This is a genomic window from Stenotrophomonas veracruzanensis (genome assembly GCF_032911525.1).
Classification (GTDB): Bacteria; Pseudomonadota; Gammaproteobacteria; order Xanthomonadales; family Xanthomonadaceae; genus Stenotrophomonas; species Stenotrophomonas africana.
The window spans coordinates 1-41,724 of sequence record NZ_JAWJTI010000034.1; the positions used below are offsets into that span (position 1 = coordinate 1).

The 41,724-nt window shown below is 65.5% G+C and carries 40 protein-coding genes and 2 tRNA genes; 26 read left to right on the forward strand and 16 right to left on the reverse strand.

Going from position 1 to position 41,724, the window contains the following annotated elements; all coding sequences use genetic code 11:
- Positions 1-75 precede the first annotated feature (75 nt).
- The 8 genes from R1H25_RS16605 to R1H25_RS16640 all read right to left on the reverse strand — a co-directional run bounded on the left by R1H25_RS16605 (position 76) and on the right by R1H25_RS16640 (position 6,707).
- Positions 76-1,098 (reverse strand): magnesium and cobalt transport protein CorA, encoded by a 1,023-nt coding sequence (locus R1H25_RS16605; protein WP_049446453.1) that lies wholly within the window; start codon positions 1,096-1,098, stop codon positions 76-78.
- 6 nt (positions 1,099-1,104) lie between these two features.
- Positions 1,105-2,361 carry a DUF4105 domain-containing protein gene (locus tag R1H25_RS16610; RefSeq protein ID WP_317224124.1) on the reverse strand — a complete coding sequence of 419 codons (1,257 nt, stop codon included), beginning with the start codon at positions 2,359-2,361 and terminating at the stop codon, positions 1,105-1,107.
- A complete protein-coding gene (locus R1H25_RS16615; RefSeq protein WP_005408827.1) occupies positions 2,358-3,239 on the reverse strand; it encodes an HlyC/CorC family transporter in 882 nt (293 codons plus the stop codon). The genes R1H25_RS16610 and R1H25_RS16615 overlap by 4 nt, the downstream gene beginning before the upstream one ends.
- A 64-nt stretch (positions 3,240-3,303) precedes the next feature.
- Positions 3,304-3,858: a hypothetical protein gene (locus R1H25_RS16620; protein ID WP_317224125.1), complete on the reverse strand. Its 555-nt coding sequence runs from the start codon at positions 3,856-3,858 to the stop codon at positions 3,304-3,306.
- 27 nt (positions 3,859-3,885) lie between these two features.
- Positions 3,886-4,542: a hypothetical protein gene (locus R1H25_RS16625; protein WP_317224126.1), complete on the reverse strand. Its 657-nt coding sequence runs from the start codon at positions 4,540-4,542 to the stop codon at positions 3,886-3,888.
- A 39-nt stretch (positions 4,543-4,581) separates the two neighbouring features.
- Positions 4,582-5,190, reverse strand: a complete 609-nt coding sequence (locus R1H25_RS16630; protein ID WP_317224127.1) for a hypothetical protein — start codon at positions 5,188-5,190, stop codon at positions 4,582-4,584.
- Positions 5,191-5,238: 48 nt separating this feature from the next.
- Positions 5,239-5,724, reverse strand: coding sequence for an rRNA maturation RNase YbeY (ybeY, locus tag R1H25_RS16635; protein ID WP_019659039.1), 486 nt, complete (start codon positions 5,722-5,724; stop codon positions 5,239-5,241).
- Positions 5,721-6,707 (reverse strand): PhoH family protein, encoded by a 987-nt coding sequence (locus R1H25_RS16640; protein WP_057500244.1) that lies wholly within the window; start codon positions 6,705-6,707, stop codon positions 5,721-5,723. The genes ybeY and R1H25_RS16640 overlap by 4 nt, the downstream gene beginning before the upstream one ends.
- A 482-nt stretch (positions 6,708-7,189) precedes the next feature.
- Between R1H25_RS16640 and R1H25_RS16645 the strand changes: the two genes are divergently transcribed.
- Genes R1H25_RS16645 through R1H25_RS16655 form a run of 3 tightly spaced genes read left to right on the forward strand, consistent with a single transcriptional unit; the run spans position 7,190 to position 10,199 of the window.
- Positions 7,190-8,146, forward strand: a complete 957-nt coding sequence (locus tag R1H25_RS16645) for an HlyD family efflux transporter periplasmic adaptor subunit (RefSeq protein ID WP_317224128.1) — start codon at positions 7,190-7,192, stop codon at positions 8,144-8,146.
- Positions 8,147-8,166: 20 nt separating this feature from the next.
- Complete coding sequence (locus R1H25_RS16650; protein WP_088481076.1) at positions 8,167-9,090, forward strand: ABC transporter ATP-binding protein; 924 nt, start codon at positions 8,167-8,169, stop codon at positions 9,088-9,090.
- Positions 9,087-10,199, forward strand: a complete 1,113-nt coding sequence (locus tag R1H25_RS16655; protein WP_154348760.1) for an ABC transporter permease — start codon at positions 9,087-9,089, stop codon at positions 10,197-10,199. The genes R1H25_RS16650 and R1H25_RS16655 overlap by 4 nt, the downstream gene beginning before the upstream one ends.
- Positions 10,200-10,265: 66 nt before the next feature.
- On the opposite strand, the gene miaB is transcribed toward R1H25_RS16655, so the two are convergent.
- Together miaB and R1H25_RS16665 are read right to left on the reverse strand one after the other, a co-directional pair.
- Complete coding sequence (gene miaB, locus R1H25_RS16660; protein WP_049446467.1) at positions 10,266-11,684, reverse strand: tRNA (N6-isopentenyl adenosine(37)-C2)-methylthiotransferase MiaB; 1,419 nt, start codon at positions 11,682-11,684, stop codon at positions 10,266-10,268.
- A gap of 195 nt (positions 11,685-11,879) precedes the next feature.
- Positions 11,880-12,500: a glutathione S-transferase family protein gene (locus R1H25_RS16665; RefSeq protein ID WP_057500248.1), complete on the reverse strand. Its 621-nt coding sequence runs from the start codon at positions 12,498-12,500 to the stop codon at positions 11,880-11,882.
- Between the two features lie 80 nt (positions 12,501-12,580).
- Here R1H25_RS16665 and R1H25_RS16670 point away from each other — a divergent pair, with 80 nt between their 5' ends.
- From R1H25_RS16670 to R1H25_RS16700, 7 genes are all read left to right on the forward strand, one after another.
- Complete coding sequence (locus R1H25_RS16670; protein WP_317224129.1) at positions 12,581-13,549, forward strand: WYL domain-containing protein; 969 nt, start codon at positions 12,581-12,583, stop codon at positions 13,547-13,549.
- A gap of 46 nt (positions 13,550-13,595) precedes the next feature.
- A complete protein-coding gene (locus R1H25_RS16675; protein ID WP_317224130.1) occupies positions 13,596-14,516 on the forward strand; it encodes a lytic transglycosylase domain-containing protein in 921 nt (306 codons plus the stop codon).
- 184 nt (positions 14,517-14,700) lie between these two features.
- Positions 14,701-15,321 (forward strand): ubiquinol-cytochrome c reductase iron-sulfur subunit, encoded by a 621-nt coding sequence (gene petA / locus R1H25_RS16680; RefSeq protein ID WP_010486121.1) that lies wholly within the window; start codon positions 14,701-14,703, stop codon positions 15,319-15,321.
- Positions 15,321-16,580 (forward strand): cytochrome bc complex cytochrome b subunit, encoded by a 1,260-nt coding sequence (locus R1H25_RS16685; protein ID WP_032128877.1) that lies wholly within the window; start codon positions 15,321-15,323, stop codon positions 16,578-16,580. Before petA ends, R1H25_RS16685 begins: the two co-directional genes overlap by 1 nt.
- Positions 16,573-17,322 (forward strand): cytochrome c1, encoded by a 750-nt coding sequence (locus tag R1H25_RS16690; protein ID WP_317224131.1) that lies wholly within the window; start codon positions 16,573-16,575, stop codon positions 17,320-17,322. The genes R1H25_RS16685 and R1H25_RS16690 overlap by 8 nt, the downstream gene beginning before the upstream one ends.
- Before the next feature lie 134 nt (positions 17,323-17,456).
- Entirely contained in the window at positions 17,457-18,092 is a 636-nt protein-coding gene (locus R1H25_RS16695) for a glutathione S-transferase N-terminal domain-containing protein (protein ID WP_032128879.1), read from the forward strand.
- Positions 18,093-18,176: 84 nt separating this feature from the next.
- Entirely contained in the window at positions 18,177-18,629 is a 453-nt protein-coding gene (locus R1H25_RS16700; RefSeq protein ID WP_088481074.1) for a ClpXP protease specificity-enhancing factor, read from the forward strand.
- Positions 18,630-18,733: 104 nt separating this feature from the next.
- Here R1H25_RS16700 and R1H25_RS16705 read toward each other — a convergent pair whose 3' ends face one another.
- The 4 genes from R1H25_RS16705 to R1H25_RS16720 form a co-directional block, all read right to left on the reverse strand.
- Positions 18,734-19,084: a DUF3301 domain-containing protein gene (locus R1H25_RS16705; RefSeq protein ID WP_005408844.1), complete on the reverse strand. Its 351-nt coding sequence runs from the start codon at positions 19,082-19,084 to the stop codon at positions 18,734-18,736.
- Positions 19,085-19,151: 67 nt separating this feature from the next.
- Positions 19,152-20,153 (reverse strand): DUF2272 domain-containing protein, encoded by a 1,002-nt coding sequence (locus tag R1H25_RS16710; protein ID WP_317224132.1) that lies wholly within the window; start codon positions 20,151-20,153, stop codon positions 19,152-19,154.
- Positions 20,154-20,323: 170 nt separating this feature from the next.
- On the reverse strand, positions 20,324-21,175 hold the full coding sequence (nadC, locus tag R1H25_RS16715; RefSeq protein WP_088481072.1) for a carboxylating nicotinate-nucleotide diphosphorylase: 852 nt from the start codon (positions 21,173-21,175) through the stop codon (positions 20,324-20,326).
- The gene (locus tag R1H25_RS16720) at positions 21,172-21,441 is read right to left on the reverse strand and encodes a Trm112 family protein (RefSeq protein WP_005408847.1); all 270 of its coding nucleotides are present in this window, start codon (positions 21,439-21,441) and stop codon (positions 21,172-21,174) included. The genes nadC and R1H25_RS16720 overlap by 4 nt, the downstream gene beginning before the upstream one ends.
- Before the next feature lie 58 nt (positions 21,442-21,499).
- On the opposite strand from R1H25_RS16720, the gene purE reads away from it, so the two are divergent.
- The 3 genes from purE to R1H25_RS16735 all read left to right on the forward strand — a co-directional run bounded on the left by purE (position 21,500) and on the right by R1H25_RS16735 (position 23,601).
- On the forward strand, positions 21,500-22,003 hold the full coding sequence (gene purE / locus R1H25_RS16725) for a 5-(carboxyamino)imidazole ribonucleotide mutase (RefSeq protein WP_005412808.1): 504 nt from the start codon (positions 21,500-21,502) through the stop codon (positions 22,001-22,003).
- Positions 22,000-23,148: a 5-(carboxyamino)imidazole ribonucleotide synthase gene (locus R1H25_RS16730; RefSeq protein ID WP_049446480.1), complete on the forward strand. Its 1,149-nt coding sequence runs from the start codon at positions 22,000-22,002 to the stop codon at positions 23,146-23,148. The genes purE and R1H25_RS16730 overlap by 4 nt, the downstream gene beginning before the upstream one ends.
- Before the next feature lie 111 nt (positions 23,149-23,259).
- The gene (locus R1H25_RS16735) at positions 23,260-23,601 is read left to right on the forward strand and encodes a carboxymuconolactone decarboxylase family protein (RefSeq protein ID WP_317224133.1); all 342 of its coding nucleotides are present in this window, start codon (positions 23,260-23,262) and stop codon (positions 23,599-23,601) included.
- A 75-nt stretch (positions 23,602-23,676) separates the two neighbouring features.
- Here R1H25_RS16735 and R1H25_RS16740 read toward each other — a convergent pair whose 3' ends face one another.
- Positions 23,677-24,255: a superoxide dismutase gene (locus tag R1H25_RS16740; protein ID WP_317224134.1), complete on the reverse strand. Its 579-nt coding sequence runs from the start codon at positions 24,253-24,255 to the stop codon at positions 23,677-23,679.
- Between the two features lie 120 nt (positions 24,256-24,375).
- Here R1H25_RS16740 and grxD point away from each other — a divergent pair, with 120 nt between their 5' ends.
- The 11 genes from grxD to R1H25_RS16795 all read left to right on the forward strand — a co-directional run bounded on the left by grxD (position 24,376) and on the right by R1H25_RS16795 (position 38,651).
- On the forward strand, positions 24,376-24,696 hold the full coding sequence (grxD, locus tag R1H25_RS16745; RefSeq protein WP_005408852.1) for a Grx4 family monothiol glutaredoxin: 321 nt from the start codon (positions 24,376-24,378) through the stop codon (positions 24,694-24,696).
- On the forward strand, positions 24,693-25,469 hold the full coding sequence (locus R1H25_RS16750; RefSeq protein WP_317224135.1) for an SDR family NAD(P)-dependent oxidoreductase: 777 nt from the start codon (positions 24,693-24,695) through the stop codon (positions 25,467-25,469). Before grxD ends, R1H25_RS16750 begins: the two co-directional genes overlap by 4 nt.
- Positions 25,470-25,701: 232 nt before the next feature.
- The gene (locus tag R1H25_RS16755; RefSeq protein WP_049446486.1) at positions 25,702-28,923 is read left to right on the forward strand and encodes a carboxypeptidase regulatory-like domain-containing protein; all 3,222 of its coding nucleotides are present in this window, start codon (positions 25,702-25,704) and stop codon (positions 28,921-28,923) included.
- Positions 28,924-29,175: 252 nt separating this feature from the next.
- Positions 29,176-30,564 carry a nucleotide 5'-monophosphate nucleosidase PpnN gene (gene ppnN / locus R1H25_RS16760; RefSeq protein WP_049446487.1) on the forward strand — a complete coding sequence of 463 codons (1,389 nt, stop codon included), beginning with the start codon at positions 29,176-29,178 and terminating at the stop codon, positions 30,562-30,564.
- Between the two features lie 161 nt (positions 30,565-30,725).
- Complete coding sequence (locus R1H25_RS16765; protein WP_317224136.1) at positions 30,726-31,241, forward strand: Tfp pilus assembly protein FimT/FimU; 516 nt, start codon at positions 30,726-30,728, stop codon at positions 31,239-31,241.
- Complete coding sequence (pilV, locus tag R1H25_RS16770) at positions 31,238-31,708, forward strand: type IV pilus modification protein PilV (protein WP_049446490.1); 471 nt, start codon at positions 31,238-31,240, stop codon at positions 31,706-31,708. Before R1H25_RS16765 ends, pilV begins: the two co-directional genes overlap by 4 nt.
- Before the next feature lie 26 nt (positions 31,709-31,734).
- Positions 31,735-32,889: a PilW family protein gene (locus tag R1H25_RS16775; RefSeq protein WP_234368000.1), complete on the forward strand. Its 1,155-nt coding sequence runs from the start codon at positions 31,735-31,737 to the stop codon at positions 32,887-32,889.
- A gap of 7 nt (positions 32,890-32,896) precedes the next feature.
- The gene (locus tag R1H25_RS16780) at positions 32,897-33,388 is read left to right on the forward strand and encodes a PilX N-terminal domain-containing pilus assembly protein (protein WP_043400485.1); all 492 of its coding nucleotides are present in this window, start codon (positions 32,897-32,899) and stop codon (positions 33,386-33,388) included.
- 761 nt (positions 33,389-34,149) lie between these two features.
- Positions 34,150-38,064, forward strand: a complete 3,915-nt coding sequence (locus tag R1H25_RS16785; RefSeq protein ID WP_317224137.1) for a PilC/PilY family type IV pilus protein — start codon at positions 34,150-34,152, stop codon at positions 38,062-38,064.
- Between the two features lie 23 nt (positions 38,065-38,087).
- Entirely contained in the window at positions 38,088-38,501 is a 414-nt protein-coding gene (locus tag R1H25_RS16790; RefSeq protein ID WP_049446493.1) for a type IV pilin protein, read from the forward strand.
- A gap of 73 nt (positions 38,502-38,574) precedes the next feature.
- Positions 38,575-38,651, forward strand: a tRNA-Asn gene (locus tag R1H25_RS16795).
- A gap of 60 nt (positions 38,652-38,711) precedes the next feature.
- Here R1H25_RS16795 and R1H25_RS16800 read toward each other — a convergent pair.
- On the reverse strand, positions 38,712-39,236 hold the full coding sequence (locus R1H25_RS16800) for a GspH/FimT family protein (protein WP_317224138.1): 525 nt from the start codon (positions 39,234-39,236) through the stop codon (positions 38,712-38,714).
- Positions 39,237-39,364: 128 nt separating this feature from the next.
- Between R1H25_RS16800 and uvrB the strand changes: the two genes are divergently transcribed.
- On the forward strand, positions 39,365-41,389 hold the full coding sequence (uvrB, locus tag R1H25_RS16805) for an excinuclease ABC subunit UvrB (protein WP_317224139.1): 2,025 nt from the start codon (positions 39,365-39,367) through the stop codon (positions 41,387-41,389).
- Between the two features lie 107 nt (positions 41,390-41,496).
- Positions 41,497-41,571 (forward strand) — tRNA-Val (locus R1H25_RS16810).
- The last annotated feature ends 153 nt before the right edge of the window (positions 41,572-41,724 follow it).

Sequence of the window (41,724 nt, forward strand, 5' to 3'; positions counted from 1 at the left end):
GGGCCCGGCGCTACCAGATGCGGGTCATGCGCCACGATACCGGTGTGGTGGGTATCGACCGTTGGTCGATACGCGCTACAACCACTTCGCGCGCTTGAACAACCGGTACAGGCCCACGCACACGCCACCCACGCCAACAATCATCAGCGGGTAGGCCCAGGGTTGGTTCAACTCCGGCATGTGGCTGAAGTTCATGCCATACCAGCTGGTGATCAGCGTCGGCGCCGCCAGCAGCGCCGCCCATGCACCCAGCCGCTTGACCGTCTCGCCCTGCGCCAGCGTCACCAGCGACAGGTTGACGCTCAGTGCGGTGCCCAGCATCTCGCGCAGGGTGTCGATCACATCGCTGATGCGTACTGCATGGTCGTGCACGTCGCGGATGTACAGCTTCACTTCGTCGGGGATCAGTTCGCCCTGATAGCGGCGCAGCTGCGCCAGTACATCCTGCAGTGGCGCCACGGCCATCCGCATCTTGTTCAGTTCGCGCTTGAGTTCGTACAGCCGCACCACGGTGCTGCGCTTGTAGTTGTCCGCAAAGATGTCCTTTTCCAGCAGGTCCAGGGTGTCGCGGAAGCGGTGCACGATCGGCAGGTAGTTGTCGACCACGAAGTCGGCCACCGCGTACAGGCAGTACGAGGGGCCCATCTTCAGCAGCTGCGGCTCTCGTTCGACACGCGCACGCACCGGTGCGTAGGACAGCGAGGCGCCATGACGCACCGTCACCAGGAAGCGCGGGCCGAGGAAAGCATGGGTTTCGCCGTACTGGATGCGCTCGTCGACCATCTGCGCGGTGGTCACCACCACGAACATCGAATTGCCGTAGGTCTCGACCTTTGGCCGCTGGTGCGCGTTGCGCGCATCTTCGATGGCCAGGTCGTGCAGGCAGAATTCCTCCTGCAGTTTCAGCAGTACATCGTCGTTGGGGTCGTACAGGCCAACCCAGACGAAACCATTGCCACTGGCAATGACATCGCTGATGGCGTCCAGGCTGATGTCGTGGCGTTTGCCTTCGTCATCGTAGTGGACGCAGTTGATGACGCAGGCGGGGTTGGCCGAAGCAGGGGCGGAAGCGGAGGCGGGCAATGACATGCCCGCCATCGTGCGTCAGGGCTGTGTTTCGGACAAGTGAGGACGGCGCCCGAGCACCCAGGCCAGCGCCACGTGCACCGGCAGCAGCAGCACGATCCACTGCACGTTGTACTGTGCCTGCAGGCTCAGCCAGTGCAGCACCAGCGCGGCCACTGCCTGTACCGCCAGCAGCCACAGCACGATCCTGAACATGCGGCCCGGCACGCGCCGACGCAGCAGGGCGATCGCGCCCGGCAGCAGCAGCACCGCCAGCGGCGAGAGCAGCAGCAGGTTGCGGTTGGCCCAGGCGGCGTAGTGGATGCTGAAGCCCCACAGGAACACCAGCACGCCACCCAACAGGGCGCACAGCAGCCAGAACGGCAGTGCCAGCCCCGCCAGCAGGCGCGGGCGGTTGCGCAGCGCCAGCACGCCAGCGGCGATCACCAGGCCGCACAGCAGCCACGGCCACCAGCGGCGTGCGAACTCCTTCGGCTCCGGATCGATGCGGTGCGGCAGCAGCTCCTGTTCGGACTGCACCAGCGGACGCCCATCGCTGTTGCGTGCCTGGCGCAGCGCATCGGCCAGGCGCATCGGCACGAAGGCTTCCTGCCAGCGCGACAGCGGCTGGTCGGCGAACGGTCCGAGGCCTACATCGAAGCCCAGCCACATCCACGGTGCCGGCGACGCCAGGCGGACCGATTCACTGCGGTAGGTATTGCCACGCGAGCGCCCGGCCAGCTGCGACTGCAGGCCGCCACCCAATGCCTTGTCGAGGGTGTCGCGCACCATCGTGGCGCAGTTGGCGGTGTAGTAGTCGTAGTGGTAGCGCGCGTTTTCCGGCTTGGCCCGCTCGGCCAGATCTGCAGCCAGCGCACGTGCCTGGTCGGGGCGCAGGTCCAGCCACTGCACGTTGGCGCCGCGGCCGGTCTCGTCGTAGTACGACAGATCCTGCTGCAGCGGCAGCGCCACCAGGTAATACATCATGTCGCCGCGTGCGAAGCGGCTGATGAAATCGTCCTCGGACGGGTCGAAGTAGCCGAAGTTGTACGAAGTTGCCTCGCCGCTGACCGGATCAAGCACCACGATGGCGTCATGGCCGAAGCGTTCGAAGAACACCGTGCCGGGCTGCATGGTCACCACGCCGATGCGCGGGGCAGGAACCTCGGTGCTGGCGCTGGGTGCAGTTGGTGCAGGCGTGGCTGCCGCCGGCTGCGCGAAGGCGGCCAGCGGCAGGGCCATGGCCAGCACGCACAGTGCCAGCCACACCATGAGGATCAGGCCGCGGCGCTTCAAGCGTCGTCCTGCGCGTCCGGCGGCAGCACGGTCACGTGGAAGGCCTGTACCCGGCGCGCATCGGCGCGGGCCACGCGGAACATGAAGCGGTCCAGCGCCAGCTCGTCACCGACTTCCGGCAGGTGGCCCACGGCCTCGGTGACCAGGCCGCCGATGGTGTCGTAGTCCTCGTCGGAGAACGTCGCGCCGAAACGCTCGTTGAAGTCGCCGATCGGGGTCAGTGCGTCGACCACGTACTGCCCGTCGGACTGGATGGCGATCTGCGCCGAGGGATCTTCGGCCTCGTCATGCTCGTCGTCGATCTCGCCGACGATCTGTTCCAGCACGTCCTCGATGGTGACCAGGCCGGCGACACCGCCGTACTCGTCCACCACGATGGCCATGTGGTTGCGCGACAGGCGGAACTCCTTCAGCAGCACGTTGAGCTTCTTCGCCTCCGGAATCAGCACCGCCGGGCGCAGCAGCTCGCGCACGTTGGCCGGACCGTTGTCGGCAACCACGCCGCGCAGCAGGTCCTTGGCCAGCAGGATGCCAAGGATGTCGTCCTTGTTCTCGCCGTGCACCGGGAAGCGTGAATGGCCCGATTCGACCACCTGCTTCATCAGTTCCAGGAAGGGCGCTTCAACCGGCAGCGAGACCATCTGCGAGCGCGAAATCATCACGTCGCCCACGGTCAGCTCGGCCACGGAAATGGCGCCTTCCATCATCTTCAGGGTATCGGCGGCGATCAGCCCCTCTTCCTGCGCGGTGTGCAGGACAGCGACCAGCTCGTCGCGGGTATGGGGTTCGCCGGAGAAGGCGGAGGTCAGGCGTTCAAGCCAGCCGCGCTTCTTTTCACTGTGCTCCGCAGGGGAGCTACTACTGTCGTCTTCTGACATCTCTGGAAAAAAGGCACCCGGCAGGCCGGGCGTTGGCCCAAGTCTAGCAGGATGTGACGGCCTGTCAGTGACTGCCGGTGGCCGGGGCAGGGGTAGGGGCCGGCTCCTCCTCGGGCAGGTCCAGGCTGTAGGTGCAGCCGGCCAGGGTCTTGCCAGGGTGGGAGGCCACGGTGGAGACGCTGAGGATGATCGACTCGATCTGGGCCTCGCCGGTCTTCGGGTCGGTCACGTCGCGGCTGACCAGCTCGCGGCCGGCCATGAACTTGCCGTCCTGGTCGTAGGCGGTCTCCAGTGCCAGGCGCTTTGCCAGCGGGCGTGGGTCGGCCTGGTCGAGGACGGCCATGATGCTGGCGCCGGCCACCGCCACCCGCTCGGTCTGTTGCCCGAAGACGGTGATCGGGCTGGCCAGCCGGTACTCGCTCATGAACTGGTTGCCTTGCGGCAGCGGCTGCAGGCCCTGGGCCACGGCCTTCAGCGGATCGGCCAGCAGCGGCGCCAGCGCGGCCTGCTCGGCCACCCCCTGGCGGCATTCGATCAGGGCCGGCAGGTCAAGACTGGAGGCGAGGGCCGAAGGCACCGCAAAGGCACACAGCAGGGGCAGGCAGCAACGCAGGGACACGGGCAGGTTCCGCAGGCGGGCCGGACATCATAACGGTGACGGGGGCGGGTTCTCAGCCTTGCTGCTGCGGCTGCCGCGGGTCAGCAGGGCGCGTAGCCCCATCACCGGCAGGGTGAGCAGCACCGCCTGCATCGAAGCGTGGAGGACCGTGACCAATCCGCGGGCCGCCAACGGCAGCAGGCCCGATTGTTCGAACCAGGGCATCAGTGCCGGTTCGGCGGCCTTCGCCAGTGGCATGTACATCGCGCAGAGCGCGTACAACAGCCAGAGTGAGGCGGTTGACGCATGGAAGAACGGCAAGGTCGCCGCTGAGCGCCGTAGGCGCTGCTGGACCACCACGCGCCAGGCCACCGGCGCGGTGAGCGCGCCCACCAGCATCAGCAGCAGCGCGCTCGTCACCAGGCCCATCGTGGTGCTCATCCCGTGCCGCTGCTGCAGCAGGTGAGGCCCGATCACGCCGACCGCCAGACTGGCAATGACGCACGCCGGTGACAGCAGTGCCAGCGTGCGCAGCAGCCAGTGCCGCCCGCTGGGGTCGCGTGCACTGACACGGCGCACGGCATGCGCGCCCAGCACCAGGACAGTGGCGAAAAGACCGGCAGCCATCATCATCGTCGTGAAACCGTACCCTGGGTTCATCCTTTTTCCTTCCGAGTCCTGGCCGGTCTGGCCGGTATTGAACAATAGCGCAGCGCATGGGCGGGCGTTCCAGCCCGGGCGCAGTCAAGGCGGATTCCAGCGCGTGGTCGCTGGGTACCAGCGCAGCCTGACCGGGTAGCCCAGCTGCACCTGCAGGTGGTCGCGTACGGCCGCCGCCGTCGCGCGGTTGGCTGGGGTATCCCGCAGCTCAACCTCCAGCTCTCCGGCCTTGACGTCCAGGCTATAGCCGAACAGGTCGGGCAGCTGGGCCAGCAGCCAGTCCCGCTGTGTGTGCAGGCGGTGCTGCATCTCCGCTTCGGTCATCGCGGCGCCGGTGATGTAGCGCACGCGTTGCGGGCCATCCGCCCCTGGATGTGTCTCATCGGCCTCGGCTGCGGCGCCTGTCAGTCGCACCACAACGTTCCAGCCCCTCGCATTGTCCACCCAGATGCCGGCCAGACGTGCCGCGTGCCGCGCTTCCAGGCGCTCGATCAGCGCCCGTTGCTGGGCAGTGGCGACGATATTGCGGGTGTCGCGCTCGCTGCTGCCGAAGAACGCCCGTAGTTCGGCGATCTTTGCGGCGATGTCGGCCTCGCTGTCGCTGGTGGGGAACGGTGAGGGACGGTCAGGATCGGGCATCAGGCCTGCCGCGGACTGCAGTAGCACGGCAAGCACAAGTGCGGCCAGGGTCATGCTGCGCTCCTCTTCCGTGAGTGCGTGGGTTCGGAACAGAACCCGGTGTCAGCGCTCGCCCGCGTAGGGATCGGCGATGCCGAGCTCGGCCAGGATGTCGCGCTCGAGCTGCTCCATCGCCTCGGCTTCCTTGTCATCCTCGTGGTCCCAGCCGAGCAGGTGCAGTACGCCGTGCACGGTCAGGTGCGCGTAGTGGGCGTTGAGCGCCTTGCCCTGCTCGTCGGCCTCCCGTGCCACCACCGGTGCGCAGATCACCAGGTCACCCAGCAGCGGGAACTTGACGCCCTTGGGCAGGCCTTCGGGCACTTCGGCCGGGAAGCTGAGCACGTTGGTCGCGTAGTCCTTGCCGCGGTAATGGCGGTTCAGCGACTGTCCTTCCTTGGCATCGACCACGCGGATGGCCAGATCGGCCTCGCGGATGCGGCCCTTCAGCGCGGCGGCCACCCACTTGCGGAAGCTCACTGCCGCCGGCAGGCCGGCACGTGGCAGGGCATAACTGACGGCGACGTCCAGTCGCACGGGGCCACGGGTCATGGAGTTGCTCCTGGTTGGATCTGATGCAGGTCGCGGCGGTCGTAGGCGCTCACGATGCGCGCGACCAGCGGGTGGCGGACCACGTCACGGGATTCGAAGAAGGTGAAGCTGACGCCCTCGACTTCACGCAGCACGTCGATGGCGTCGCGCAGGCCGGACTTCACGTGCTTGGGCAGGTCGGTCTGGGTGAGGTCACCGGTGACCACCGCAGTGGAGCCGTAACCCAGGCGGGTCAGGAACATCTTCATCTGCTCGATGGTGGTGTTCTGTGCTTCGTCCAGGATCACGAACGCATCGTTGAGCGTGCGGCCGCGCATGTAGGCCAGCGGCGCGATCTCGATGACGTTCTTCTCCAGCAGCTTGACCACCTTCTCCACGCCCATCATCTCGTACAGGGCGTCGTACAGCGGTCGCAGGTAGGGATCGACCTTCTGGCTCAGGTCGCCGGGCAGGAAGCCCAGCTTCTCGCCGGCCTCCACCGCCGGACGCACCAGGATCAGGCGCTGCACCCGCGATTCGTTCAGTGCTTCGACCGCGCTGGCCACGGCCAGGAAGGTCTTGCCGGTACCGGCCGGGCCGATGCCGAAGTTGATGTCGTGGGTGGCGATCTGGTGCAGGTAGCGGCCCTGGTTGGCGCCGCGGCCGCGCACCGTGCCGCGCTTGACCTTGATCGCCACGTCCTGCGCTTCATAGGAGCGCTCGGCGATCTGATCGACATTGGCCTGCGCCAGGCGCAGATGGATGGCGTGGTTGTCGAAGGTGGTTTCGGCGGCTTCGGCGTACAGCGCTTCGACCAGCTTCTGCGCCTCGACGATGGCCTCGTTGGGCCCGCTGATGCGGAACACGAAGCCACGATTGGCGATCTCCACGCCGAGCTTCAGCTCTATCTGGCGCAGATGGCCATCGAAGGGGCCGCACAGGTTGGCCAGCCGCTCGTTATCTTCCGGCGACAGGGTGAAGTCTCGATGATCGATGCTTTTCATTGCTTGGGGTGGGGCGGACGCCTTCCACCGCAGTGTATTCAGGGAGGACAAGGGTAGCGCGCGTGCGGGGCACACGGCCAGCAGACGGTCGATACAGCGTTTTCCACACCCGGTGTGGACGGGGCGCGCGGAAACCTGTGGATAGACCTTCGCAATGCTTGTGCCACAAGGCCCATGAGGTCCTGGTGAAAAAAGCGTCATGGTCGCTCGTCGCTGCCGCAGCACTGCCGCGGATGGCCTGCACGGGAGCATTCATCGTGATGGCAGTGCAGGTTTCGTTGCCGGGCGAGCAACAACGCCACGTCCTGCCGGATTTCCACAACGGTTGTGGAATGATGCCGAATCAACCTGTGGATAGGTGGTGCGGAGCCTTGCAGCAAAAGGCTTGCCCGCACGTGGTGAAAAAACCGTCAGGGCTGATCGGAATCATTGAGGGTGCACGGGGCACATGGCACCGTGTCGCCGTCGCTGGAGGGGATGGCATGGGCATCGGCAACGGGATGCGTGGAATCGGACTGGTGGGCATCGGCCTGCTGGCGGGGTGTGGGCAGTCAACGCCGACCGCGTTGGGCACGCTGGAGTGGGACCGGATCACGGTGCCGGCACCGGCGGCCGAAGTGATCGCCGCGGTGGAGGTGCGCGAGGGCCAGCCGGTCAAGGCGGGCACTGTGTTGATGCAGCTTGATCCCGCCCGTGGCGACGCACAGTTCGCCGCCGCACAGGCCGATACGCTGCGCGCGCAGGCACAGCTGGAAGAGCTCGAGATCGGCCCGCGCGAGGAACAGATCACCCAGGCCCAGGCCCAGCTGGCCGCGCTTCGCGCCCAGGCCGTCGAAGCCAGCGCCTACTATCGCCGGGTGCAGCCGCTGGCACGCCAGCAGCTGGTGGCTGCCGCTGAACTGGATCGTGCACGTGCCGCCGCCGGCAACGCCGAGGCCAGCGCGCGCGCGGCCGAGCAGGCTTGGTTGGTGCTGGTGCACGGCAGCCGGGCACAGGACATCACCCAGGGCAAGGCCGCAGCCGATGCCGCGCGCGCGCAGCAGGTGGTGCAGGGCGTGAACCTGCAGAAGCTGCAGCTGCGTGCACCGCGCGATGGTGTGGTCGATGCCTTGCCCTACCGGCAGGGCGACCAGGCGCCGATCGGTGCGCCGTTGGCGGTGATGCTGGTCGGTGAGCGTCCCTATGCGCGCGTCTACCTGCCGCAGCCGCTGCGCCTGCAGGTGAAGGTCGGTCAGGCCGCGCAGATACAACTGGAGGGTCGGGGCACGGTGCTGAAAGGGCGCGTGCGATCGATCCGCAGCGAGCCTTCGTTCACCCCGTACTACGCACTGACCGGCGACGACGTCGAGCGCCTGAGCTACCTGGCTGAAATCGAAGTGACCGAAGCCACCGACATGCAGAAGCTGCCGGCCGGGCTGCCGGTGCAGGTGCGCTTCTGAACACCGGTGCGGACATCGCGGTGCATGCGCAGGGCCTGACCCGCCGCTTCGGCGATCTGCTGGCCGTGGACAATGTCGACCTGACCGTGCCGCGTGGGCAGGTCTATGGCTTCCTGGGCCCGAACGGGTCGGGCAAGTCGACCACCATCCGCATGCTGTGCGGCCTGCTTGAACCGAGCGCAGGACAGATCGAGGTGCTGGGCTTGGCGGTTCCCGAGCAGGCCGAAGCGCTGCGCCGTCGCATCGGCTACATGACCCAGCGCTTCTCGCTGTACGAAGACCTGTCGGTACGCGAGAACCTGGAATTCCTCGCCGCCATCCAGGACCTGCCACGCGCGCAGGCCCGGCAGCGGGTCGACAGTTTGCTGCAGCAGTACCGGTTGCAGGACCGCCAACCACAACTGGCCGGCACGCTCAGTGGTGGGCAGAAGCAGCGCCTCGCCCTGGCGGGTGCCGTGGTGCATTCGCCCGAACTGCTGTTCCTGGACGAGCCGACCAGCGCCGTTGATCCCGAATCGCGCCGCGATTTCTGGGAGGCCCTGTTTGAACTTGCCGACGCCGGTACCACCGTGTTGGTATCGACCCACTACATGGACGAGGCCGAGCGCTGCCACCGGCTGGCGATCCTGGATCGTGGTGCGCTGGTCGCCGATGGCACGCCGGCCGAATTGTGTGCACGGCTGGACGGCCGCACGTTGCAGGTCACGTCGGCGCAGCCGCGCCAGGCCAGCCGCGCATTGTCCGAGCTGCCCGGCGTGCTGAGCGTGGCGCAGATCGGTACCCAGCTGCGCGTGTTGTGCAGCGAGGGGGCCGCCGATACGCCAGCGTTGCGGCGCGCGCTGGTCAGCGCCGATCCACAGGCTCACTTCGAGGCGGTGGCGCCGAATCTGGAAGACGTGTTCGTCGCTGCTACCCGCGGGCGAGGCCGGGAGCCGGCGGCATGAACCTGCGCCGGCTGTGGGCGATCATGCTCAAGGAGCTGCGGCAGCTGCGCCGCGACCGCATCACGCTGGCGATGATCGTCGGCATTCCGGTGATGCAGCTGCTGCTGTTCGGCTATGCGATCAATCTCAACCTGCGCCACCTCGACGCCGGTGTCGCCGACCAGGCCAACAGTGCCGCCTCGCGCGCGGTGGTGCAGGACATGGTCGCCACCGGCGTGATCACGCCGCGCAGCGAAGCCTATACGCCCGATCAGCTGATGCAGGCGCTGCGCCGTGGCGAGATCAGTGTCGGCATCGTGGTGCCAGCCGACTTCGAACGTCGCCGCTTCGACGGTCGCGAAGCGGTGCAGGTACTGGTCGATGGCAGCGACACCGTGGTGCAGAGCGCAGCGATCCAGCTGGCGCAGGTGCCGCTGGATACGCGCCCGACCAGCAACACCCGTCCCCTGCGCGAAGGCAGCATCGCCAGTGGTCCTGTCAGCGTGACCAGTTTCTACAACCCGCAGCGGCGCTCGGCGGTGAACATCGTGCCGGGCCTGATCGGGGTGATCCTGACCATGACCCTGGTGATGTTCACGGCGGTGGCGGTGGTGCGCGAACGCGAGCGCGGCAACATGGAACTGCTGATCGCCACGCCGGTGTCGCGCAGCGAACTGATGGTCGGCAAAGTGCTGCCCTATGCAGCCATCGGCCTGCTGCAGACCACCTTGGTGCTGGTGCTGGGCACCTGGCTGTTCCAGGTGCCGATCCGCGGCAGCCTGCTGGACATCTATCTGGCCGCGGTGCTGCTGGTGCTTGCCAACCTGGCGCTGGGCCTGCTGATCTCCACGCGCGCGCGCTCGCAGTTCCAGGCGATGCAGATGACGCTGTTCCTGTTCCTGCCGTCGATCCTGCTGTCGGGCTTCATGTTCCCGTTCGCGGGCATGCCGCGGCCGGTGCAATGGCTGGCCGAAGTGCTGCCGCTGACCCACTTCCTGCGCCTGGTGCGCGGCATCATGCTGCGCGGCGCCTCGCTGTGGGAGCTGTGGCACGACGCGCTGGCGCTGCTGGCCTTCATCGTGGTGATGATGACGTTGGCGATCCTGCGTTTCCGCAAACGATTGGATTAATGCATGCCGACCAACGGTCGGCATCCACAACTACCCCGGCAGGGGCCGACCGTTGGTCGGCACACCTTATTCCGCCACCACCCGCGCGCGCAGCGAATTGGTCAGCGCTTCGGTGATCACCACGTCCACGAACTGGCCGATCAGGCGTGCCGGCGCCGGGAAGTTCACCGAACGCATGTTCTCGGTCTTGCCGGTCAGCTCGTTCGGGTTCTTGCGCGAGGGCCCTTCCACCAGCACGGTCTGCACGGTGCCGACCATCTTCTGGGAAATGCCGGCGGCATGCGCATTGATGCGCTCCTGCAGGCGCGACAGGCGCGCGTGCTTCTCGGCATCGCTGATGGTGTCCTCCAGGTCCGCAGCCGGGGTGCCCGGGCGACGCGAATAGATGAAGGAGAAGCTGTGGTCGAAGCCGATGTCCTCGATCAGCTTCATGGTCTTCTCGAAATCGGCATCGGTCTCGCCGGGGAAGCCGACGATGAAGTCCGAGCTGATCGAGATGTCCGGGCGCACCGCGCGCAGCTTGCGGATCTTCGACTTGAATTCCAGCGCGGTGTAACCACGCTTCATCGCCGACAGCACGCGGTCGCTGCCGGCCTGCACCGGCAGATGCAGGAAGTTGGCCAGCTGCGGGACGTCGCGGAACGCGTCGATCAGCGAGTCGCTGAATTCCAGCGGGTGCGAGGTGGTGAAGCGGATGCGGCCGACCCCATCGATCTCGGCGATGGTACGGATCAGCAGGCCGAGGTCGGCGAACTCGCCGTCGCCATAGGGACCACGATAGGCGTTGACGTTCTGGCCGAGCAGGTTGATCTCGCGCACGCCCTGTGCAGCCAACTGCGCCACCTCAACCACTACGTCCTCGAACGGGCGGCTGACTTCGGTGCCGCGGGTGTAGGGCACCACGCAGAACGAGCAGTACTTGGAACAGCCTTCCATGATCGACACGAACGCCGAAGCGCCTTCGGCGCGCGGTTCCGGCAGGCGGTCGAACTTCTCGATCTCGGGGAAGCTGATGTCTACCTGCGGACGCTTCTGCTCACGCCGGGCGCGGATCAGCTCCGGCAGGCGGTGCAGGGTCTGCGGGCCGAACACCAGATCGACGAACGGCGCGCGCTTGATGATCGCTTCGCCTTCCTGCGAGGCGACGCAGCCGCCCACGCCGATGATGACCTCGCGGCCTTTGTTCTTCAGGCCCTTCCACACGCCCAGCTGGCTGAACACCTTCTCCTGCGCTTTTTCGCGGATGGAGCAGGTGTTGACCAGGATGACGTCGGCGTCGTCCGGGCTGTCGGTCAGTTCCAGGCCATCGCTGGCGGCAAGCACGTCGGCCATCTTCGCCGAGTCGTACTCGTTCATCTGGCAACCGTGGGTCTTGATGTACAGCTTGCCCTTGACCTGGTCGGGCTTGCGCGGACCGGCGGGCAGGGCAACGAGCGGGGTACCGCCCGGCGTGGCGGGCGGAAAGACGTCTGGCGTCCCGGTCATGGCGCTTAATCCATTCGGGTGGCGGGAAAGCCGGCAATTCTACCCGCATCCCGCGCCACCCGCCGCGCCCTTTGTAGAGTCGAGCCCACGCTCGGCTGCTCTTCCCGCTTCCCCTGGGGCAGCCAGGCATGGCCTGGCTCTACTGAAACCAGCCGAGCGTGGGCTCGGCGCTACAAAGGAAGCCCAGCCGGCGCCTTACGCCGCCACCAGCTCCGCATCGATCTGCCGCGAACGGTCGAACGCGGTCATCGCGCTCATCCGTGCGATGTAGTCAGCCGTGGCTGCTGCAGGCTGTACCAGGCCAAAGGCCGTGGTCCAGCCCAGCGCATTGCCCCACAGCACATCGGCGGCGCTCATGACCTCGCCGAGCAGGTACGGGCCCTGCGCCAGCTGGGCCTCGACCACCTGCAGCACGGTCTCCGCATCGTTGTACGGCGACATCAGGCGCGGCGGCGGCTCGCGATGCATCGCCTTGTCGATCATCGCCGGCTCGAAACAGGCGCCGTAGAAGGCCATCCAGCGCAGATAGGGGCCGCGCAGGGCATCGCCGATCGGCGGGGCCAGCCCGGCTTCCGGGTACAGGTCGGCCAGGTACAGGTAGATCGCCACCTGCTCGGTCACCAGCGCGCCGTTGTGGACGATGGCCGGCACCTTGCCCATCGGGTTGATGGCCAGGTAGGCCGGGGCCAGGTTGGCGCCGGCCTTCAGGTCCAGCACCTGCATGTGGTAGTCGGCACCCAGCGCTTCGAGCAGGGCCACCGCGCCGCTCGAGCGGGAACGGGCGGCGTGGTACAGGGTGATCCGGCGTGAATTCATGGCATTGCTCCTTGCGGTGGGTGGTGAACTGGAGGTCATCCTGAGGCACTATTGCGGACGACTTCTGTCCTCGATCCTTCATGCGCCATACCGCCCATCGACTGCTGCGCCTGATCGCCCTGCTGCAGGCCCGCCGCCAGTGGTCCGGGGCCGAGCTCGCCGAGCGCATGGGCGTGGAGCGGCGCAGCATCCGCCGTGATGTCGAGCGACTGCGTGAACTGGGCTATCCGGTCCAGGCCTCGTCCGGGGTCGGTGGCGGCTACCAGCTGGGGGCGGGGGCACCGGTACTGCCGATGCTGCTGGATGAGGAGGAGGCGACCACCCTGGCGATCGCCCTGCGTGCCGCGTCCGCGACCGTCGCTGGCATCGACGACACCGCGCGCGGTCTGTTGTCCAAGCTCGACCCGCTGGTACCGACCCGTCGCCGGCAGCAGGCTGGCGAAGTGCATGCAGCGACGGCCACCTTGTCCGACCTTCCGTCCACCGACGCACGCCTGCTCGGACGGCTGGCCCAGCACTGCCGGCAGGCGTCCCGGCTGGCCTTTGAGTACCGCAGCGCGCAGGAGGCGGTGACCCAGCGCGAGGTCGAGGCCCAGCACCTGGTCAATTACGGGCGGCGCTGGTACCTGCTGGCCTGGGATCTGGGCCGGCAGGACTGGCGCACACTGCGCGTGGACCGGATGGGCGCGGTACGCGAGTGCTCCGAGCCGGGTATGCACCGGCGCACGCCGGCGCCGCCGGATGTGATGGTGCGGCAGGCGGTCAGCCAGGCGCCGTTCGCGCTGCAGGCCATCCTCCGCCTGGCCGGCAGTCATTCCGAGCTGGAAGGCCGCATCCCGCCATGGTGTGGAGTACTGGAAGCGGATGGCTCCGATCACTGCCTGCTGCGCATGGGCGCCGAGAGCCGCGGCATGATGCTGGCGCAGATTCTCAGCCTGGACCGCATACCTGTGGCGCTTTGGACCACCCCGCCGGGCCTGCGCGACGAGCTGGCACAGCGGCTGGCGGGCCTCGGCCAGCTGCTGGCTGTGCCGCCGGTCACAGGCTGAGCCACATCGCTTGGCAAGCCCAGGCGAAGCTGGGACACTCGCCGCCATGAAGGGGATACTGGGGACAACGGCGATCATCATCGCTGCGCTGACCGCTGCGCCGGCCAGCGCTGGAACCCTGTACAAGTGCCAGGGCGCTGACGGCGTCACCAGCTATGTGAGCAAGCGGGTGGCTGGCGCGCGCTGCAGCACCATCAGCTACAGCCGGGACACCCGCCCGGCACCGCGTCCGGTAGTGGCCGCACCCAGGCCAGCGCCGACCACGGTTGCCAGCATCGAACGCAACCCGGTTGCCGTTGCCGCCAGCGCGGCAACGCCGGCAACGGTTGCGCCTGCACCCGCGCCCGCAGCTGCCCCGGGACAGCCGGCCGCCTCGCGCGCCGGGCGCATGGTCAGCGGCCAGGTCTATTCCTTCATGAAGGACGGCGTGCGGCACTACACCAGTGCGCGCCCGACCCAGGTCGCCAACCTCGGCCCGGTGCGGACCATCCGCTACAGCTTCATGGAGCGCTGCTACGCGTGCGGGGTCAATCCACGCGTGGACTTCGGCACCGTGCGCCTGAACACCTCGGCCTTCCAGACCGAGATCACCTCGGCCGCGCGCGAGTTCGGCGTGGAAGAGGCGGTGGTGCGGGCCATCATCCACGCCGAGTCGGCCTACAACCCGACCGCGCTCAGTCGCGCTGGTGCGCAGGGGCTGATGCAGCTGATGCCGCCAACCGCCGCGCGCTTCGGGGTCAGTGACTCCTACGATGCCGGGCAGAACATCCGCGGCGGCGTACAGTATCTTGCGTGGTTGTTGAAGCGCTTCAATGGCGATCTGACCCTTGCCGCAGCCGGCTACAACGCTGGCGAAGGCGCGGTCGACCGCCACGGTGGCGTGCCGCCCTACAGCGAGACCCAGTACTACGTGCGGCGGGTCGGCCAGCTGGCCGAGCGTTACCGCACCGCCCTGAGTCACCAGTAGGTGCCAACCTTTGGTCGGCACGCCCTTGAACTGGTAGGTGCCGACTGTCAGTCGGCACTCCTTGCAAAGAGCGTTGTGTGGCGCGCGACGGTTCCGCTACACTCGACCGTGATTCAATGCGGCTCTGGCCCCCACCGGATCCGCTGGCAGCCTTAAAGCTACCTAATCAATATCGGAGTGCCGGATGGCCAACGATGGGGTACACGATCCAGTCAACACCGGACGTCGGCGTTTTCTTTCTGCCACCACAGCCGTGGTGGGCGCCGTCGGCGTCGGATTCACCGCAGTTCCTTTCATCAAATCCTGGAACCCCAGTGCCCGTGCCAAGCTTGCCGGCGCACCGGTGGTGGCCGACATCAGCGCCCTGCAGGAAGGCCAACGCCTGATCGTGGAATGGCGTGGCCAGCCTATCTGGATCGTCAAACGGTCCAAGGCGATCCTCGATGCGCTGCACGGGCTGGACGGCCGTCTCAAGGACCCCGAGTCCGGCGAGAAGGACCAGCAGCCGGAGTACGTGCTGAAGCAGAACCCCGAGCTGCGCTCGATCAAGCCGGATATCTCCGTGCTGGTCGGCCTGTGCACGCACCTGGGCTGCTCGCCGGAAATGGTCGCCGAGATCCGGCCTGAGCCCTACGACCCGCAGTGGAAGGGCGGCTACTTCTGCCCCTGCCACAAGTCGCGCTTCGACATGTCCGGTCGTGTCTTCAAGGACGTGCCGGCGCCGATCAACCTGAAGGTGCCCGCGCACCACTACCAGGACGACAACACCATCATCATCGGTGTCGATCCGCAGGGGGCTGCCTGATGGCCAATATCCTCAGCCGTACCGCCAGCGGCGTGGCCGACTGGGTCAACGCGCGCGCGCCCGGCCTGATGCCGGTCTACCGCAAGCACGTCAGCGAATACTACGCGCCGAAGAACTTCAACATCTGGTACTACTTCGGTTCGCTGGCGCTGCTGGTGCTGGTCAACCAGATCGTCACCGGCATCTTCCTGACGATGCACTACAAGACCAACGCCGCCGAGGCGTTCGGCTCCATCGAATACATCATGCGTGATGTGGAGTGGGGCTGGCTGATCCGCTACATGCACTCCACCGGTGCCTCGCTGTTCTTCATCGTGGTCTACCTGCACATGTTCCGTGGCCTGCTGTACGGCAGCTACCAGAAACCGCGCGAGCTGGTGTGGATCCTGGGCATGCTGATCTACCTGGTGCTGATGGCCGAAGCCTTCATGGGCTACGTGCTGCCGTGGGGCCAGATGTCGTTCTGGGGCGCCAAGGTGATCATCTCGCTGTTCGGCGCGATACCGGTGATCGGCAACGGCCTGACCGAATGGATCATGGGCGACTACCTGCCCAGTGATGCCACGCTCAACCGCTTCTTCGCACTGCACGTCATCGCCCTGCCGCTGGTGCTGCTGTTGCTGGTGGTGCTGCACCTGGGTGCGCTGCATGAAGTGGGGTCGAACAACCCGGACGGGGTGGAGATCAAGAAGGGGCCCAAGGGCAACCGCTGGTCGCCGAACGCACCGGCCGACGGCATTCCGTTCCACCCGTACTACACGCTCAAGGATGGTGTCGGCGCCGGCTTCCTGCTGATCATCGCCGCCTTCATCATCTTCTTCGCGCCGGGTTTCGGCGGCCTGTTCCTGGAGCACGACAACTTCACCGAGGCCAACCGCCTGGTGACCCCGGAACACATCAAGCCGGTCTGGTACTACACGCCGTACTACGCGATGTTGCGCGTGGTACCGAACAAGCTGGGCGGCGTGCTGGTGATGTTCTCGGCCATCGCGATCCTGTTCCTGGTGCCGTGGCTGGACAAGGCGAAGGTGAAATCTGTGCGCTACCGCGGCTGGATCTCGAAGGTGATGCTGGGCGTGCTGGCGGTGTGCTTCGTGTGGCTGGGCGTGATCGGTTCCGGCCCCGGCACCGACGTGCACGAGACCTACATCGGGCGGGTGCTGACCTTCCTGTACTTCGCGTTCTTCATCACCATGCCGCTATGGACACGATTGGACAGGACCAAGCCGGTACCGGAGAGGGTGACCACCCATGACTGAACGCTGGATGGTCCGGCTGGCCCTGACGGCCGCCCTGATGCTGGGCAGTTTCCTGGCCTCCGCCGCCGAGGGCGGCACCAAGCTGCTGCAGGCCGGCAACGACCTCGGAGACCGCGCTTCGCTGCAGCGCGGCGCGCAGCTGTACATGAACTACTGCTCCGGCTGCCACGCGCTGAAATACCTGCGCTATTCGCGGATGGCGCAGGACCTGGGCCTGACCGAAGAGGAGGTGATGAACAACCTCAACTTCACCGGCTCGGCGATCGGCGATCCGATCCCGGTGGCGATGCCCAAGGAGAACGCAGAGAAGTGGTTCGGCAAGATGCCGCCGGACCTCAGCCTGATTGCGCGTGTGCGCGGCAATGACTGGGTCTACACCTACCTCAAGTCGTTCTACCTGGACAGCAGCCGGCCGCTGGGCTGGAACAACGCGCTGTTCGCCAACGCGTCCATGCCCAACCCGCTGTGGGAAATGCAGGGCCTGCAGCATGCCGTGCATGGCAAGCCGGAGGCGCCGGGCATGGATCCGCCGGTGACCGGCCTGCGCCTGGAAACGCCAGGCAACGTCGATGCCGGACAGTACGACCAGGCAGTGCGTGACATCACCAACTTCCTCGAATATGCCGGCGAACCGGCCGCGCTCAAGCGCCAGCAGCTGGGCGTGTGGGTGATCCTGTTCCTGGCCCTGCTGACCTTCCTGCTGTATCTGTTGAAGAAGGAATACTGGAAGGACGTTCACTGAATCTGCCGCTCACCATCGCACGGGCCTATTGGCTTTTGTGATGGTCGGTTGCACACTCGGGGAGGAGTCGATCGCCGGCACGGTGCCGGCGGCGCCGATGCGGCAGGCGGTCTCCTGTCGTGGGAGAGCCTTTGATGGCGGCGAGCGTACGCATGCGCAATACACTGACGCTGTTTTCCTCGAACGACGATGTACTGTGCCACCGTGTACGCCTGGTCCTGGCGGCCAAGGGTGTGACCTTCGACTTCGTTCCGGTCGATCCACAGAACCCGCCTGAAGACCTGATCGACCTCAATCCGTACCACTCGGTGCCGACCCTGGTCGAACGCGAACTGGTGCTTTACGCCGCGTCGGTGGTCAGCGAGTACCTGGACGAGCGCTACCCGCATCCGCCGCTGATGCCGGTCGATCCACTCTCGCGTGCGCGCATCCGCCTGGCCATGCTGCGCATCGAGCACGACTGGGTGCCGCAGGTGCAGGCCATCCAGCTGGGCAACAAGACCCAGGCCGAGGCCGGCCGCAAGCGCCTGAAGGAACTGCTGACCGCCTCGCTGCCGCTGTTCAAGGCCAGCAAGTTCTTCCTCAACCCGGAAATGAGCCTGGCCGACTGCGCGATGGCGCCGATCATCTGGCGCCTGCAGTCGCTGGATGTGCCGCTGCCGAAGGACGGCAAGGCGATTGAAGACTACGGCAACCGCATCTTCCGCCATCCGGGCTTTGTCCGCAGCCTGACCGACCAGGAAAAGAAGCTGCGCGATCTGCCGGGCTGATCCTGCCTCGCCTTACCCGTCTGCACGCCGACCGGCGTGCAGGCGATCCGCCCCGGCAGGGCGCCGGGCGCGTACACTTCACGCATGACCGAAGACTTCTTCCACATGACCAGCCACCGCCCGTACCTGCTGCGGGCGCTGGTGGAATGGATCAACGACAACCAGCTGACCCCGCACATCCTGGTCGACGCCGGCGTCCCCGGCGTGCAGGTGCCGCCTTCGGCGATCAAGGATGGCCGGGTTGTGCTCAACATCGCCGAACGTGCTGTCGTGCGGCTGATGATCGACAACGAGATGGTGAGCTTCTCGGCGCGCTTCTCCGGTACCAGCTACCCGGTGCAGGTGCCGATCAGCGCCGTGCTGGCCGTCTACGCCCGCGAGACCGGGCAGGGCATGGCGCTGCCGGATGACATTCCGGGCAGCGAAACCGCTCCGACCAGCGACGAGCTGCTGCACGAGGAAGGCGCGCCGCCGGACGATACGCCGCCGGCCAGTCCGCCGCCGAAGGGGCGCCCGAACCTGCGCGTGGTCAAGTAATGTCTCCGACGCCGCCCCGATGGGCGGCGTTTTCCTTTGCAGGATTCACCGGTGGGTGCCGGAATTGTGTGGGTGCCGACCGTTGGTCGGCACACCTTCAGTGCTTACACATCCTCGGCATCGTCCACGTCCGCGCGGATCTGGCTGATCCGCGCTGCGCCCGGGCCGGTAAATGAGATCAGCTGGTCGCCGCGCAGCACCATGCGGCCCACGTGGCGATCGATGCCATCGTAGGAATACTCGAACTTGAAGGTGCGCTCGAAACCGAGCCGGCCATCCTCGCCGCGCGACAGGCGCAGGCCGGTGGCGTGCACCGCCTGGTCCAGCCATTGCACGTCGGCTGCGCGGCAGGCATTGCGTCCCAGCTCGACCGCGCGCTCGGCGGCCGAACGCGCCGCGTTCCAGAAGAAATAGATGATTCCGCCGGCAATCAGCAACAGCAGCAGGGTGGGCATGGCGTCAGCCGTCAGAGGTCGATCCCGCAAAGATGGCGGCGAACGCGCGCTGGATCAAGCGCTGCATTCACCGCCGCGGCTGCGGTTCGCTGGACATCGGTTGCGCGGGCACGACCACCGGCTGCGGCGCAGGCGCGGGCTGCATCGGCGTCGCAGTGGGCGAGGGCATCACCAGCGGTGACGTGGCGGTCAGTTGCAGCAGCGCTGCCCAGTCCTGGCGGTTGAAGCTGCATTCGTCCTCTCGGCCCGGCGTGCAGCCGGGGTCGATGCCGGTGCTGTTGCGTTCGCGTGCCGGAGGCAGCTTGATCAGCCCCGTACGATCCAGCTGCAGCAACCGCATCGCCACCGTGTTCATCACATTGCCGCCCACCAGGTACAGGGTCTGGTCGCCCCCGAGATTTGCCGCCACCACCACTTCGCAATGTGATTTCCAGTGGCCCACCGAGCCGTTGCCCAGCGCCTGCACCAACCCGCTGTAGCTGAGCGTGCTGCTGCGGTCGCGCAGGAAGCACAGCAGGTCACCCGGTGCGGGCTTTGTGGTCGCAGGATCGACCAGCCGGTACGGCACGCCCGAGGGGCCGCCCTGGTACGCGGCACGGATGTAGTCGATGTGGCGTGGCGAGGTGTTGAAGCCGGGAACGCCGGACTGCACCATCACCCAGGAAATGAACGCGGCCGACCACGGGTTGTCGACCAGGAAGGCGCGGCAGTCGCTGTCGGTGTAGCGCGTGCCCAGCGGTGCCAGGCAGCTGCTGGCGCCCGCGATGCTGCCCATCGCGTTGAGCGTGCCGCTGTTGCGCCAGTAGCCGGCCACGCGCTGCCAGGCAATCAGCCCGTTGTCGGCCAGGTGATCGCTTTCGGCCTCGGTGACACTGAGGCTGGCGGCGCGGCCATCACGATCAATGAAGGGCCGGAACCACAGCCGGTGCTCGTTGCAGGTGGTATTGCGGATGGCCACCGCCAATGGGCTCAGGCCGAAACGTGGTGGCACATCGCAGGCTTCGGCCGCCGCTGCGGACAAGGGGGCCGCGGCCAGCAGCAGGCAGGCAGGCAAGAGCATCCGGCGCATGCGCGGCTCCTGTGGGGGGTGCCCGCAGCGTCGCAGAGGCGGCCGTAGCCGAGCCGTGAAGGCGTGTCGAGCCGGGCCCATGCCCGGCTCATCGCGCGAAGCGCGTGCAGGGCGCGCCGCACATCGATAAGCAGCCGAGCGGAGGCTCGGCTCTACAAGTCCTGCCGGCCTCAACCCGGCGGCGGGCCCAGCTTCAGCGACAGATCGATGGCCTGCACATGCTTGGTCAGGCCGCCGATGGAGATGCAGTCGACGCCATCCTCGGCGATCGAGCGCAGGCCGCCCAGGCCCACGCTGCCGGACACTTCCAGCGGAATGCGGCCGGCCGTGATACGCACCGCCTCGCGGCGCAGGTCCGGGCTGAAGTCATCCAGCAGAATGCGTTCGCAACCGGCTTCCAGCGCCTGGCGCAGCTGCGCCAGGTCTTCCACCTCGACCACCAGCGGCAGCGCGGGCCATTGCCGGCGCGCGGCAGCCACCGCCGCAGCCAGCGAACCGGCGGCACGGATGTGGTTTTCCTTCAGCATCACCGTGTCGTACAGGCCGAAGCGGTGGTTCTCGCCGCCGCCGCAGCGCACGGCGTACTTCTGCGCCAGGCGCAGGCCGGGCAGGGTCTTGCGGGTATCGAGGATGCGCGTGCCGGTGCCGGCCACAGCGGCCACGTAGCGGGCCGTGGTGGTGGCAGTGCCGGACAGCGTCTGCAGGAAGTTCAGCGAAGTGCGCTCGGCGCTGACCAGGCTGCGGCTGCGCCCGTGCAGCACGGCCAGCACGGTGCCTGCGGTGACGGCGTCGCCTTCGGAAACCTGCCATTCGATACGCACGTCCGGGTCGAGTGCGCGGTGGGTGGCATCGAACCAGGGGCGGCCGGCAATCACCCCGTCCTGCTTGCACAGCAGGTAAGCGCTGTCGGCCTGGTCGGGCAGCAGAGCGGCGGTGACGTCACCGCTGCCCAGGTCCTCGGCCAGCGCACGCGCGACATCGGCGGCGACAACGGCCGCATCCGGCGTCGGCAGCGTGCTCATGCGGCCGGGAAGTCGGCGATCTGAGCGGTGGGGATGGCTTCTTCGGCCAGCAGCACCGGGATGCCGTCGTCAACGCGGAACACCTGCTTGCGGTCGCGGGTGACCAGCGCCTCGCGCAGCGGCTGCGCCAGCGGGTTGCCATCGGCCTTGTTCACCGCGCCGGCGGAGATGGCCTTGTTGAGGGCTTCCAGGCCCTTGCCATCCAGCAGGGACAGGGGCTGGCGGGTGTCCGGTGACACCAGCAGGTCGAGCAGCTTGCGATCCATGGTTCTTCGTCTTGCGTGGAAGATGGCTAGAATACGTCTTTAAGGCAGGTGACGGCCAATGACCCCCAACCCGATCGCGCCGCTTGTCGGCATCGTCATGGGTTCCCGTTCCGACTGGGAAACCATGCAGCACGCCGCCCAGAAGCTTGAAGCCCTGGGTGTTCCGTTCGAAGTGAAGGTGGTGTCCGCGCATCGGACGCCGGATGTGTTGTTCAGTTACGCCGAGCAGGCGGGCCCGCGTGGCCTGCGCGCGATCATCGCCGGTGCCGGTGGGGCCGCGCACCTGCCGGGCATGATCGCCGCCAAGACCGCCGTGCCGGTGCTGGGCGTGCCGGTGCAGTCCAAGGCCCTCAACGGCATGGATTCGCTGCTGTCGATCGTGCAGATGCCGGCCGGCATTCCGGTTGCCACCTTCGCCATCGGCAATGCCGGCGCCTCCAACGCAGCGCTGTTCGCCGCTGCGATGCTGGCCAGCGACCAGCCGGCGATCGGCCAGGCGCTCGACGCTTTCCGTGCGCGCCAGACCGAAGACGTGATGGCCCACGACGATCCGCGCCAATGAGCCTGACCGTCGGCATCCTGGGCGGCGGCCAGCTCGCCCGCATGATGGTTCTGGCTGGTGCGCCGCTGGGATTGCGCTTCGAACTGTACGACCCGGCAGCCGACGCCTGCAGCGGCCCGCTGGCGCCGCTCACCGTCGGTGCCTTCGATGACCGCCAGGCGCTGGCGGATTTCGCCGCCAAGGTCGACGTGGTCACCTTCGATTTCGAGAACGTACCGGCCGACAGTGCCCAGTTCCTGGCCGATCGCGTGCCGGTCTACCCGCCGCCGGCCGCGCTGGCGGTGGCCCAGGACCGGTTGAGCGAGAAGACCCTGTTCCAGCAGTTGGGCATCCCGCTGCCGGCCTTCGCTGACATCCGCAGCCGTGACGAGCTGGCTGCGAAGGCTGTCGAGTTCGGCCTGCCGTGCATCCTCAAGACCCGCCGCCTTGGCTACGACGGCAAGGGCCAGTTCCGCCTGCGCAGCGAGGCCGACATCGACGCCGCGTGGGATGCGCTGGGTGCGCAGGTCGAGCGTACCGGGCTGATCCTGGAGGGCTTCGTTGCCTTCCAGCGCGAGGTCAGCGTGGTCGCCGTGCGCGGCCGCGATGGCAGTTTCGAGGCCTGGCCGGTCACCGGCAACTGGCATGTCGACGGCGTGCTGTCTGCCAGCGTGGCACCGGCGGTGCTGTCCGATGCCGAGCAGCAGGCCGCGATCGGCTATGCCCGTCGCGTCGCCGAGCATCTGCAGTACGTCGGCGTGTTCGCGCTGGAGCTGTTCTGCCGCGATGGCGAACTGCTGGCCAACGAGATGGCGCCGCGGGTGCACAACTCCGGCCACTGGACCATCGAAGGCAGCGAGACCTCGCAGTTCGAGAACCATCTGCGTGCCGTGCTGGACCTGCCGCTGGGCAGCACCCGCATGCTCGGTCATGCCTGCATGCTGAACTGGCTGGGCGCGATGCCCGACCCGGCACCGGTACTGGCCCAGGCCAGCGGCCACTGGCATGACTACGGCAAGGAAGCGCGCGCGGGCCGCAAGGTCGGCCATGCCACCCTGCGTGACGATGATGCCGCTGCACTCGCCGATGCGCTGGACCAGGTTGGCCTGGAGCTGGACCGCCAGGCCCAGGTGGCGCCGGCGGTACACGCGCTGCGCAACCGCTGAGCCGGTAGTGCCGGCCGCTGGCCGGCAATGCAACGATGTGGCGCGCCGGTGCAGGCATTGGCGCAACATTTCCGGTGGTAGCGTGGAGCTCCTTTCACAGGAGTCACCCCCATGCTCGACTGGAATGCCTATCGCAAGGAACTGAAGGGCCGCATCGGCGAGATCGGCAAGCTCTCGCCGGACACGGTCAAGGGCTACGCCACCCTGGCCAACGCCGGCGCCCAGACCAACCACCTGGATGCCAGGACCCGCGAGCTGATCGCGCTGGCAGTGGCAGTCACGACCCGCTGTGACGGCTGCATCACCGTGCACGTGGACGCGGCGCTGAAGCATGGCGCCAGCCGCGAGGAAATCGCCGAGGCGCTCGGTGTAGCGGTGTCGCTCAATGCCGGCGCTGCGCTGGTGTATTCAGCGCGGGTGATGGACGCGGTGGCCGCGCACGAGAGCGCGTGAAGCTTCATCTGTAGAGCCGAGCCCATGCTCGGCTGGCCGGACAGCAGCCGAGCATGGGCTCGGCTCTACAGGGGGTCAGCGCAGCTGGCTCTCGGCGAAATCCCAGTTGACCATCTGCCAGAACGCGTCCAGGTAACGTGCGCGGTCATTCTGGTAGTCGGTGTAGTACGCGTGCTCCCAGACGTCGCAGCACAGCAGCGGGGTGCTTTCACCGGTCATTGGCGTGCCGGCATTGCGGGTGGCCTGCAGGCCCAGCTGGCCGCCGGGGTGCTGCACCAGCCATACCCAGCCGGAGCCGAACAGGCCCAGCGCGGTGCGGTTGAACTCCTCGCGCAGGCGCTGCACGTCGCCGAACTGCCGCTTCACCTGCTCGCCCAACCGCCCTTGGGGCTCACCGCCACCGCGCGGGCGCAGGCACTGCCAGTAGAAGCCGTGGTTCCAGGCCTGGGCGGCGGCATCGAACAGCGTGCCCTGGGCATGGCGGACGATCTCCTCCAGCGACGCTTCCTCCCACTCGGTGCCGAGGATGCCAGCGTTGACGGCATCCACATAGGCGCGATGGTGGCGGCCGTGATGCAGTTCAACGGTCTGTGCGGACAGGTGCGGCTGCAGGGAGCCGGGAAGATAGGGCAGGGCAGGCAATTCGACAGGCATGGACAGGTTCGTGGCCAGGGGGCGGCGGCAGCCGGTTCCATCCGCTTACAATGGCGGCTACCGTGGGCAGTCTAGCCGACCATCACGGTCGGTTTGTCCGGCGAAGCAAGGAGTGAGGTTGTGGCGGTAATGCAGCAAATCCAGGCCGAGGTCGATCGTTACCCGCTCGTGCTGTTCATGAAGGGTACCCCGCAATACCCGATGTGCGGCTTCTCCAGCCGCGCCGTACAGGCGTTGATGGCGGCCGGCGCTGTCACCCTGCGCACCGTCAACGTGCTGGAAGAACCCGAGATCCGCGCCAATCTGCCGCGGTTCTCCAACCTGCCGACCTTCCCGCAGCTGTTCATCAACGGTGAGTTGATTGGCGGCTGCGACATCGTGCTGGAGCTGTTCGAAGCCGGCGAGCTCAAGCGCATCGTCGAAGAGGCGACCCAGGGATGAGTGCCTGGCCATCGACGTCACCGACCGACGGGGCGCTCGATGGCCGCCCGTTGCAGGATCGCGTGGTGGTGGTTGCCGGCGCCGGTGGCGGATTGGGCAGTGCAGCGGCAGTGGCTGCTGCGGCCGCCGGGGCCACCGTGGTCCTGCTGGGCCGCAAGCCGCGCCGCCTGGACCGTGTCTACGCCCAGGTCCAGGCTGTCGGCCCGGAACCCCTGCTGTACCCGCTGGACCTGGAAGGCGCAGGCCCCGATGACTATGCCGAGCTGGCCCAGGCCCTGCAGCGCGAGCTGGGGCGGCTGGACGGCCTGCTGGTCTGTGCCGCTCACTTCCCGGGCCTGACCCCGTTCGAACTGGCTGACCCGGCCAGCTTCGCCCGTGCCATCCATGTCACCTTGACTGCGCCCGCCTGGTTGGCCCAGGCCTGCCTGCCGCTGCTGCGGCAGCGCGAAGACGCGGCGCTGGTGTTTGCAGTGGATGCCCCCGAACGGGTCGGGCAGGCCTATTGGGGTGGGTATGGCGTCGCCCAGCATGGTCTGCGCGGGCTGATCACCAGCCTGCACGACGAACTCGGCCGCAGCCCGGTACGGGTCAGTGGCCTGTACCCCGGCCCACTGCGCACGGCGCTGCGCGCCCGTGCCTATTCCGTCGACCAGGACCCGGCCGCCCAAGGCCCGGAGGCTGCGGCTGCTGTGGCCGTGACCTTGCTGTCCAGCGCAGGGCAAGCCTGGCGAGGCCGGATTCTCGACGCCAGTGAGGCACCCCTGTCGGAGTGAGGCCGAGGGAAAGACGGAGTGAAGAACCCGTCACGATTGCGTTGCGATCCGGTGCCGTCTGTCGCACAACCGTCACATTGATGGCGTAGCGTGTTAATCTAGTGTTAACCGTTATGGCTGCCTTCAGCCAGGCGGTAGGGAACCCCAGATAACTCTCCGACCAGCCACCCGCAGGGCTGTTTGGATGCGCTTTTTTTCCGCCATCGCCAACTCGCATCGAGGCTACCGAAAAATGACCCACCCACTCCGGATGTCCAAGCTTACCCTTGGTCTCGTGGCCGCACTCGCCGCCGCTCCCGCCTTCGCTCAGAGCAGCACCTCCGCCGGTGTCGGCGGCCAGGTGATGTCCGCCGCAGGCCAGCCTGTTGCCGGCGCTGAAGTCACCATCACCCACACCGAGTCGGGCACTGTTTCGCGTGCCACCACCGATGCGTCGGGTCGCTACAACGCGCGCGGCCTGCGCGTGGGTGGTCCGTACACCATCACCATCAACAAGCCCGGTGAAGGCACCAAGACCGAAGAAGGTGTCTACCTGAACCTGAACCAGGTCAACACCGTCAATGCCAACCTGGGTGGTGATCTGGCTGCGACCAACCTGGACGCGGTGAACGTTGTCGCCACTGCCGGCGGCCTGGACCTGTTCAGCGCCAACAAGATGGGCACCGGCACCAACGTGACCCGCGAAACGATGGATGCATTGCCGTCGGCCAGCCGCAACATCCAGGACTACGTCCGCCTGGATCCGCGCATCTCGCAGGTCAGCAAAGCTGACGGCGCGATCTCGGCCGGTGGCCAGAACACCCGTTACAACGCCATCCGCATCGACGGCATCAGCGCCTCCGATCCGTTCGGCCTGGGCTCCAACAACCTGCCGACCGAGCGTCAGCCGGTGTCGATGGACGCCATCCAGGAAATCAACATCGACCTGGCCAACTACGACACCACCATCGCCGGTGGTACCGGTGCGGTGATCAACGCCGTGACCAAGTCGGGCACCAATGAATTCCACGGCACCGTGTACGGTTCGTACCGCGACAAGGACATGGTCCGTTCGCGCCTGGAAGGTGACAAGCAGGACTTCAACGGCTTCGAGGACGAGAAGACCTACGGCATGACCTTCGGCGGCCCGATCGTCAAGGACAAGCTGTTCTTCTTCACCAACTATGAAAAGTACGAGCGCGCGGCTGCCGGCGTTTCCCTGAGCGACACGCCGATCGGCCGTGGCACCATCACCCAGCAGCAGATCACCGATGTCCAGAACTTCCTGGGCAAGCTGGGCTACGACCCGGGCAGCCTGTCGGCGCCGAACAGCAAGACCGAGATCGAAGAGTACGCGGTCAAGCTGGACTGGAACATCAACGAGAACCACCGTGCGGCCCTGCGCTACAACAAGATGGAGCAGAACGTCGTCCGCTTCCCGCAGGTCAGCAGCAGCGCCATCTCGCTGAGCAACTTCTGGTACCAGCAGCCGACCGAATACGAAACCTGGATGGGTGAACTGTTCAGTGACTGGTCCGAGAACTTCTCGACCGAGTTCAAGGTCTCGCACAAGGATTACTCGGCCAACCGCGTTCCGCTGGTCGACATGCCGCAGATCCGCATCAAGTCGGGCAATGACTCGCTGTACGTCGGTACCGAGCAGAACACCCACGTCAACATCGTCGAGTCGAAGGAACTGAGCGCCTTCGGTGCCGGTACCTGGTACATCGGTGATCACACCGTCAAGTTCGGTTTCGATTACTCGAAGAACGAGCTGATGAACTTCTACGGCCGCAATCTCAACGGCGTGTACGAGTTCAACAGCGTCAACGACTTCCTGGCAGGCAAGGCGTCGCGCTACCAGCTGCGTGCTCCGCGCGCTGATGGCAGCCGCAGCGACATCCCGGCCGACTTCACCCTGAAGAACACCGGCGTGTTCATCCAGGACACCTGGGCGATCAACTACAACCTGAACCTGATGTTCGGCGTGCGCATCGACATGCCTGACTTCAGCACCCAGCGCCTGTACAACCCGCGCATCGAGCAGCTGTACGGCTTCAACAACACCAAGCTGGTGGACAAGAACCTGGTGCAGCCGCGTGTCGGCTTCAACTACACCTTCGACAGCGAGCGCCCGACCCAGCTGCGCGGTGGCGTGGGCCTGTTCGGTGGCGCTGCCCCGAACGTGTGGCTGGCAGGTGCCTACCAGAACACCGGCCTGAACTACATCGAGTACGACGAGCGCAGCATCCCGGCCGGTGCCTTCACCCCGGATGGCAAGAACCCGTACATCCCGGCCGGTGGCCCGGCTTCGGCCCGTCAGAACGTCGACATCATCGCGCCGGGCACCCGCCTGCCGTCGGTGTGGAAGGCCAACCTGGCGTTCGACCATGAGCTGCCGTGGTACGGCATCGTGGCGTCGGCCGAAGTGCTGTTCACCAAGGTCAAGGACGGCATCTACTTCGACCGTCTGGACGTGTCGGCTCCGACCGCCACCGGTCAGGACGGCCGTGCGATCTACTGGAACGCTGCTGGCCAGAACCAGGCCAATACCCGTATCGACAAGGGCGTCGACTACGGCATCTCCACCGGCACCAAGAATGCGGTCGACCGTGCCAACCGTCCGTCCGACATCGGCGATGTGCTGGTTCTGCGCAACACCGACAAGGGCCGCGGCACCCAGGCTACCTTCTCGCTGGCCAAGCCGCTGACCGAGAACTGGGGCTGGTCGCTGGGTTACACCTACACCAAGTCGACCGAAGTCAGCCCGCTGTCCAGTTCGCAGAACACCTCGAACTGGAACAACACGCTGATCTTCAATGCCAACGAGAACGTCGCCTACAATTCGCGCTACGCGATGAAGGACCGTATCACCGGCACCCTGGAGTGGAAGCACAACTTCTTCGGTGACAACGCCACCCGCGTCGGTCTGTTCTACGAAGGCCGTTCGGGCCGTCCGTACAGCTACATCTTCTACAACGATGCCAACGGCGACGGTGCGACCACCAACGACCTGTTCTACGTGCCGAAGGGCCCGGGTGACGTGAAGTTCACCGGCGGCGCCACGATGGAGAAGGCGTTCTTCGACTGGCTGGCGCAGAACCCGGAACTCGATGCCTACCGTGGCAGCGTGGTCCCGGCCAACTCGCACCGCGCCTCGTGGGTCAACAGCTTCGACGTCCGCGTCAGCCAGGAATTCCCGGGCTTCATGAAGGGTCACAAGGGTGAAGTTGCCCTGGACATCATGAATGTCGGCAACCTGCTGAACAAGAAGTGGGGCCTGATCGACGACTACGGCTTCTACTCGACCCGTCGCGTTGCCAACTACGCGGGTATCGATCCGGCCACCGGCAAGTACGTTTACTCGTTCACGGGTTCGACCGACAACGCGCAGGTGCAGGAAAACAACAACGACAAGGGCAACACCGCAGTGTCGCGCTGGTCGATGCAGCTGACCCTGAAGTACAAGTTCTGATCCATCAGAACCTGAAGCAGTAAGTGAAAACGGCCGGGGAAACCCGGCCGTTTTCCTTTCATGCGAAAGTCCTTGCAGGTCCCCTGGCATCGGCGTAGCATCCGGAAATGTGCGCGGTGCCAATGCCGCCGATGCGGTCCCGGAAAGGCGAACGCGGGAAGCACACATCCAACGGTCGGGCTTCCCGGCCGTTTTGCTTTTTAAGGGGGCGGCAGTACAGTCGGAAACCTTGAAGGAAGCGAAAAATTGGACATGACCACGAACGAAAAATCAGCCCGTGCACTGCCGGTGCAGGATGCGCGGATCTACCCGCGCGGTGGGCTGGATGTGCTGTCGCGGGCCGAAGTGGCCCGCCTGCGCGATGCCTCCGCCGGCGGCATGCACGAACTGCTGCGCCGCTGCGCGCTGGCGGTGCTGACCAGCGGCAGCGCCTCTGACGATCCGCGTGCGGCGCGCGATCTGTATCCCGATTTCGACATCCAGGTGGCGCAGCAGGATCGCGGCGTGCGCATCGACCTGGTCAACGCACCGGCGATGGCCTTCGTCGATGGCGAGATCATCCGTGGTGTCGCCGAACTGCTGTTCGCAGTGGTGCGCGACCTGGCCTACATGGCCATCGAGATGGGCCCGGCCTACGCGGCCGAGCTGGAATCGTCCGAAGGCATCACCAACGCGGTGTTCGGCCTGCTGCGCAATGCGCGCATCCTCAACCCGGGCGACCCGAACCTGGTGGTGTGCTGGGGCGGCCACTCGATCTCGCGCGACGAATACCTGTACACCAAGCAGGTGGGCTATGAACTGGGCCTGCGCGGCCTGGACATCTGCACCGGCTGCGGCCCGGGTGCAATGAAGGGCCCGATGAAGGGTGCCACCATCGCCCATGCCAAGCAGCGCCGTACCGTGACGCGCTACATCGGCCTGACCGAGCCGGGCATCATCGCCGCCGAGTCGCCGAACCCGATCGTCAACCACCTGGTGATCATGCCGGACATCGAGAAGCGCCTTGAGGCCTTCGTCCGCATCGGCCACGGCATCATCGTGTTCGCCGGTGGCGTCGGTACCGCCGAAGAGATCCTCTACCTGCTCGGCATCCTGCTGCGCGAGGAGAACAAGGACCTGCCATTCCCGCTGATCCTGACCGGCCCGACCGTGGCGGCGCCGTACTTCGAGCAGATCGATCGCTTCATCCGCCTGACCCTGGGTGATGAGGCCGCCGAGCGCTACGAGATCATCATCGGTGACCCGGTGGCGGTGGCCAAGAAGATGGCCAACGGCATCAAGCGCGTGCGAGAGCACCGCCTGGCGCAGAAGGACTCGTTCTTCTTCAACTGGTCGATTGAGATTCCGTGGGAGTACCAGCAGCCGTTCGTGCCGACCCACGAAGCGATGGCCGCGCTGGACTTGCACCACGGGCGTGCACCGCATGCGCTGGCGGCTGACCTGCGCCGGGCGTTCTCGGGCATCGTGGCCGGCAACGTGAAGGAAGACGGCATGCGCCGCATCGAGCAGTTCGGGCCGTTCCAGATCCATGGTGACACCGACATGATGCAGGCCCTGGACGCGCTGCTGCGCGCCTTCGTCGAGCAGCGCCGCATGAAGATCTCCGGCGAATACCAGCCCTGCTACCAGGTGCTGGCCTGAGCCTGCGCCGGCGCGATGGGGATCGCGCCGGCACGGGCAGGGGAGGGCGGGTCGTCAAGCCTTTGACGCCCGTCGCCCCGGATTGACCGTTCATCCTGCCGCCACTTGCCGGTGGCGGGGCGATGGCCCATCGTGGCCACCAACACGCTGGGGAGCGTCCAATGTCTTTGCGCCGGCAAAACGGCTTCACGCTGGTTGAGTTGATGGTCACGGTTGCCGTGCTGGCGATCCTGAGCACCATCGCCTATCCCAGCTTCCAGAGTACGATCCGCTCAAATCGTGTGGCCACGACGACCAACGAACTGATCGCGTCGCTGGCGCTTGCCCGTTCCGAGGCGATAAAAAACACGCGTGGTGGGGCTGTATGCGCATCCACAGCGGGCAAAGAGTGTGATGGCAGCAGCTGGGCCGACGGCTGGATGGTCTGGGAGGATCGCAACGGCAACGGGGCGCTTGATTCCGGTGAGAACGTGCTGCGCTACAGCGAAGGTCGCCCGACCATGAAGTCCGCAACCGAAGCGTTGACCATCGGCTTCGATGGCCGTGGCCGCAATCGCGCCAACGCGGAAGTCGATGTGACACTGCGCCCTGAAAAGTGTGGCGACCAGCCCCTGCAGCGAACGCTGCGCATATCGCCTACGGGACAGGTGCGGCTGTTGAAGGAGAGTTGCTCATGAGAAAGATCGGCTTCCAGCCGCACCGTGCGGCGCAGGGAGGTTTCACCCTGATCGAGGTCATGATCGCGATCCTGGTGATGGGTATCGGCCTGCTGGGCTTCGCGCTGCTGCAGACGATGAATGTACGGTTCGTGCAGAGCGCGAACTATCGCACCCAGGCCACCAACCTGGGGTACGAACTGCTTGATCAGATCCGTGCCAACCGGATCAACGCGCTCAGCTATGCCGGTACCTATGCTGCTACCACCGGCAAGGGGGACTGCGCGCCGTCCATCGGCAAGGATATCGGCAAGGATGACTTCACCCGCGACTGGCGCTGTCGCCTCGGCCGCGCACTGGGTGACTCGGCGTCCGGAACGGTGACTGTCAATGACGGCCGGGTACGGGTATCGGTCAGCTGGGGCGATGAGCGTTGGAATCCCGATTCGAAGGCTGACACCACCTTTGCTGCCGAGAGCCTGCTGTGATGACCAGAATGCGCTCCCGCCAAACGATGAGTGGCCTGTCGTTGATCGAGCTGATGATCGCCCTGACCATCGGCCTGATCATCATGCTGGGCGTGGTCCAGGTGTTCGCCGCTTCACGCACGGCCTACCAGCTGTCTGAAGGGCTTGCGCGGGTCCAGGAGAACAGTCGTTTCGCGATGGACTCCCTGCAACGCGAACTGCGCATGGCGGGGCACTTCGGTTGCGTGAACGATCAGGCGCATGATCCGCAGGGCACCTTGGCAACCACCTTTGCTGCGGGAGGACACCCCGCGCTGGACTTCGCGCGGTCGATTCAGGGCTACGAAGCAACGAATACCAAGCCGGGCGACGCAGTGACGTTGGCGGCAACGCCGTCAACGGGGGGCACCAAGTACTCCCCGGCGTTGCCGAGTGAGTTCGCCGCGGCCATCAAGAACCGGGTCGATGGCAGCGATATCGTCGCTCTGCGCTATCTGGTGCCGACCGGTGTGCCGGTCACCGCGGTAGCCGGAACGGTTGCCCAGCCGGTTTTCAGTTTTGATCCAAAACGTCTTGCCGTGCTTGATAGCGGAGTTACCGACCCGGGGCTGTTCGGTGTGGCCGACTGCATTTCCGCCACGGTCTTCCAAGCTCGTGCGATCGACGCAAAGGCCGGTACCGTGACAGTGGGCACTGCACCCAACAACGACGTGGCCATCGCCCGCAACTACCAGCCCGGCCAGGCGGTGCTGTATCGCGCCGAGACGTCGATCCTGTACGTGGGCTACGACGCTACGACCAAGCAATCGTCGCTGTATCGCCTTCGATTCACCGCCAAGCCCGGTGCTGCCCTGGTCGCGGGACCAGCAGAGGCGCTGGTCGAGGGCGTGGAGAACATGCAATTGCTGTATGGCCAGGATCACGGTCTGAGCACGGTGTCGCCGACCGGCTACATTGATCGCCAGGGTACCGCGACCGATGTTCAGGCCTCCATCGTGCCGGCCTCGCGTGGCTGGCAGCGCGTGGGCACGGTGCAACTGGGGCTGGTGGTGTCCAGTCCAGACCCGGCCGCATCTGTCCAGGCCAGTTCAAGCACGCCGCTGACCGCGCTCGGCGTGACCTACACCGCGCCTTCTGACGGCCGCATGCGCGCCGCCTACCAGAGCACGATCGCTCTGCGCAATCGCCTGTATGGCAACTGAGGCCACCATGCGTACCCATCCCGCCCGCCGCCATTCTCTGCATTCACCGCGTTCCCAGCGCGGCGCGGTGCTGTACGTCGTGCTGATCATGCTGGTGCTGATGGCCCTGCTGGGCATCGCCGGCATGCAGGTCACAAGCATGCAGGAACGGATGGCTGCCAACTATCTGCGCAGCAACGTTGCCTTCCAGAATGCTGAGGCCGACGCCCGGCAGACCGAGAAATCCATCGAGAAGGCGCTGGCTGACGGGGGCATCTTCAAGGCCAGCCAGGAGGAATGCAGTCCCTCCTACGATCCGCAGACCTGGGCCGATGGTCTCAGCGAGACCAAGTCCACTTATACGCGTCGCATCGACAAGTGCTTTGCAGCGTCCAGCAGGCGCACCGGCGGCCGACAGAACGAAGAAACCGGGAACATCTACCAGGTCACGGCGCTTGCCAGTGACGATCCCTCCAATGCGTCCGCCAGTGCGGTCATCGATACGATCTTCATCCCATGAACAGCGAGCGCCGTTTCCTTCGACTTTGTTCCTCCACCTGGCTGCGGGCCGGTGTGGGTGTTGCTGCGCTTGCCGGCCTTGCCGCGTTGATCATTCCGCTGCAGGCCGCGCTTGGTGACTACGACATCGCGCAGGAGCCGCTGTACAGCAAGCAGAGCCAGCCGCCATTGATGATGATGGTGATGTCGCGTGACGAGCAGCTGTTCAACAAGGCCTACAGCGATTACAGCGACCTGGACGGGGACGGGGTGCTGGACACCACCTACCAGGACAAGTTCGATTACTCAGGCTACTTCGATTACAACCTCTGTTACTCGTACAACAGCGGTGTCTTCAAGGCCAGTGCAGAGACAAAGGGCGCCAACAAGCACAGCTGCAGCGGCGCGTGGTCGGGCAACTTCCTCAACTGGGTGACGATGAGTCGCCTGGATGTGATGCGCTACGTGTTGTACGGGGGCCAGCGCTTCACCGATACGAAGGAAAAGACGGTGTTGGAGCGGGCGCCGATCCCCAGCGATCTGCATGCGTGGGTCAAGGTCTACAGTGGATCGAATCTTCGCGAGTTCGCCAACCTTGCTGGAAGCGGGACAACCTTCAGCTTCTGCAGTGTGACCCGTTCTGCAACCGGGGCGCCGCTGATGCGCGTGGCCGAAGGTGCACTGGGCGAGTGGGCCTCGACGGCCAGCAACCAGTGCGATACCGGACGTGCCAGCACCGCCGATGGCTACGCGGACATTCCCCGCTCGGCCACGGACTACACCGTGCGCGTGGAGGTGTGTGATGCCAGCTCAACGGTGCGTGAGAGTTTCTGCCGCAAATACAACGATGGCATCACCGACCGTTTCAAGCCGGCCGGGCTGCTGCAGACCTACGGTGAGAGCGGGCGACTGCGCTTTGGGCTCGTGACGGGAACCTACGCCAACCCGCGGGATGGCGGTGTCCTGCGGCGGAACATCGGCAAGATCGCGGGCAACGGTACGAAGTTCTGCGGTGTGGGTGATGAAATCGACCTGTCTACGGGGCAGTTCTGCTACCTGAATCTGACGGGAAGCGCCAAAGCCGACGATGAGGGCGTGATCAATGCGATTTCAAGCTTCCGTCTGGACAACTGGAACTGGTCCAACAACTGGAATGACTGCAACACCTACGGCATCCTCAACCGCCAGGACCAGAAGGGAAATGGCAATCTGACCGATCCGGGAACCGGAGGCCAGAAGTGCAGTGCCTGGGGCAATCCGTTGGCGGAAATGTATGCGGAGGCGCTGCGCTACATCACTGCGGGCTCCAAGGTCTATAGTGACAGCGGAGATCTCAGCGGCCTGCCAACCAATATCAGCTGGAAGGATCCCTACCGCCTGCCCGCAGAAGGTGGCAACTCTTATTGTGCGACCTGCAACATCCTGGTGCTGTCTTCGGGCCTGCCGTCCTTCGACAGTGATAACGTCGGTTCCGTGACCGGCCTTGCGTCTGCGGTGTCCGCGACCGATGCAGTCGGCACGGCCGAAGGAATCGCTGGCAAGAGCTACATGATCGGTCGCGTGGGTGATACGCCGCGCTACACCTCACTTGATACCCACAGCGATATCTGCCAAGGGCAGACAATCAGCGGCCTCAGCAAGGCGCGTGGCATCTGCCCCGACATTCCTTCGATGGAAGGCAGCTTCCTGATGGCGGGACTGGCCAAGGCCGCAGCTGAGACCGATCTGCGTCCCAACGTGCAGAACAAACCAAGCACGTACAAGGTCACTGCCACCACCTATGCCGTTGCCATGGCGGAGAACCTCCCGCAGTTCGAGATCGCGGTGGGCAACAGCAAGATCGGATTGGCCCCACTCTGCCAAGCCAACAACACCGCAGGCGCAACGGCAGCGAGCACGGGCTGGCGCAGCTGTTTCCTGGGTTCGGTCGGCATTGGCACCAAGCAGGCCAACGACGCTGGCGGGAAGCTGGTCTATGGCCGTCCCTACCGGACAGATGCGAAGTCCGGCAGCTTCTCGCTGGTGTGGGAAGACTCGCTGTGGGGCAATGACCATGACAACGACGTCGTTGCCATGCTGAGCTACTGCGTGGGCGCCGCGTGCAACGATACCGGCACCTTCAACAACATCTGCTGGCGTGCTGATGCGAAAGTGAGCAACAGTGCCGCGGGCAGTACGCGACTGTGCGACTACACAACTGCAAACAAAGGGGTGGATTGGATTGGCACGACTTTGGCCGGCAAGGTCGAGGAGGATGAAGTGCTCATCCGGATCGAGAACCTGTCGGCGTACGCTGGCAACGCAATGCTGACGGGCTACACGATCACAGGCTCAAATGCCTCCAGCACCGTGCAGCGTCTGGCACTGCGTCCGGGTAACAGCAATGGCTCCGTGCTGACCAGCACAAACAACTTCCCGAGCAACTGGCAGAGGCCGGTAGTCATCAAGTACAAGGCCTCTACCACTGCGGCGGGCCAGCTGCAGAGCCCGCTGTGGTATGCCGCCAAGTACGGTGTCCCGGCCGGCAAGAAGTGGGACAGCAAGAAGCCAGGGGTGCCGGATAACTACTTCCTGGCACGCAATCCGACCAAACTGAAGGAGGCGCTGGAGGCGATCTTCAACAGCGCAGCGGAAGGTGATGCGCCGGTCGGTGGCAGCGGCAGTGGCGCGCGCATTTCGACCAACTCGTTCACCGTATCGTCCCACTACAGCGTGCCCTCTGGTACTGTGGACTGGACCGGTGATGTCATTGCCACGCAGGTCGATGGACAGGGTGCGGATGGAGCCGTGCTGTGGAAGGCGTCCAGCAGCATCGGCAGTGCCACGCGCCGCATCTACATGGCGACGTCCCCGACCAAGACCGCGTCCGATGGCACGGTGACCCCGGTCAATGCGAACGAGTTCCTGGCCACCAATCTGCCGGGCAACGATGAGCGGGCGAAGCTGTCGGCATTGGGATTCAGTGACTCGATTCCTGCATGGTTCGCGAATCAGACCTCGACCACCCTGGTCAACTATCTGCGCGGCGCGGCGGTGAGCGGACTCCGTTCGCGTACTTCGCCGTTGGGTGACATCGTCAATTCCACCACCGAGATCGTCTCCAAAACGGATGACTTCGGCTATGCAGGCTGGGCGAGGCAGTCGACAGTCAAGTGGAAGGCGACGCTGGGTACGTCTTATGACACCTTCCTGAAAGCGAAGCGCGCGACCTCGGGGCCGCCGACGATGATCTATGTTGGCGCCAATGACGGGATGGTGCATGGTTTCAACGGTTCGAATGGAGCATCCGGCGGTACCGAAGAACTGGCCTTCATTCCGTCAGCTGCCATGCAGCACATTGCCGAGCTGGCCAATCCCAAGTATGGGCATCGCTACTACGTGGATGGCCCACTGACGTCGTCCGACGTCTACTACGGGGATGCCTGGAACACGGTGCTGGTGGGCACCACGGGTGGTGGTGGCTCCAGCAAGGCGCCCAATGCGACGAGCGTAGGCAATGGCTCCGTGTTCGCGCTGAATGTCAGCGATCCGACCGCGTTCGGTGCATCGAGTGTGTTGTGGGAAGTCTCGGGCAAGACAGAGTCGGATCTCGGGTTCGTGCTGGGCAAGCCGGCTGTGGTGGCGGTGAAGGGCGCCGATGCCAATGCTGCGCCGCGCTTCGTTGCGATCTTCGGCAATGGCGTCAACTCCACCAGCGGCAAGGCAGCGCTGTTCGTGGTTGATATCCAGACCGGCAAGGTACTCAAGCGGCTTTCGCCGGTAGGTGCCAAGTACGCGGCACGCAATGGCCTGATCAACATCGCCACGGTGGCGTTGAAGAACAATGACGGCATCACCGACACTGTGTATGGCGGTGACATGCAGGGCAATATCTGGAAGTTCGATCTTTCCAGCACCGATCCGACCGATTGGAACATTGCCCTGTCTGGAACGCCGCTGTTCACCGCTACGCGCAACAACAGCCCGCAGCCGATCATGAGCGGCATCGAGATCAGCACGGGTCCGGGCGGCGGCATCAGTCTGTTCTTCGGTACCGGCCAGTATTTCGCCGCCGATGACAATGCGGTCAGCAGCACCTCGCCAGTGCAGTCGCTGTATGGCATCTGGGATAACCTCGCCAGTGCGGTTGGCACGCGCGACAATCTGGTACAGCAGGTGATCACTACCGGCACATCGGCCAGCGGCTATCAATTGCGTGATGTCACCCGCAATGCGGTGAACTATGGTTCGGCCCGCGGCTGGTATGTGGACCTGCAGGCCGGATCGGCAGTCGAAGGCGAACGCTTCGTCGGCAACCCCCGTGTGCAGAACGGCATCGTGTTCTTCACGTCCTATGTGCCAGGTACCGCCATCTGCGGCAGCGGCGGTGGCGTGAACTGGCTGTACGGTCTGAATCTGCTGACCGGTGGTGGCCAGATGTCCGGCTTGAGCCCAACCATCGGCGGAGAAGCGCTGTGCACCGGCAACTGCGGTGGTGTCGCCCTGACCAAGAAGGGTGATCTCAGCCAAGGGCCGCCAGTGAAGGACACCAACATCTTTGTGCCCAAGCTTACGCCCTGCAAACCTGGCGACACCGGGTGCACGGTCGACAAGATGCTGCAGGCCAGCCAGTGTACGTTTGTGCTGCGTGCGGCCGGCGCCGATCCGCTTTACATGCCACGGCCCTGTGGGCGGCAATCGTGGCGGCAGATCCGTTGATGAATCCGATATCGAGGTTGCCCATGCATGTGTACAGCAGGCGTCGAACCGCCACCGGCTTCACCCTGATCGAGCTGATGATCACCGTGGCCGTGGTCGCCATTCTTGCTGCCATCGCGTTGCCTTCGTACCAGGCCTATGTGCGCAAGGCCAATCGTGCCCAGGCCAAGGCCGATCTGGTCGAGCTGGCGCAGATGCTGGAGCGGCGGCATACCGTGGAGAACACCTATGCGGGCATGACGCTGCCGTTCTCTCAATCGCCACGGGACGGTACCGCCAGATACACGCTTTCCTACGTGGGAACGCCGAATGGCACCTCCTTTACCCTCCAGGCGGCACCGACCGAGATCCAGAAGAAGGATGACTGCGGCACGCTGACCCTGGACCAGGCCGGGCGAAAGACGCCGAATGCCAGCAAGGGGCCCGGATGCTGGTGAAGGGCGGGCCGTTTCGCCACGTTGCATAAAAGGCTTGCACTCCCCACCGAACGCTGGCTAAAATGCGCACCCCGCCCGAATAGCTCAGCCGGTTAGAGCACTTGACTGTTAATCAGGGGGTCGTTGGTTCGAGTCCAACTTCGGGCGCCAGATTCGAAAAAGCCGCGAGAAATCGCGGCTTTTTTCGTTTTCACGATGGCGTCGCAGGTTTCAGCAGGCGGTGGGCCTTTGCGGGCGCTGGCTCCTGACCCGTCCCGGGACGCTGATGATGACGCGGCTGTGCTCCTGCCCGTCCACGCACAGTACGATGGACTGGTTGGTGCCGGCATTGCGGCCGTCGGGCCGGAACCGCACGTCGGGCCGATGATCGCTGGTACGCAGGTCGACATGACGCTGGCGTGTCCTGTGCACGCGCAGTTCCCTTCCGGCGCCGGTTGCGCTGTTGGCCGGTTCGACCTTTACCCGCCAGCCCTGGCGCCATGCCTGGTCGCAGGTCATGCCATCCGACGAGCCACAGACCGTCACGCGGCGGCGTTCGGTGATGGCGGCACTGCGTGCCATCGACAGGCTGGTCACCAGTTCGGCGCGCAGCGTTTCCGCCTGGAAGTGCCGCAACATGCGTTGCCAAGGGCCCCACGCCAACGCCAGCAGGACCGCCAACACCATGACGGCGATCAGGAACTCGATCAGATGGAGCCCGCGGTGGAGGCGGGCAGGGCGATGGCGAAGGGACATGCCTACAGCCTCGCCGTACGCCGGGGCATTCACCATCAGGCACCACCGCGCTCGCCTGCCCGGAAACCCCTCAGCGGGCCGTCACTCCATGCCCCGTATACTCACCATTCCCGGGAACTGGCACCACCATGAGCGACCGTTTTGAACTCGTCTCGCCGTACTCGCCGGCAGGCGACCAGCCTGATGCCATCGCGAAGCTGACCAGCAACTTCGAAGCAGGCATCGCCAAGCAGACGCTGCTGGGCGTGACCGGCTCGGGCAAGACCTACACCATCGCCAACGTCATCCAGAACGTGCAGAAGCCGACGCTGATCATGGCGCCGAACAAGACGCTGGCCGCGCAGCTGTATGGCGAGTTCAAGGCGTTCTTCCCGCACAATGCGGTGGAGTACTTCGTCAGCTACTACGATTACTACCAGCCGGAAGCCTACGTGCCGTCGTCGGACACCTTCATCGAGAAGGACAGTTCGATCAACGAGCACATCGAGCAGATGCGGCTGGCGGCGACCAAGACCCTGCTGTCGCGCCCGGATGCGATCGTGGTGGCGACGGTGTCGGCAATCTACGGCCTGGGCGCGCCGGAAGACTACCTGTCGCTGCGCCTGATCCTGTCCAAGGGCGAGCGCATCGACCAGCGCGACCTGATCAATCACCTTACCCAGCTGCAGTACACGCGCAACGAGTACGAGCTGCAGCGCGGTACGTTCCGCGTGCGTGGCGAAGTGATCGACGTGTTCCCGGCCGAGTCGGACAGCGAAGCGCTGCGCCTGGAGCTGTTCGATGGCGAGGTCGAGAAGATCACGCTGTTCGACCCGCTCACCGGCGAGACACTGCGCAACATGCAGCGCTTCACGGTCTACCCGAAGACCCACTACGCGACCACGCGCGAGCGTGTGCTGGCGGCGATCGAGACGATCAAGGTCGAGCTGAAGGAGCGGCTGGAGCAGCTGTACGCGCAGAACAAGCTGGTCGAGGCGCAGCGCCTGGCGCAGCGCACCCAGTTCGATCTGGAAATGATGGCCGAGGTCGGCTTCTGCAACGGTATCGAGAACTACTCCCGGCACCTGACCGGCAAGAACGCCGGCGAACCGCCGCCGACCCTGTTCGACTACCTGCCGGCCGACGCACTGCTGGTGATCGACGAATCGCATGTGACCATTCCGCAGATCGGTGCCATGTTCAAGGGTGACCGCTCGCGCAAGGAGACCCTGGTCGAGTTCGGGTTCCGGCTGCCCTCGGCGCTGGACAACCGGCCGCTGCGCTTCGAGGAGTGGGAAGCGCGCTGCCCGCGCAGCATCTATGTGTCGGCCACGCCGGGCCCCTATGAATACCGCGAGGCCGGTGATGAGATCACCGAACTGGTCGTACGTCCCACCGGCCTGATCGACCCGGTGGTGGAGATCCGCCCGGTGGGCACCCAGGTCGACGACCTGATGAGCGAGGCCAACGCGCGCATCAAGGCCGGTGACCGGGTGCTGGTCACCACGCTGACCAAGCGCATGGCCGAGAACCTCACCGAATACCTGACCGAGCACGGCATCCGCGTGCGCTACCTGCACTCGGACGTGGACACGGTCGAGCGCGTGGAGATCATCCGCGACCTGCGCCTGGGCAAGTTCGATGTGCTGGTGGGCATCAACCTCCTGCGCGAGGGCCTGGACATGCCCGAGGTATCACTGGTGGCGATCCTGGATGCCGACAAGGAGGGCTTCCTGCGCTCGACAGGCTCGCTGATCCAGACCATCGGCCGTGCCGCCCGCAACGTGCGTGGCAAGGCGATCCTGTATGCAGACAAGATCACCCGTTCGATGCAGGCCGCGATCGATGAGACCGACCGCCGTCGTGCCAAGCAGGTCGAGTACAACGAAGAGCATGGCATCGTGCCGCGCTCGGTGGCGCGTCCGATCGTCGACGTGCTGGAAGGGGCGCGTTCGGACGCCGCCGAGAAGGAAGCCAAGAAAGGCAAGGGCAAGGGCCGGGCGGGAGTGGCTGAAGAGGGGGCCGACTACCGTTCACTCAATCCGGCCCAGCTGGCATCCCGTCTCAAGGCGCTGGAACAGCAGATGTACCAGCATGCCAAGAACCTGGAATTCGAGGATGCCGCTCGCGTGCGCGACCAGATCCGGCAGCTGAAGGAAGCGAGTCTGGGCTGAACGCGGCAGTGCAGCATCTTCTTCACAAAAGTGTTGCGCTTCACGGCCGGCATCCGTAATATACGCGGCCTGCACCGACGCAATCGCGGACGTTCAGAAGCAAAAACGGGCGGTTAGCTCAGCGGTAGAGCACTACCTTGACATGGTAGGGGTCACAGGTTCGAACCCTGTACCGCCCACCACGAAGTCTCCGGAAGGGGGCTGTCGTGAAATGCAAAGCCCGGCCCTGGCGCCGGGTTTTTACGTAGCAAGGCCAGCTTTCGGGCGGCAAGAACAAGATGGGCGGTTAGCTCAGCGGTAGAGCACTACCTTGACATGGTAGGGGTCACAGGTTC

Coding starts and splice junctions, on each gene's coding strand:
- uvrB (WP_317224139.1), top strand. CDS start 39,365: ATGAGCGACCGTTTTGAACTCGTCTCGCCGTACTCGCCGGCAGGCGAC.
- R1H25_RS16670 (WP_317224129.1), top strand. CDS start 12,581: ATGCGCCATACCGCCCATCGACTGCTGCGCCTGATCGCCCTGCTGCAG.
- petA (WP_010486121.1), top strand. CDS start 14,701: ATGGCCAACGATGGGGTACACGATCCAGTCAACACCGGACGTCGGCGT.
- R1H25_RS16800 (WP_317224138.1), bottom strand. CDS start 39,236: ATGTCCCTTCGCCATCGCCCTGCCCGCCTCCACCGCGGGCTCCATCTG.
- R1H25_RS16720 (WP_005408847.1), bottom strand. CDS start 21,441: ATGGATCGCAAGCTGCTCGACCTGCTGGTGTCACCGGACACCCGCCAG.
- ybeY (WP_019659039.1), bottom strand. CDS start 5,724: ATGACCCGTGGCCCCGTGCGACTGGACGTCGCCGTCAGTTATGCCCTG.
- nadC (WP_088481072.1), bottom strand. CDS start 21,175: ATGAGCACGCTGCCGACGCCGGATGCGGCCGTTGTCGCCGCCGATGTC.
- R1H25_RS16655 (WP_154348760.1), top strand. CDS start 9,087: ATGAACCTGCGCCGGCTGTGGGCGATCATGCTCAAGGAGCTGCGGCAG.
- R1H25_RS16685 (WP_032128877.1), top strand. CDS start 15,321: ATGGCCAATATCCTCAGCCGTACCGCCAGCGGCGTGGCCGACTGGGTC.
- R1H25_RS16645 (WP_317224128.1), top strand. CDS start 7,190: ATGGGCATCGGCAACGGGATGCGTGGAATCGGACTGGTGGGCATCGGC.
- R1H25_RS16710 (WP_317224132.1), bottom strand. CDS start 20,153: ATGCGCCGGATGCTCTTGCCTGCCTGCCTGCTGCTGGCCGCGGCCCCC.
- R1H25_RS16750 (WP_317224135.1), top strand. CDS start 24,693: ATGAGTGCCTGGCCATCGACGTCACCGACCGACGGGGCGCTCGATGGC.
- pilV (WP_049446490.1), top strand. CDS start 31,238: ATGAGAAAGATCGGCTTCCAGCCGCACCGTGCGGCGCAGGGAGGTTTC.
- R1H25_RS16665 (WP_057500248.1), bottom strand. CDS start 12,500: ATGAATTCACGCCGGATCACCCTGTACCACGCCGCCCGTTCCCGCTCG.
- R1H25_RS16675 (WP_317224130.1), top strand. CDS start 13,596: ATGAAGGGGATACTGGGGACAACGGCGATCATCATCGCTGCGCTGACC.
- R1H25_RS16790 (WP_049446493.1), top strand. CDS start 38,088: ATGCATGTGTACAGCAGGCGTCGAACCGCCACCGGCTTCACCCTGATC.
- miaB (WP_049446467.1), bottom strand. CDS start 11,684: ATGACCGGGACGCCAGACGTCTTTCCGCCCGCCACGCCGGGCGGTACC.
- R1H25_RS16740 (WP_317224134.1), bottom strand. CDS start 24,255: ATGCCTGTCGAATTGCCTGCCCTGCCCTATCTTCCCGGCTCCCTGCAG.
- R1H25_RS16605 (WP_049446453.1), bottom strand. CDS start 1,098: ATGGCGGGCATGTCATTGCCCGCCTCCGCTTCCGCCCCTGCTTCGGCC.
- R1H25_RS16700 (WP_088481074.1), top strand. CDS start 18,177: ATGACCGAAGACTTCTTCCACATGACCAGCCACCGCCCGTACCTGCTG.
- R1H25_RS16765 (WP_317224136.1), top strand. CDS start 30,726: ATGTCTTTGCGCCGGCAAAACGGCTTCACGCTGGTTGAGTTGATGGTC.
- R1H25_RS16690 (WP_317224131.1), top strand. CDS start 16,573: ATGACTGAACGCTGGATGGTCCGGCTGGCCCTGACGGCCGCCCTGATG.
- R1H25_RS16780 (WP_043400485.1), top strand. CDS start 32,897: ATGCGTACCCATCCCGCCCGCCGCCATTCTCTGCATTCACCGCGTTCC.
- R1H25_RS16730 (WP_049446480.1), top strand. CDS start 22,000: ATGAGCCTGACCGTCGGCATCCTGGGCGGCGGCCAGCTCGCCCGCATG.
- R1H25_RS16695 (WP_032128879.1), top strand. CDS start 17,457: ATGGCGGCGAGCGTACGCATGCGCAATACACTGACGCTGTTTTCCTCG.
- R1H25_RS16615 (WP_005408827.1), bottom strand. CDS start 3,239: ATGTCAGAAGACGACAGTAGTAGCTCCCCTGCGGAGCACAGTGAAAAG.
- purE (WP_005412808.1), top strand. CDS start 21,500: ATGACCCCCAACCCGATCGCGCCGCTTGTCGGCATCGTCATGGGTTCC.
- R1H25_RS16775 (WP_234368000.1), top strand. CDS start 31,735: ATGAGTGGCCTGTCGTTGATCGAGCTGATGATCGCCCTGACCATCGGC.
- R1H25_RS16705 (WP_005408844.1), bottom strand. CDS start 19,084: ATGCCCACCCTGCTGCTGTTGCTGATTGCCGGCGGAATCATCTATTTC.
- R1H25_RS16755 (WP_049446486.1), top strand. CDS start 25,702: ATGACCCACCCACTCCGGATGTCCAAGCTTACCCTTGGTCTCGTGGCC.
- R1H25_RS16735 (WP_317224133.1), top strand. CDS start 23,260: ATGCTCGACTGGAATGCCTATCGCAAGGAACTGAAGGGCCGCATCGGC.
- ppnN (WP_049446487.1), top strand. CDS start 29,176: ATGACCACGAACGAAAAATCAGCCCGTGCACTGCCGGTGCAGGATGCG.
- R1H25_RS16630 (WP_317224127.1), bottom strand. CDS start 5,190: ATGACCCTGGCCGCACTTGTGCTTGCCGTGCTACTGCAGTCCGCGGCA.
- R1H25_RS16640 (WP_057500244.1), bottom strand. CDS start 6,707: ATGAAAAGCATCGATCATCGAGACTTCACCCTGTCGCCGGAAGATAAC.